This is a genomic window from Paenibacillus melissococcoides (assembly GCA_944800085.1).
Taxonomy (GTDB): domain Bacteria; phylum Bacillota; class Bacilli; order Paenibacillales; family Paenibacillaceae; genus Paenibacillus_B; species Paenibacillus_B melissococcoides.
In genome coordinates, this window is the sequence record CALYLO010000003.1 from 173,015 (window position 1) to 229,636 (window position 56,622).

Here is a 56,622-nt window from a genome sequence, read left to right on the forward strand (position 1 = left end):
GCGCTTCGGCGATGACGGCTGTCGGCTGGTGCAGATCGTCCAGCGGAGCAATGTTGATCAAATCTATGGAGAAGGCATTTTCTCCGAGGAAATCCCGGAATTCGGCATCGCTGCCGGCGCCTTTTTTGTGTCCCGGAATATGAAATTGAACCGGATTCCGGGCGGCATGCTCCTTCAAAGCGGTAAAAAGAGGCGTCCGATGGTGGTTCATCGCCGTAATCACAACCTTTCTTGCTGAAAATGCAGACATGTCTGCGCACCTTGACGCAAACAATGATAAGTTTAACAAAAACGTTTCGGAATGCAAGCAGTTTTTCGGGACCTCGCAAGAGTGTGACATTTGTCGCATTTTAGTCATTTTCGGTGATATCCAATTATGTTAGGATGAACGTATACATAGGAGGGAACTGTGTCATGAAAAAACAAATGACTGTCGTCGTGCTCATGCTGATGATGGTATTTATCGGATTCGGCATCGTCATTCCGGTTCTGCCGATGATGATTACCGATGCAGGCGCGAACGAAGTGCATCTGGGGCTGATGCTCTCGCTGTATTCGCTCGTATCCTTTATTCTGTCCCCATTCTGGGGAGCGCTATCAGAAAAAGTAGGAAGACGCCCGATCATCCTCATCGGAACGCTCGGCTTCAGCGCCAGTTACGCACTGTTCGGATTGGCCGACGGCTTGCTGTGGATGATGTATGCCTCGCGCTTGCTCGGAGGCTTGTTCTCCGGTGCGGTGACGGCCGTCATCGTCGCATACGTTGCCGACATTACGCCGCCGGAGCGGCGGACGAAGGGAATGGCGATGGTCGGCATGGCGATTGGCCTTGGCTTCACGTTCGGGCCTGCATTCGGCGGCATCATCAGCAAGCTCGGACATAACGCGCCCTTTTTTGCCGCATCGGCCTTGACGCTGCTGACCTGCTTGCTCGGCTTTGCTCTGCTGCAGGAATCGCTGCCGAAGGAGAAGCGGATGCAGCCGCGGGAGGCGGCGCCTTCCCGCTGGACGGCCTTTACCGGCATGATGAAATATTTGTATGTGCTGTCCTTCTTCGTGACCTTTACGCTTGCCGGGCTGGAGTCCACCTTGCTCTATTTCCAGGCGGTTCGCATTCCGGATATTACGGCTGTGGACATCGGCTTCATGTTCTTCTACTGCGGCCTCGCCGGCGCGCTTGTGCAGGGCGGAATCGTCAGACGTTATATTAAGAACGGAGCGGAAAAGAAGACGATCGGCGCCGGGCTGGTCATTTCCGCGCTCGGCTTTTTTCTCCTGCTGCTGTCATCGAATATGGTGAACGCGACGATATTTTTATGCGTCTTCGGAATCGGCAACGCGCTGATCCGGCCATGCGTCACATCCCTCATCACACAGAAGACGACAGTCAGCCAGGGGGTCGCTTCGGGCCTCAATTCATCGATGGACAGCTTCGGCCGCATCGCCGGTCCGCTGCTGGCCGTGGCCATCTTCAAATGGAACGCCAATCTGCCTTATATTGTTGGCGGCATTCTATGCCTGGCGGCCATCGGCCTGCTCGTTCGCTTCTCGGTGGCGGAACGGGCGAAGGCTACGGCCGGAACTTCCATTTAGTCCCTCTATCCTGGACGGCTCATAAGCTTGGACGCAAGGATAAAATAAGGGTGATTCTCCCGCAGAAGCGCGGGCGAATCACCCTTTTGTCTATCCGGTTCGCCGTGGCGCCGAGCTGGCGAAGTCGGGCTGAAGCTACGCTTCCAGGGCCAGCTTGTACAGCGGCATTAGCGCCGTCAGCGTGCGGCGGGCCAGCGCCATGAACGCTTCGCCGTCGGACAGCATCGGATCGCGGGCTGCGATGTTCCGCCCAACGAGCCATTCCGCCTGCTTGACGTCGCGGAAGCGGACAAGCATCTTCTTCAATTCCTCATCGGTGATATCGCCAAGACGGACATTATCTTTTTTCATATGATCCATCGAGATCACGAAATCGGCCGGCACAAGCGAGCGGAACCGCTTCGTATCGTTCAGCATCATGCTCGCGATATTGCGCTTGTTCGCCACTTCATAGATGAAGGCCAGCCAGATGAACACATGGTCATCGAACAATCCGACCTGGAAATGGGGCAGCGACTTGTAGCCGCACTTGTTCGGACCGATGGCAAGCCACGTGTCCTTCGGCGGATTCACAGTGCGCCGGGCATGCTTCGCAATATGTAAAAACATCTCTTGACCGCTCTGCACAGCGGCATCGCCGACAAGCTCTTCGCCTATCGCTCGGAACTTGGGCTGGATCTGTTCGCGGATTCCTTCCATGCGGGCTTCCAGTCCTTCGATAAGGAAAACCTGGAAGTCGGTTGCGTTAAATCCGGTAAATGAAATGCTCATCGTTATCGTTCCTTTCGTGCCGTTGTAAGCCGATTATACCATAATCCGCACCAACTTGAGCGGCGCGAGCAATTCGAGTCAATAACCAAGTTACCGAATCATATGATGGAGTATACGATATCGTAAGTCCAGCGGTATGATGTCAAGTCCCTGATTGATGAGAATTGGAAAATTTCCTTGGCGTGCAGCAGGATCAATCCCAAAAAAGGCATCACCAAACTAGACCCAGTCGAAAATTAAGTAAAATACCATAATTTAACTGGGAATTAGAGAAGAAAATTCTTGAGCCAAGGCATTATTGCTCTGTCGGCTTCACCTTCCTTCTGGGCGTATAGAGTTGGTCGTTGCGTAGCAGCACATCGACCAGACGCACAAGTTTTCTTGCCGTTAAGACGAGGGCACGTTTGTGTTGATGCTTAGGGACTTCATTGAATTTCTTCCGGTAGTACTCCCCGAATTCCGGGTCGCGGTTTTTTACCGAGTTGGCAGCTTCAACAAGGTAGTAGCGAAGGAATCGGTTGCCGGAACGAATGCGCTTTGTATCTTCCGCCTCGAAGGAGCCGGATTGGTGCTTGCGCCACGTCAGACCCGCATACTTGGCCAAGGCGGCTTGATCCGTGAAGCGGTCGATGTCGCCGATCTCGGCCAGGATGCCTGCGGCATAGACCCGATCAATGCCCGGAATGGAACGGAGGCACTGGCTGCTGGAAATGCCGTCTAAAATGCGCTCAATCGCCTTGTCGAGCTCTTTAAGCTGACTCTGGATGCTCCGGATCGACTGAATTGAGGTGCCCAGCACCAAATCAATGGAATCCTCGACAACCTTCGAGAGACGGTACGAGGCCCGAGCCGCCTTTTGAATACAGCGGGCGACGTGTTCGGGATCGGGGAAACGATTTCTCCCCTTGTCCTTGAGATAGTCAGCCAAACGGGCGACATCCATATTCGCCATCTCATCCAGACTATACTTTTCCGAGAGCATTTCCATGATGGCATGGCCGAACACGGAACTGTCCACCTCCGCGCGAAAAGCATTGCACTTGTAGAACAGATTTTGCAAAAAGTATTGCTTCTCGCGGGTAAGGTTGTGTACGAGATGGAATCGCATGCGAGTGAGCCGCTGCAAGGCGATGTACTGTTCCTGCATCACGATAGTCGTCGTGAGTCTGCCAAAACGCAGGCGGTCTGCAATGATCCAGGCATCGATGCGATCGGTTTTGTCCAGGTCGGCATAAGCGTCTTTGAATTTGTTAATCAGCTTCGGATTAATGGTGAACACCTTGGCATTCAATTGTTGAAGGGCCTCATCTTCATGCAAGTACATGGCTGGATGCCAGCTGTAGACGGATGTGGCTTCAAGCCCGATATGAACCTCAGAGCAGGCTGTCTTGACCGCAGCAGAAATGATGCGATCCCGCAAGTAAGAGGCGCCGTGCAGATTGTTGGTGGTCTTGAAGGTCTCCAGGGTGTCGCCATCCGATTTCATCAAACAGGCTTCCAGTTCTTCGGAACTGACGTCAATACCGACAAAAAGCTTCAAGAGAATTCCTCCTTTCTATAAGGGATTCAGGGAACGGACTCTCCGGACTGTCTCCGGCGCACTCGCCGATCAATCACCCTCGCATATGAGAACACGCTTCGGTTCATGAGCTGCCCCGACGCTGCTACAGTCGGGCATGAGTTGCCGAAGGGAACAGCCAGCGGGTAAGAAGTGCAAGCGAGTACCGGAGAAACAGACTTAAAAAGTAGATTGGACTACAGGAGGGAGACGAATTTCCCCGAATGGAACCCTAAGTTCCATTGTCCAGAGACATTCCGGAAAGTCCAGTCCCCATATTAATTTTCAATGTGCAAGCTGGAAATTTTGAAGGCATTCTATGTTCCTATAAAGGACTGGAAAAAGACTCAAAACTGCCTTCAGGAAATACTATACGAGGAGGGATTGCCGTTAACCGCAGTGATGAGGTCGAATACCGCAATCTGGAGCTGCGCTTTGACCGCCGGCAAATCCAAAACCTCATTCGGGATCTGATACAGGAGGGATATTCCTTGTATTGGAGCGAGAATGAGACATTGTTTATCGTGTCTATCCGAACGGGGCGGAAGCTGGTCAAATTGCGTTTTCAACGCTTGCAGGATCGGTTCAAGCTGGTGGGCGACTATACGATACGCGACGAGAAATTATCGGAGTTCATGGAGCGAATGATCGGGCATGTCCGCGGCCATGCGGTCGTGCGCCGGTGCAAGGACAGACAGGTGCTGGTCGAAAATATTATGTTCGGGGAACGGATTCGCCTCGTGGAAATATGCGGACCCGAGCAGCGGGTGCTGTATCAGAAGCGGCCCATTATAACAATAGAGGAGATGGCGGAGGCCTTCGCGTCCACGCAGGCGGAGGAGCGGATAGGCGAGCTTCGGCTTGAGATTGATTATGCCCTGACGGAATTGCATGAGGCGATGCGAACGAATGATGCGGAGAAGGCGGCAGAGTGCAATAATAGACTCGAGCTTCTGCGCCGGGAAATGATTCAGCTCGAATGGTAAGGATGCGCTGGAGCCTTCGGCGGCCGGAAACCCAATACCCATATACACCCTTCCTTCCGCAAGATTTATGTCGGGCGGAATGTTGCAGGGTGTATTCCTGTGCGGTACAATAGGCGTAATGTTACGCAATATCAAATTATAGATAAAGGGTGGAAGGACCATATGACGAAGAATCAAATCGGTGTCATCGGCCTTGCCGTAATGGGCAAAAACTTGGCGCTTAATATCGAAAGCCGCGGGTTCGCCGTATCTGTCTACAACCGTTCGCGCGAGAAGACGGATGCGCTTCTGCAAGAGGCGGCAGGCAAGCAGTTGACGGGTACATATACCATTGAAGAATTCGTGGACTCCCTGGCTGTGCCGCGCAAGATCCTGATTATGGTTCAAGCGGGACAAGCTACGGATGCGACGATCGAACAGCTTCTGCCTCATCTGGATCAAGGGGATATTATTATTGACGGCGGGAATGCCCACTTCCCGGACACTCAGCGCCGCAGCAAATATTTAGAAGAAAAAGGCATCCGCTTCATCGGAGCGGGCGTATCCGGCGGGGAAGAAGGCGCGCTCAAGGGGCCTGCGATTATGCCAGGCGGCCAGGAGAGTGCTTACAAGCTGGTAGAGCCGATTCTGACCTCCATCTCGGCCAAGGTGAACGGAGATCCTTGCTGCACGTATATCGGTCCGGACGGAGCGGGCCACTATGTGAAGATGGTTCACAACGGCATCGAGTACGGCGACATGCAGCTGATCTGCGAAGCTTACCATCTGTTGACGACGGTGCTTGGCGTCGATACGAAGGAGCTTCATTCGATCTTCACCGAGTGGAATAACGGGGAGCTTGACAGCTACCTGATTGAGATTACGGCCGACATCTTCTCGAAGTATGATGAAGAGACTGGCAAGCCGATGGTGGACGTCATTCTTGACTCCGCCGGGCAAAAGGGCACGGGCAAATGGACAAGCCAAAGCGCGCTCGATCTTGGCGTGCCGCTGTCGATGATTACGGAATCGGTATTTTCCCGCTTCCTGTCCGCCTTGAAGGAAGAGCGCGTCGCCGCGAGCAAGGTGCTGCAAGGTCCGGCGACCAAGCCGTTCGCGGGCGACAAGGCCGAATTTATCGAGAATGTGCGCAAGGCGCTCTATGCGAGCAAGATCGTATCGTACGCGCAGGGCTTCGCCCAAATGCGCGCCGCATCCGACGAGTTCGGCTGGAACTTGCGTTACGGCGATATCGCCATGATCTTCCGCGGCGGCTGCATCATCCGCTCCCGCTTCCTGCATAACATCAAGGAAGCGTATGACCGGGAGCCGGAGCTGAAAAATCTGCTGCTCGATCCTTATTTCAAAAATATTGTGGAAACCTATCAGGATGCTTGGCGTCAAGTGGTTGCCACGGCTGTCGCTTACGGCGTGCCGGTGCCGGGCTTCGCGAGCGCGCTCGCTTACTTCGACAGCTACCGCACAGAGCGGCTGCCTGCGAACCTGCTTCAAGCCCAGCGCGATTACTTCGGCGCCCATACGTTCAAGCGCGTCGATAAGGAAGGCACCTTCCACTATAACTGGTTGTCCGAATAAGGCATCATAACGCCGGGCCCGCGTGGGCCCGGCGTTATTTACGGATGGCCTTCCTGGTCCAGAAGCCCGTATGTGGCTTCGGCCAAATATTGGCGGATATGTTCCGATTTCTCGCTGAAGCTTGCACCGCGAATGAGAAGCAGGGAGATTTCAGCGAAATAGCGGAAATTTTGCAGAATCCGTTCCGGTCCGAGACGGGCCCAGGCTTCATCCTTCTCGGTAAGCTTGCTTTTGACGACGTTCAATACCCACACGATGTCTTCTCTGCACAGAGGATGCTGCGTGTCCATAATTCGTGCCATACGGGCGGATACGCTGCGCTGTGCGGAATGGGAATCCGGGGAGGGCAAGGTGGACATGCCGATTCACTCCTACGCGGCCTCATCGCTGCCGGCGATGCTTGTACCTTCTTATCAGGCAACAGGCATCGCACCCGCTCAAGGCGCACAACATTCTTATAATCATCATCTTTATGTCGAAGGCGGCGTTTTTATACATGGCGCCATTGTCGAACGGAAGACTCGTATGCTATCATATGGGAAGTTTACGCCAGCAGGACGGGGGATACCAGCATGAGCAACCGCTCGATTGTACTTATCGGATTTATGGGAACCGGCAAATCAACCGTCGGGGCACGGTTGGCCGAACGGTTAAAGCTTCGCTTCCGCGATCTGGACGAGGAGATTGTCTGCCAGACGGGACAGTCGATTCCCGAGATTTTCGCGGCGCGGGGGGAGGCTTATTTCCGGGAACAGGAGGGACGAATTCTCTCTCTGCTGCTGGAAGAGGAGGTTCCTCAGATTATCGCTACCGGCGGCGGGGCCGTCTTGAGGGAAGAGAACCGGAAGCTTATGAAGGAGCAGGCCACCGTGATTCATCTGACGGCAGAGGAGGCGACGATCGTGGAGCGGGTCCGCCAGGACCGCAACCGTCCGCTGCTGCAGGGCGATGTGGAGGAGCGGGTTCGGCGCTTGATGGCGGAGCGCCGCGGGCTGTACGATTTCGCTCATCTGTGCGTGCCGACGGACAGCGAGTCCGTGGAACAATTGTGCGCCCGAATCCTCGCTTATATGGAACGGAATTAGTCCTCGGATTCCAGCTCGGCCCAGGAGAGCATGCCGCCTTCCAGGTTCACGGCATTGTCCCTGCCAAGGTGCTGCACATATTCGCACACACGCTCGCTGCGGTAGCCGCTGCGGCAGATGAAGATGGTCTCTTCTGCCGGATCGATCTCTTGAAGCCGTTCCGGAATCTCGTTCATCGGAATATGCTTGGCGCCGGGAATCATGCCTAGGGCAACTTCCTCATTCTCGCGCACATCGATCATGTTTAACGCTTCGCCGCGCTGCAGCCGGATTTTCAGCTCCGCGGCATCAATCGTCTTGATGGGTGTCATTCGGGAACAAGCATCCTTTCACCATGGGATTTTTTGAGTCGTCCCGGCTCATGGAGCCAGGCGCTCAGTGAATATTATCATTATTATACGTTTAAATTTAAAGGAGTGGAAGCGCATGGACGTTATCGTAAGGCCGACATCCCGGCTGCAAGGTGAAATTCAGGCATTGTCATCCAAAAATTATACGACCCGGTATTTGCTTGCCGCCGGATTGGCGGAAGGGACGAGCACGATATATTATCCGGCCCACAGTGAAGATAGCGATGCCATGCGCCGCTGTCTGCGCGATCTTGGCGCGGTGCTGGAGGAGGACGACGAGAAGCTGGTCATTACGGGCTTCGGACGCCGTCCGCAGCTGGCGGATCCGGCACATGAACTGAATGTGGGCAATGCCGGAGCGGTGCTGCGGTTTTTGATGGCCGTCGCCGCCTTGCTGCCGGAGGTGAATTTCATCAATGCTTATCCGGACTCGCTTGGGAAGCGGCCGCATGACGATCTGATTGCGGCGCTTACGCAGATGGGCGTGGAAGTGTCGCATCGGGAGGGCAAGCTGCCGATCACCATTCGCGGAGGCGAGCCGAAGGGCGGACATATCCGCGTATCGGGAAGCGTCAGCTCGCAGTTCCTTAGCGCTCTGCTCTTCCTCACTCCGCTGCTGAGCGAGGACAGCGTCATCGAGGTCGTGGACGATCTCAAATCCAAGGTTGTCGTCGGCCAGACGCTGGAGGTGCTGGCTCAGGCGGGCATTCGCATCGACGCCCGCGAAGATTTGATGTATTTCCGGGTGCCGGGCAACCAAAGCTATGAAGCGAAGACCTATGTCGTGCAGGGGGATTATCCGGGCTCGGCCGCGGTGCTGGCGGCGGCGGCCGTCGTTCCTTCCGACATCGTCGTCAAAGGCTTGACCGAGGACAGCAAGCAGGGAGAGCGCGCGATTGTCGACGTGCTGCGCATGATGAACGTGCCGCTGGAGCATGCGGACGCGACGGTTCGCATTCAGGGCGGCGGTCCGTTGAAGGCGGTGGAGTTCGACGGAGACGCGGCGACCGATGCCGTGCTCGCGATGGTGGCGGCCGCCGTCTTCGCCGATGGAACCTCGCGCTTCTACAATGTAGAGAACTTGCGGTACAAGGAATGCGACCGCATCACCGACTATGTGGCCGAGCTGCGCAAGGCCGGCGCGGATGTGGAGGAGCGGCAGGCGGAGATTATCGTGCACGGGAAGCCGCAAGGCGTAGCCGGCGGCGTCGAGATCAACGCGCATTACGATCACCGGGTCATTATGGCGCTCACGGTGGTCGGGCTGCGTGCGCAGCAGCCGCTTCGCATTCGCGACGCCCATCATGTCGCCAAATCGTATCCTCGATATTTTGACCATTTGCGGGCATTGGGCGCGCAGGTGGAATGGGTGGAAGGATAATTGCTCCCATCCCGCTTAGGACAGTAAAAGGAGTGTATGCAAATGAGCTATGAGCACCCGCCCCAAGAAGAGATCCGCAAGCTGCTGAACGAGAGCAGCACGATAGCCGTGGTCGGTCTGTCCGATGACCCGACACGGGTATCCTATATGGTCGCCGAAGCGATGCAAAAGAAGGGCTATCGGATCATTCCGGTTAACCCGAAGGCGGACAAGATTCTTGGCGAGACTTGCAACCCCTCGCTGAAGGACGTGCCGGTTCCGATCGATATCGTGAACGTGTTCCGCCGCAGCGAATATTGCGCCGACGTTGCGCGGGAGGCGGCGGAGGTCAAGGCGAAGGCCCTATGGCTGCAGCAGGGGATCGTCAATGAAGAAGCAGCGCGTATCGCCGCGGACAACGGCATGTTCTGTGTCATGGACTTGTGCATCAAAGTGCTGGATTCGATTCTGCTCCCGCATGGGAAGACCGAATCTTAGCCCATACCGGGCAGCGGCGCCGGGGGTTCTCGTCTGATGACGAACGGGAACTCCCGGCTTCTGCCTTTTTTTTCTGTGAAAATCCAAACGCACTCATGAACGATTATCGTCTTTAAAAAGCAGCAATTTTCTGAGAAATGACCATAAGATGCCCGGTCCACCTTCTTTGAAGGGGCCTTGTTTAAAATCGCTATGTTTCGTCAATGCTGTAAGGTTAGTTGATCTGCATGAGTGGTGCTTGTGGTCCACCTTCGATGTAAATTTGTTTGTTCTTCAGCATGTGGTAAGCAATGATAAGTATCTTACGTGAAATGGCAATGCAAGCTTTTTTCTTTCCTCGTCGTGAAGCAATCTTCCAGAACTTTGTTGCCAAGACCGTGTTTCGTGAGCGAGCGATTGCCCAAGACGCTTCGCATAGTGTCACTTTTGCATGAGGATTGCCTTTTACGCTTTTTGTACTTTTTTTTTGCCTGCACTCTCGTGGCTGCCGGGTGCTACGCCAGCCCAAGAGGCAAGGTGATCTGCGGATGGAAATTGCTCCATATCGGCCCCGATTTCTGCAAGGAGTGCTGCAGCTGTTCGTTCGCTAACACCTGGAATGGTCTGAAGCAGTTCGTACTCCGTCCGATAGGGCTCCAAGTGATCGTTAATTTCGGCTTCCAACCGAGCAATGGACTTCTCTAAGTATTCGATATGCTCCCAACAATCTTTAATCAATCGAATTTGATGCGGGGTCATCGTGCCAAAAAGAGAGTCAGTAACTTCACTTTTTTTGTTCTTGATCGAACCCTTGACGCTCGCTTCAACATCTTCCGCGTCAACGTAACCTTTTTCGATTAAGCGTTGCAACAAACTGCGCCCGGATACACCGAATACGTCTGAGATGACACTGCCTAGCTTGACGTTACCTGCTTCAAGATACTTCTGGATTCGGTTTTTCTCCGCTGTTAGGGAGCCGATTCGTTTTTTTCGAAGTCGGCAGAGGTCCCGTAGCTCCCTTAAGTCCTCGGATGGCACAAAGCTGGGCTCAATTAGACCGACTCGAAGCAGCTTCGCGATCCATTCGGCATCACAAACATCCGTCTTGCGGCCAGGAACATTCTTAATGCGCTGCGCATTCGCCAGTACGACGGTGAAGTAGCCTTCAAGGATGTTGTAGACAGGTTTCCAATAGATTCCCGTGCTCTCCATTGCGATGTGTGTAACGCCTTGGGACTCCAGGTACTTAAGCAGTTCGAAAAGATGTTTGGTCATCGTTCCAAAGGTTCGGATCTCGCTGTGGGCCTCCCCCGCAGCATCTGTGGTCATCACACAAACGACGATTGTCTCTTGGTGAACGTCCATTCCAGCACAGCGTTCAAGCAATACTTCCATCTTGGCTTCCCTCCATAACTGAAATACATGACGGCGGATGAATTCGAGCTTGAGCATTTTTCTGTTCGCGGTTCTCTGATTGGGCATACAGAGCCAGCACAGGTTTGTACACAGAACTCATCCTCAACAGTTTATTTGTCGGGGTTACACCACCATTAAAAAGAACGTGTTTCGCGTCATGTAGTAGCAGTATGGGAAATAGGTCCGACCACTAAACCCTCGCTATTTTCATGCTAGGTTTGCGAACGAGAGTTCATGAATGTTTATTTTGACAAAGCTCCGCGAAGCCCTTACCATTCTTGGTAGAAGGAGAGGATGTCCTTGAATCAGTTAGGGATTCTTCAGCAGTTATCGCGGGCGCTTATGCAGCCGCTGATCGCGCTGCCTGCGGCGGCGCTGGCGCTGGCGTTCGGCCATCTTCTGACGGGCGCGGGCTTCCAGGATACGGCCGCGCTGTTCGAGCTGACCGGCCGGACGATTTTTTATGTGCTGCCCTACATTTTCGCGCTCGGGGTTGCGCTTGGCCTGGCCAATAATGCCGGAGTCGCCGCCTTGTCGGCGCTGCTCGGCATCTTTATTTTCCGCCAGCTGCTGAATCAATGGAGCGGCTCGGCCTTCGAGCCGACCGTATTGAACGGCATCATCTTCGGGATATTGGCGGGACTCGTCCATCAACGCTTCAAGGATGTGCGCTTTCCGGAATATTTGCAATTTTTCGGAGGCCAGCGATTTACGGTGCTCCTTACGACCCTGTGCTCGATCGCCCTTTCCTGGGTGATGATTATGCTGGCTCCCTTCATGCAGCAAGGCATACAGTTTTTGGGGCAGGAAATATTAGCTATGGGCGGATTCGGCGTCTTTTTGTATGGCGTTCTGCATCGGCTTCTGGTCGCATTCGGCCTTCATCACCTCCTGAATAATCTGTATTGGTTCCAGGTAGGCACATTTACCGATGCCGAAGGGATGACGTACAGCGGCGATTTGCCCCGTTTTTTTGCGGGAGATCCGGCGGCGGGCGTATATATGGCCGGTCTGTATCCGATTATGATGTTCGCGCTGCCCGCCGTGGCGCTGGCCATTGTCCATGAATCGCGGGAGGACCTGCGCCCCAAGGTGCGCAAGACGTATATGACGGCGGCCTTGGTCTCGCTGTTGACGGGAATTACCGAGCCGATTGAGTTCGCGTTCCTGTTCGCGGCGCCGTACCTGTTCATCGTCCATGCGCTGTTGAGCGGGGCCGCGATGTGGATTACGGCTGAAATTGGCGTGCGGCACGGCTTCTCGTTCTCGGCCGGAGCGATCGATTATGTCGTCAATTTTCACCAGTCGAAGGGAGCGCTGTGGATTATCCCGATCGGCATCGCGTTCGCGCTCATCTATTACGTCGTATTCCGCTTCGCCATCCAGAAGTTCCAGATTCCGACCCCAGGCCGGGTCGAAGGCTCCCTGCTTGACGATATGGCAAGCGACCTGCTGCACCGGGTGCCGCTCATCATGCAGGCGCTCGGCGGAAAGGATAATATTGCCGACATTCAGGCCTGCATTACCCGGCTCAGGCTTCGCGTCAACAATGACAAGCTGGTCGATCGCCATACGCTCCGCAAGCTTGGAGCGGCGGGCGTCATTCGTCTGGGCGGGGGGCATCTGCAGGTCGTCTTCGGCACCTATTCGGAGCTGATCAAGGATGAGATGGTCAAGCGGCTGCAGCGCAACTCGAAGCAAGTCTGGTTTGTCGCTCCGGTGCAAGGGAAGATGATCCCGATTGAAGAAGTGCCGGATCGCATTTTCGCGCAAAAGCTTGTCGGACAAGGAGTCGCCTTCTTGCCCGACAAAGGCGAGCTCGTCTCGCCCGTACATGGCCGAGTGCGCCATGTCTATCCTACTATGCACGCGCTAGGCATCGAGACGCCGGAAGGGTTGGAAGTCCTCCTTCACATCGGAATCGAGACGTCATCGTTGAATGGCGCCGGTTTTCAGGCAGTTGTACAGGAAGGTGATGAAGTGAGACCGGGACAGCTTATGATTAAATTCGACTACAACGAAGTGAAGAAGCGCTGCGCATCGGTGGCGACCCCGATGGTCATTACGAATTCGGATGCGGTCGCTTCCTGGAGCTTCGCGCCGTTCGCGGCGGTCAAAAGGGGGCAGACTTCCGTCATGTCGGTGGTCCTGAAGGAGCATGCTAACGGGGGTGGTAGACGATGACGCAGAAGGTGCAGGGAATCGGGGCTTCCAGCGGGATCGCCATCGGCAAGGCGTTCGTGCTTCCGACATGGGAATGGGACGTGCCTGAGGAAAAGATGGATCCGTCCGATCTGGCCCGCGAATTCGAGCGGCTGTATGAAGGGATCCGTTCGTCGAAGGATGAGATCGAGTTCATTAAGAGCGAGATTCGCGAGATGGTCGGAAATGAAGAGTCCTCCATATTTGACGCGCATCTGGCCATATTGGACGATCCGATTTTTATGAATGAGATTCAAGGCATCATCCAGCGGCAGTACAAGGCGGCCGAAGTGGCGGTCAAGGAGGCAATCGATCACTTCGTCACGATGTTCGACTTGCTGGACGATGAATATATGAAGGAGCGGGCGCTGGATATCAAGGATGTCGGCAACCGCCTGCTCAAGCATTTGCTGGGCGCGCCGGAGATAACGCTGCCGACCGACACGCAGCCGTATATTCTGGTCGCGAAGGAGCTGTCGCCGTCGCAGCTCGTCCATCTCAATCCGAAAAATGTGCTCGGGATCGTCATGCTGTTGGGGGGAAAGACGTCCCATTCGGCGATTATGGCCCGGGCGCTCGGCATTCCGCTCGTGCTCGGACTGGAGGGCAAAATTACAAGGCCGGTCCAGACCGGCGATCTGGTCATCGTGGACGGGGAGCATGGCATCGTCCATATCGAGCCGCCGGAGCAGGTCGTGAAGCAGTACGAGGCCCGGCATGAAGCGTATGCGCGGGAGATGGACGAGCTGAAGAAGCTGGTCAAGCTTCCTGCCGTCACTCAGGATGGCCTGACCATCAGCTTGTCGGCCAATATCAGCTCCACGCGCGAGCTGGAGATCGCCGATCAGAACGGGGCAGAGGGCGTCGGGCTGTTCCGGACGGAATTCATGTATATGGATCGTTCGTATCCGCCGTCCGAAGCCGAGCAATTGACGGTCTACCGGGATGCGGCCGAGCATTACAAAGACTCGCAGGTCATTATCCGCACGCTCGATATCGGCGGCGACAAGCCGATGGAATATTTGAATCTTCCGGAAGAGGATAATCCGTTCCTCGGCTACCGGGCGATTCGCATCTGCCTCGACCAGCAGGAGCTGTTCAAGTCTCAGCTCCGCGCCATTCTCCGGGCGAGCGCGTCAGGACCGATCGCGATTATGATCCCGATGATCTCGTCCGTGGAGGAGATTATCGCGGCCAAGGCGGTGCTGGAAGAGGCGAAGGCGGAGCTGCGGGACGAAGGGCTGCCATTTGACGAGAAGCTGCCTGTAGGCATTATGATAGAGGTTCCGGCTGCGGCCCTGATCGCCGATCGCCTGGCGGAAGAGGTGGACTTCTTCAGCATCGGCACGAACGATCTGGTGCAGTATACCCTTGCCGTCGACCGGATGAACGAACAGATTGCGCATATGTATGATCCGTTCCATCCGGCGGTGCTGCGTCTCATCCGCCATACGATCGAGGCGGCCAAGGCGCGCGGCATCGGCATCAGCGTCTGCGGCGAGATGGCGGGGGACACGCGGGCGGTGCCGCTCTGGATCGCGCTGGGCGTCACCAAGCTGAGCATGTCCTCGCGCTTCATTCCGCGGGTGAAGGCGGCGATCCACCGCGCGACCCGAACCGGGAGCGAGCAGCTGGCGGAACGCATTTTCGCGGCCCGCTCCAAGGCCGAGATCGATGAGCTGATCGAACGGCATTTTACGTCGTGACCTCAATTCGGTAAGGCCTCCCGGCCTCTTCCTATGGAGAGGATCTGTCTCCAAACCAGAACAGGCATGGTCCCCGGATAACGGGGCCATGCCTGAGATTGAAGACAAACTCCGGCGAAATACTGCAACCGAGGGCGTACCTTTCATTTTTATCCACATTTACAAATTAGGAGATGGGCGGCCGGTTTTCCATGTCCCGCAAATCATCCGGATTCGGAGAGATCCGCATGAACCCCGCCAAAATTCGGTGGTACGGTTACAACGGGAGCCGTAGCGGAGCGGCCAGTTCGGCGTGAAGCACCTTCTCGATATAGTCATGCGGATAGAAATGAAGCGGAATGAAGTCCGGCAAAGACGGTGCTGCGGAGAACCCAAATAATTCAGCATTCAACCGCAGCGAGCCAATGGCGATGATCCGCCCGGGCGCGCCGATGCGCAGACGCTCCAAGACGCCGTTCAAGGTCTGATAGGCTCGGTTCGCCAATACGTCTTTCTATATTCTTCTGTCGTTCCCGGCCAGAACGTCTGAAGCTCCGGGTCATTCACTCCGCCTAAGCTGCAGTATCACCCACCACTCTCGTTCCTTGCTCCACAAAAGCTGCAACATTTCTCGCACCACTGATTATCTTACTCTACCAATCCTGCAAGAATGCAGCAATTCTATTGACACGAGGTTGCGAAAAATAGGATTGCTGCAAAAATACAGCAATTCCTCTACGGCAAGGCGTAGAGAGCGTTTAAAGTGGCGAAATGCTGCAGTTTTCAGAGTGTTGAGAAAGTCTATGTTAATTACCCATTCACCGCGTTAATTTGGTATAATGTTCTTATCATAATCCATGGAAAGCGCGGTGTTTGTATGCTTTACACGAATGATCCCAACCCACAACTGGACTATGAACTGGTTTGTCTTGAGCATATGGTTGCCCCTGATCACTTGCTTCGTCATATCGATAAACATATTGATTTTACCTTTATTTTGGACCTTGTGCGTCCTTACTACAGCGAGTCGAACGGCCGACCATCTGTGGATCCCATTGTGTTCTTTAAAATGCTGCTGATCGGCTACTTGTATAACATTCGCTCAGAGCGAGAACTGGAGCGAGTCGTCAACGATTCCCTGGCTTTTCGGTGGTTCTTACGGCTCGGGCTTTCCGGCAAAGCGCCTGACCATTCGATCTTTAGCTGGAACCGGAAAAATCGGTTTAAGGATACTACCGTCTTCCAAGATATCTTCGATAATATCGTTCAGCAGGCGATTCAGCACAACATGGTGGGAGGGCGGCTGCTCTTTACCGACTCCACGCATATCAAGGCAAATGCCAATAACGGACGGTACGAGAAACGAGAAGTCACTTGTACGCCTTATGAATATCTCCAAGAGCTGGAGCAAGCCGTGAATGAGGATCGGGTCGCTTTTGGAAAAAAGCCACTGCCTCCCAAAGAGGAGGCCGAAACCAAGGAACAAAAAGTTAGCTTAACAGATCCGGATAGCGGAAACCTGAATCGGGATGGAAAACCGGAAGGGTTTCATTATTTAGATCACCGCACCGTAGATCATAAATACAACGTGATTACGGACTGCTACGTTACGCCTGGAAATGTGAATGATTCGGTTGTTTATGTGGATCGTCTACTACATCAAATAGAGAAGTTTGGCTGGGAAAAGTCGCTGGAGGCCGTTGCACTCGACTCTGGTTACATGACGGCCTATGTTTGTTACCGTACGAACAAATTAAACATCACGGCAGTTATTCCAGAGCGTTCGACCCGTGAACACGGTGTATTTCCCAAAGAGAAATTTCATTATGATGCAGAAAAGAATGTTTTTATCTGTCCAAACCAGCAAGAACTCACGTACCGCACCACAACACGAAAAGGATTCAGAGATTATAAATCCGATCCCAAACAATGCGCTGCCTGTCCATTATTGAGCAAGTGTAACGAGAACAAAAATAAACAACGCACCATACAACGGCATATCTGGGAAGAACACAAAGAGAAAGTAGTTCAAAACTTCCAGAGTGAGAGCGGAAAAGCCGTTTATGCCCTACGCGCCCAAACCATTGAGCGAAGTTTCGCGGATGCCAAAGTGCTCCATGGACTTCGCTATTGCCGGTTTCGGGGAAGAGACAAGGTGCAGGAGCAAGTGCTAATGACAGCCACTGCACAGAACATAAAAAAGATAGCCACACATCTCGCCAGAAGGGTGGGGTAAAGCAAAGACCCCATCCCCCCTCCATTCTCTCTCACCAAACACCACTTTTTCCCAGCAAAATGATATTACAATGATATTACTTCGTAAAAAACAGGGGTTTTCCAACAGCCTGAAAAGTACATGATGTTCATCGATTTTTGTCTTTTATCGATTGGATAGTCAGAAATTGATGCTGTTTTGCAGGATTCCCTGTAACGGAGTACACGTCATAAAGGAAAAGTGTAGTTTTGCAGTTTTTCGGCGAGTCGAGCTTTGAGAATCAAGGGGGGCTGTCTCACTGTAGTGAAATACTACTTTTGGGACACCCCTTTTTTCTTTACTGCGAATCTCGGAAAAAAACTCCGTTTCTGTCTGCATTTGTAGAAGCATGTCAGATTTTTTCTGGTATAATGTTGAAAAAGAAGTTTCTCCCTATATATTTTGTATATGGCATCATAACGGCGATAGGTGAGGAGAGATAAGATGAGACGACTGCAGGCGGGGATGTGGGGACCATTTGCGGCCAAGCGTTGGCACGAGCCGGCGCGCGGGCCGATTAACGGCATGGAGGTCTGCATGCTGCGTGATGAGCAGGAAGTGCAAGCGGTTCAGGATTTCTGCGCCCGCCATCAGCTTCACTATGGCGTGCATGGGCCCATCCTCGATTCCCTTGGCTATCCATTGCCGAAGCTGAACGCGGTCTGCCCGGAGGAGCGGGCGGAGGCGATGGCGCGGATGGAGGCGGAGGTTGAACTGGCTTCCCGATACGGCGCGGCTTGATGTATCGAAGCGGGTGTTCCCCGAAGAAGGGAACTTCCACCATCATTTGCCGGTGCTGCCTGAGCAGAATGGCGACGGCCGTTACGGTGAAGCCTTTGGGTATTTGGAAGCGCTGGCAAGCCGCAATCCTGCGTTCCATGTGACCTTCGAGCATCGGGCCGAACTGGCGAGCATGGAGGAGTTGGACGCAATCTATGAGCGGGTCGCGCTTTTGCTGTCGCGTACGACGGGGCATACTGACACCCCCTGTCGGAATATAATGCGAATATGAAGGGCCATTTGGTAGAGGGAGATGTCGAAGAAGAGATCTGCGGAAGTCTGCTGGCCGTCGTGTTGAATCTGATCGGGGAGTTGTGGATCGGCCCTTTTCGCAGGAGCGGTTATTATGGCAAACAGACAGCGCATCTGAGCAAGCCTGCCTACGTGGTGTTCTTGCTTGCCGTGGTGCTGTCGATTATTGGGGTTGCGCTGCTGTATGCGCCGTAACCTGGAATGGATACATCATTATGAATAGGGAGAAGTAGTCTATGTGGGCGACCAATGCAAGTTGGGTATGGCTAAGCTTTTATTCGGTGTTCGGGATTAGTCTGGCGGCCAGTGCCTTCAGCCTGATCATCCGCAAAAGGGTCGGGATATCGCTGGCGCATATCGTCATTTTGGTGACGGGATTTACGGTATTCTTCCTGAATGCGATGGGCCGAGGCGAAGGCATGACAGAGCTGCATTATTTCTGGAATGGTCTGAAGGAAGGCGCGTTATGGGCGATCTATGTGCTGATCAGCGCCCTTTTCTCGATCTATTGGTGGTATGGGTTTATCTCCTCCTATCGGGACAAGGGGTAGCGTCTGGGCGTGAATCGATCGCCGGCGATGCTCCCGGGAAGGTTGCTCCGGTCTGAGTAGATATACATAACGGCATCGGGATAGGCAGAAGTGTCACTCTTTCTGAACGGCAAATGGAATGCTGGCGCAGTCTTGACTCTCACACCATGTGCGGAGGAATTGGCCCGTTTGTTTCAGCTATGCGCCGGCTTTCCCGGCAGCGGGGATCCGGCATGCGCGGAGGAAGCCATCGCTTTTTATGAGCGTAAGCTTCGTATATTCGCCGTCAGAAGCAGCTTCTGGATAAGGCGGAGCGAGACATCCGCGGCATGCTTGCACATTGGGCGTCCGCCCGGACGTACGCCCCGTCGGACGGAGGGGAACAGAGCCCATGTTGAGGCTTGATCATGTGACTTTGGCTGTTCGCGATGTGGATGAGGCAGTCGAACAGATAAGCAGCACAACCGGAGCACGGTTTACCGGCAAGGTGGAGGCATTTCCCGGCGCGAAGGCGCAGGTCGCCTATTTTGGCGCCGGATTTCTTGAAGTGATCGCGGGAACGGAGCCGGACAAGCTGCGGACGACGCAGTTGGGACGCGCCTTGCGGCGTTCGCCGAGAGCCGGGAAGGCATTTTTGGCGTAGCGCTGGAGATCACCGGCGGCATGGCCGCCTTCGTTGAGGAAGCGAAAAAGCGAGGCGTCGCTTACGTGGGACCTTGGCGGCAGCAAGCTCCATTGGCGGACGGCTCGTTCATCCCATTCGGAACGGCCTTCATCCGCCAGGATATGCCGTGGCTGATTGAATATGAACGGTCCCGGACATGGGACAGCCCGCTGCGGTTATGCGGAGTGGATGTGGCCGCCGCCGATCCGCTTGCGCAGGTGAGCCAATACCGTCAGGCGTACCGGCTGCCGGAGCCTGCTTCCATCGGAGCGTCCGCCTATGAATGGGAGCTCGCCCGGGGAATGATTCGCCTGTTGCCGCAGAAGAAGGGGCCGGCCGGCTTCGCGTCGGTCATGATCGCGGATGAGGAGCGGGAATACCGGATTGGCTTTATGCCGGAATCCGGTATGGAGATTGCCGTATCCGCCTTGGGGACGAAGCGGTGATGCTTGCGGATGGGGCTCGGAGGAACCTGGCGAACCTGGCGATGGGTGTCCGGCAGACGGTACTTTACTGCATCGTCAATTTCGGGTATAATATGGAATAATTACGCTCTCATCGCAGAGCATGAACAGGAGGTGAGGCAGGAGATGAACCGCAGCGTCGCAACGATTCGCATTAGCCAATTGCCTATGGCATTATTTGGCATTACCCATGCTGCAGTGGTCAACGGGATAGGTGTGTCCATTTTTGCGAATACGAATGTGACGAATTGGCGTGAAGACTCTCCTGCCTTGACCTGAACGGGTATGATTTGACCTAAGGCTGCGGGGATGTTTCCCTGCAGTCTTTTTTTGTTCCGGTCCGGGAAGAGCGCGCGCCCGGAGGAGGACGTTGACCATGGTAATTCATTTGTGGCATGTGAAGAAATATTATGGGGCCGAGCTGGTGCTCTCTGATGTGTCGTTCGAGATTGGGGAAACGGAGAAGGTCGGCCTGATCGGACGGAACGGCACGGGCAAGACGACGGTACTGCGGCTGCTGGACAGAGCTTCGGTTCCTGACGAGGGAGAACTGTTCATCCGCAAAGGCGCGACGGTCGGCCTGCTCGCCCAGGTGCCGTCGGCCGGGGACGGAGCGACCGTCTATGATGCGCTGGCCGAAGGCTTTGAACAGGTGAGGTGCTGGGAACGCGAGATGAAGGAGCTGGAGGTGAAGATGTCCGATCCTTCCGTCTGCGCGGACGAACGGGCCATGCAGCTCCTGCTGAACCAGTACGGACAGATTATGGAGCGGTTCGAGCAAGCGGGGGGCTATGAGATGGAGGCTTCGATTCGGCGGGTGGCCGCTGGCATGGGGATTGGCGCCGGGCAGTTCGGGCGGCCGTTCGCCTCGCTCTCGGGCGGAGAGAAGACGAAGGTCGGCCTCGCGGCTCTGCTGCTGAAGCGGCCGGATATTCTGCTGCTTGACGAGCCGACGAACCATCTCGATATGGCGGCGATCGAATGGCTGGAGACGTTCCTCGGGTCTTATCCCGGCGTCGTGGTCGTCGTGTCCCATGACCGGTATTTCCTCGATCGGGTCGTCGGCAAGATTATCGAGATCGAAGACGGCGAAGCCTTCGTCTACCATACGGATTATTCCGGCTACCAGAAGGAAAAAGAGGAGCGTCTGCTCCAGCAATTTGCCGATTATCAGGAGCAGCAGAAGAAGATCAAAAAGATGCAGGAGACGATCAAGCAGCTGATCGAATGGGGCAACCGCGCCAATCCGCCGAACCCTGGCTTCCACCGCCGGGCGGCCTCGATGCAGAAAGCGCTGGACCGTATGGTCAAGATTAAGCGCCCGATTCTGGAACGGCGCGCGATGGACCTGACGCTGACGCAGGAGGACCGCTCCGGCAAGCAGGTGATCCTGCTGGATCGCGTCTCCAAATCGTTCGGCGAGCGGAAGCTGCTGCGCGCGACGAGCGCGCTGCTGCTGTACGGCGAGCGCGTCGCCTTGATGGGCGGCAACGGCGCGGGCAAAAGCACGCTGATGAAGATGATTATCGGCGGGATTCCTTACGACGAGGGCGAGATTCGGCTTGGCTCCCGCGTGGACATCGGCTATCTGGCCCAGGAGGAAGCCCCGCCGCCAGACGATTCCACTGTGCTGCGTTATTTCTGCGACGCCTTGGCGATGGAAGAAGGGGAAGCGCGGGGCGAACTGGCCCGCTTCCTGTTCTATGGCTCCGACGTGTTCAAGCGGGTGTCCCAGTTGTCCGGCGGCGAATGGAGCCGGCTGCGCCTGGCGCTGCTGATGTACCGGAAGCCGAACCTGCTGCTCCTTGACGAGCCGACCAACCATTTGGATATCGACTCGCGGGAGGCGCTGGAGGAAGCCTTGGATTCGTTCCCCGGCACGCTGCTTGTCATCTCGCATGACCGCTACTTCATGAATCGTGTCGTGCAGAAGCTGTGGCTGCTGGAGCAGGCGGAGCTGACCGTTCATCTCGGCAATTACGAGGAATGCCGGGAGAAGCTGCAGGCGCTGCTGCAGAGCTCCGCCGCGGCGGCGATCCCGGCAGAGCCGGAGCGGCCGCAGGTTGATCGGAAGCCGGCGGAACGGAAGGCAGGCTCCAAGCCTCCCAAGCCGGCAAGGCGGTGGGAGGAGGAGATTGCGGCGGCCGAGGAGCGGCTGCGCCTGCTGGAGGAGGAGATGGCCCGGCTGTCCGCAAGCCCGGCGGAGGAGGCGGAATGTCCCAAGCTGCTGAGTGAGCAGTCCCGGCTGCGGCAGAAGCTGGATGAGCTGTACCGCGAGTGGATGGAAGCGGAGGAATCGTTAGACTAAGCAAAAGGAAGGATATCGGGCAAAATGGAGAGCGGCTGGTCCCTCTTCCCCCGATCCTTCCTTTTTGTTTTTACAGGGGAAATGGCAGTTCCTTCACCCTGAGCATGCGGGCGTACACGAAGAGCTGTCCTTTGTGATGAATCTCGTGATCGATGACGAGCCGGACGAGCTTGCTGCGCGGCCCGTCCAGATTCGGGAATGGCGAATGGTAGACCGTCTCCAGATCTTCAGCGGTCAAGGTCCTGAATATCCCGGCCGTGCTCGCGGTCCACTCTTGCACGATGCGGCGCACTTCCTTCATCGATGGGCACTCGACGGTCGGCGGCATGCCGATCTGTCCCTCTCCCGTCTTGGCCAGCCTGATAAACATATCGGCGGAAGCGCCGATATGCTGAGCCAGTGCGCTTACCGTCATCGCCCCGTCCCACGGCGCGAAGTTGGCGTGTTGGTCCGGAATGGCCAGCAACAGCTTTTCCAGTATCGTCCGCTGCTTCATCCACGCCTCCAGCAATGCTTCCGTCTGCTGCATTCTCATTCACCCTCCATAATCATTTGATTTGCGACCTATTCTATCACTTGCTAACATGGGAACTATAGCAGAATATCATGAATTGGTCTTGTAAAAATGCGACAAATTCGACAAATGCGATGCGCGAATACCGAGTTTTATTTTGCAACGGGAGCGTGAACGATGGATACGAAGCCGAACCGCGAGCCGGACGTCAGAGGCATGCTGTATGCCGCAGCCGGCGAACAGAAATTCCGCATTACCCGCCATCTGCCGGCGCCTGATCTTCGTCATGCCGTCAAGCACTATTGGATGATTGCCTGGGATTTGCGAGGCCAGCCGCCCTATGTGCAGGAGGTGCTTCAGCATCCCGGGGTGAACCTGGTGTTCGAGCGGGATAACACGGCCGTGTACGGCATTGTGAGCGGAAGATCCCAGCGTGTGCTTGAAGGGCAGGGACGGGTAGCCGGGGTGCTCTTCCAGCCTGGGGGATTTTATCCCTTGTACCGCGAGCCGATGTCCCGCCTCGCCGGACGAACGCTGCCCTTCCGCGACGTGTTCGGGACGGACAGCGGCCCGATGGAGCAAGCGTTGTTCACGCTAGAGGACGGAGAGGCGATGAGCCGCATCATTGACGGGTTCCTGCGCGAACGGCTGCCGGAAGCGGATGACAACGTGAAGCTCGTCAACCGGATCATCGAGACGGTCGTGGACAGCCGGGACATTACCCGCGTCCAGGAGCTGGCGGAGCGGTTCTCGCTTCATACGCGCTCGCTGCAGCGCTTGTTCCTGCACTATGTCGGCGTATCGCCGAAATGGGTCATCCAGCGCAGCCGCATTCACGAGGCGGCAGGGATGGCGGCCGCCGGCGCCGTGCCGGATTGGGCTGCCCTGGCGGCGGATCTGGGCTATCACGATCAGGCCCATTTCATCAAGGATTTCAAGGCATTCGTCGGCGTGTCGCCGGAGGAGTACGCCAGGAAGCTCCGCCATCCGGAGCAGAGATGAGCAAGAGAGATGACATAGCTGTACGGAGGGATGGAGGAGTTGTCGAGTTCCTGGGGCAGCGATGGCGGGTCATCTATATGGGATATTGAGCAAAAGGCCCCGTGTATGCCTGACCGCATAGAATATTAAGCAAAAGGCCGAGATATGAGAGCAAGAGAGACGACATAGCTCTACGGAGCAGACACTGAGAGCAAGAGGGTGAGCTAGCTATAGCGTGAGGATGGGGGTGTCTCACAGGCACTGCAAAATGATGGAGATGACGAGGTAACAGAGAATGCGGATGCGGGAAAAACGGCGGTGCAAACTGGTGGAAGATGGATGAAGCAGTGAAATGCTGCGTGGATGCATCAATTTCTGCTCTTTAAGCCGCTACTTGATGAAATTCCTGCAAAATTACATGATGTTCATCGATTTTTGTCTTTTATCGATTGGATAGCCAGAAATTGATGCCGTTTTGCAGGATTCCCTGTAACGGAGTACACGTCATAAAGGAAAGCTGCAGTTTTGCAGTCTTCGGCGAGTCGAGCTTTGAGAATCAGGGGGGGGCTGTCTCACTGTAGTGAAATACTACTTTTGGGACACCCCCATCAGGGTACCTGACTCATCTGATCTATCAGACTCATCTGGTTCATCTGGTTCATCTGGTTTAACGGGAGTTCATCTCTTGGCATGCCCAATAATACTGTAAAACTGCAGGATTAGGATACCCGAGTCAATGCCGAAATGGGATTCCTGCAAAACTCAGGCTGTTGGAAAACCCCTGTTTTTTACGAAGTAATATCAATGTAATATCATTTCGCTGGGAAAAAGTGGTGTTTGATGAGAGAGAATGGAGGGGGGATGGGGTCTTTGCTTTACCCCGCCCTTCTGGCGAGATGTGTGGCTATCTTTTTTATGTTCTGTGCAGTGGCTGTCATTAGCACTTGCTCCTGCACCTTGTCTCTTCCCCGAAACCGGCAATAGCGAAGTCCATGGAGCACTTTGGCATCCGCGAAACTTCGCTCAATGGTTTGGGCGCGTAGGGCATAAACGGCTTTTCCGCTCTCACTCTGGAAGTTTTGAACTACTTTCTCTTTGTGTTCTTCCCAGATATGCCGTTGTATGGTGCGTTGTTTATTTTTGTTCTCGTTACACTTGCTCAATAATGGACAGGCAGCGCATTGTTTGGGATCGGATTTATAATCTCTGAATCCTTTTCGTGTTGTGGTGCGGTACGTGAGTTCTTGCTGGTTTGGACAGATAAAAACATTCTTTTCTGCATCATAATGAAATTTCTCTTTGGGAAATACACCGTGTTCACGGGTCGAACGCTCTGGAATAACTGCCGTGATGTTTAATTTGTTCGTACGGTAACAAACATAGGCCGTCATGTAACCAGAGTCGAGTGCAACGGCCTCCAGCGACTTTTCCCAGCCAAACTCCTCTATTTGATGTAGTAGACGATCCACATAAACAACCGAATCATTCACATTTCCAGGCGTAACGTAGCAGTCCGTAATCACGTTGTATTTATGATCTACGGTGCGGTGATCTAAATAATGAAACCCTTCCGGTTTTCCATCCCGATTCAGGTTTCCGCTATCCGGATCTGTTAAGCTAACTTTTTGTTCCTTGGTTTCGGCCTCCTCTTTGGGAGGCAGTGGCTTTTTTCCAAAAGCGACCCGATCCTCATTCACGGCTTGCTCCAGCTCTTGGAGATATTCATAAGGCGTACAAGTGACTTCTCGTTTCTCGTACCGTCCGTTATTGGCATTTGCCTTGATATGCGTGGAGTCGGTAAAGAGCAGCCGCCCTCCCACCATGTTGTGCTGAATCGCCTGCTGAACGATATTATCGAAGATATCTTGGAAGACGGTAGTATCCTTAAACCGATTTTTCCGGTTCCAGCTAAAGATCGAATGGTCAGGCGCTTTGCCGGAAAGCCCGAGCCGTAAGAACCACCGAAAAGCCAGGGAATCGTTGACGACTCGCTCCAGTTCTCGCTCTGAGCGAATGTTATACAAGTAGCCGATCAGCAGCATTTTAAAGAACACAATGGGATCCACAGATGGTCGGCCGTTCGACTCGCTGTAGTAAGGACGCACAAGGTCCAAAATAAAGGTAAAATCAATATGTTTATCGATATGACGAAGCAAGTGATCAGGGGCAACCATATGCTCAAGACAAACCAGTTCATAGTCCAGTTGTGGGTTGGGATCATTCGTGTAAAGCATACAAACACCGCGCTTTCCATGGATTATGATAAGAATATTATACCAAATTAACGCGGTGAATGGGTGATTAACATAGACTTTCTCAACACTCTGAAAACTGCAGGAATTTTAGTCTTATCGATTAAAAATAAGAGAAATTCAGCGAAAAAGACACTAGCGTTGCATAGAACCTGACATGAAGAAGACTTTAAACTCCAGATACGGAACTAATAATCATTATTTATATATATTTACAGTTTCTTTTTTCCTAGCAAAGCCAAAAGTCGATCTCCTACTAAACCATAGGAACATGTTACCATCAAATGTTAATATGCCATTATTACCTATTTAATCACCACTTTAACGGTCTTACATTGCTTTGGGTGTTTTCGTGGTCGACCACCCTTTCGTTTCTTCCGCCTGCCCTTCGAGTGCTTGGTTGGTTTGCGGTGCAGTGCCATCAAAAATTGATCCCACGTTTTATTCATATAGACCCGAAGCAGCTTTAGAAATGACCATAGCGTTTGAGTGGTGTCAGCCTCCTTCCGGACCAACATGACTAAACCATATGCGATGAAGGCTAAAAAAATCTGGTTCCATACTGCCTCTGGATGGAAACTGTACAAATGGACTAAGCTCATATGTTGCTTCATCCATTTAAAGAATAATTCAATCATCCAGCGGCGCCGATAAATCTCGCAGATTTGGGCTGCGGACTTATCCCAGACATTCGTAAGCACACGGTACTGGCGGTTCTTCTCATCGGTATACTCCACTAACCGGAGCTGGGCTTCTATCACATGGCCTTCTTCATCCTTGTAGCTCACGATCACGTCAGCATCACGCACCACAGGCGTCGTTTCATCGATCTCGTGCTCGCAGATGATCGCCGTCTTGTTGCTTTTCTTAATGCGTGCCACGAAGCGTAGATTATCATCCAGCCACTGCTTATAGTGACCATATGTGATGTACCCGCGATCCAAAACATGAATGGCATCTTTATCGATCACCAGATCCAAAGCCACTTCGCTGTCAGCAACGCCTCGTGTGGAACAAACAATGTTTTCGGGATAGACGGTATCCGGGTCGCAAACAGCAAGTTTGGTGTGGATCTTTACCCCGTTGCTGTGTTTGGAGCAGTAGGCCCATTTTCCAGCGACATCAGGGAGTGTAAGTACCGTTGAATCGACAATGCTCAGTTTCCCGATGCCGGGGATACCCTGCTTCGGATAAAGTTGTTGCAAACGTTGTGTCACTTGAATCCATAGCTGCTGCAACACCGGTAAAGGCAACGCTCTGAGTGTACGTACGAGTTGGGAAGCGCTAATGGATTTCAAGTGGATCGCCTGCTGCAGCTGTTCGTTCGCACGCAACGCGTTGCAGATATCTTCGAGGTCCGTGCGTTTATTCAATTGAGCATCAATGAGTAGTTTGATCGCTCTCACGAGTGTAAACTTTCGTCGATAATTGAAGATTGGGAATTCGTCGTCCGAGAGCTGAATCAAATTTAGGCATTTACAAATGACGGTCTGATCTGGTATATTACCCATGGTCTTTTCTCCTTTTGGTGAGGGAATGGGTAACATGCCTATCCTTCAACATTAGGAGATTTTTTTATGAGTTACCAGATATAATCGATCAATAAATTGAAGAAAAAGTAATTAATGAGAAATATATTTTTCATGTCAGGTTTGGTGCAAGGCTAGTGCGAAAAAGATGCATCTACACAGGAATTTCATAAAATATAAGCTCAAACGCCTGAAATTGCTGCAGCTACGCAGCATTTTTGGGAGATCCCTCATCCCGGTGGAAGCCGCGCCCCCGAAGCGGTATCGGAGCGCATCCCTCCTGCTATCTGTTCCATGGCTAGCGCGGCCCTTGCCCTCCGTGTTCCAGAAATGGCTGAATCTTCGGGAATACGTTCAGCGCCGTCCGGTAGAATACATCTTCGTGATGCTCCGCCGGGATCAGCTCCCGCACGAACCGGATGTAAGCCTCCAGGGGAGCGAGCGGCCAGTAGGTGCCGAACAGCAGCTTGTCGTAATGATCGCAATAGGTTACGGCATGCCGCAGATGAGCGAAGAACAGCGGCGAGTCCTTGAGCCGGTCGCAATTGGCGGTGTCGCCGACCATGAGGCCGGACAGATCGGCGAAGACGTTCCGGTTCTTGTAGACGACTTCCGCTCCGTCCAGCACCCAGGGATCGCCGAAGTGCGCCATCATGAAGTTGACGTTCCGGTGCGTGACGGCCACCTCGTCGATCGTCAACGGATGCGAATATTTGAGCAGCCCGCGCTCCGAGTACGTATCGCCCGTATGGAACACGACCGGGACGCGATAGGCGGCGGCCAGCTCATAGACCGGCTGATAGACGCTATCGCAGGCATAGAAGGGGTAATAACCCAGATAGATTTTGAGGCCCACGGCTTCCGGCTTCTGCAGATCGCGCTCCAGCGCTTCCAGCTCTTGCGTGCCGAGGCGATAAGGATTGATGCCCAGGCAATAGACGAGCTGGGGCGGCAGCGCCTCCACCAGGTCGAGCCCCATCGGGGTCGCGGCGTCCTCGTCCGGGAACCCTCCCGGCTTCGTCTCGGTCAGCCCCATGCCAATGCCGAGCACGACATCGTTGTCGCGGTATTCCTTCAGAATCCCGTCCAGGCTATAATCAACGAATGATTTCTCCGCGGCGGTCGATTTGAACTCCTGGATATGGGACAGATGCATATGGGCGTCAATGATCTTCATTCGCATCCCTTCCTTTCTCGTCCGGGAACCGGATCTGCTGCAGTGAAGCCAAGGCTTCGAATTCGATGCGGTCAGGGGAGAACAGCAGGAACAACGGATCCGTTCGGACGCAGACTCCGTTCGGGATCCGGCGTTCGCGATCGTACTCCACCTGACAAATCTCATTATTGGCATAGACGAGCGAGTGGCGCTCGATCCCATCCATCAAGACATGAAGCTGCTGCTCCCGGTTATCCGCTTCGAAGACGAGATGCCGCGCTTCCGGAATTTCGAGCTCCCCCTTGCCGGGCCGGAATATACGGCGGGATCCGTCCGGGTCCTTCATGGAGACCCGCAAGCCCTCCAGCGAATCGCCGGCCTGGATGAATATTGATGTGCTCCAGTCCAGATGATCGAGGCTGAGGCCCGTCTTCTGCTCGATCTCGGAGAAGGCGCACAGGACTGGCACGCGGGACAGCATCAGAAAATATTGATGCAGCTTCAAGCCTTTGTAGTTGTCATGCTGGCGGATGTCCAGCGTCAGCTTCAAGCCCTGCCATTCATTCTCGAAGCTGTCCCGTAGGGTCACGAATTCCGCCGTGCCGCGCTCCTTCAGGATCGAGAGCGGGCTCAGGCCGCCGATGTCGTACATCAGACCTCCGATATACGGATTCCACCATGATCGCGGCCCGTGCAGCGGATAGCCGCTGGACAGCCATTCCTCGCCGCCTGCTCGCATCGAGTGAAGACCGGGGTAGAAGGAAGGGGACGCCGCCACTCGCAGTACGCCATTGTCCGCGGCATAGGTCGGTCCGGCTTGTCCTTCCTGCCGCTCGCATCGGATCGGCTCGTCCGACGGCATCAGCACGACGGAGCTTCGCTTCACGTCATGCGTCGGCAGATGAACCGCCGCATCGACGACCTCGATGCGGTGCTTCGGCGCCGGAAGGGTGCAGCTTGTGATCCCGGAGTCGTCGATGTCCAACTCAAGTGCGGCCGCATGGGGCTCCCGGCGCAGTTGTACCGAGATCGTCCCCTCGCTCTGCACCAGCCGGTGATCCTGGATCGTCACGTTCAGCTTCGAGCGGAGCACCGGATTATTTCCGTTCAGGATCAGCTCGATCGGATCGGTAAGCCGGAGATCGGAACGGATGTCCGGCTCCTGCATCGCGAAGGCGCGGAAGCGGGTCCAGTCTGTGTATCCGCCCATCGTCAGATGGAGGGGGTCCGAGACCGCCTTCTCTCCCGGCCCCAGACTTCCGAGAGAAGCTTCGAGGCTGATGCACCATCCCTCGATATGCACGCGATGCGTCTTCGGCCAGCAGATGCCGAGCGGGACGCTGCTGTGCTGGATGAATATCCACGGTTCCGTCATATTGCGGCTTTCCCAGTAGCTGAATTCGCTGGCCGTGATATCGTTCAGCGCGATATATTTGCCGTTGTAAGGCAGGACGGCGCCTTGCAGTCCGAAGCGCACCAGTTGGCTCACATACAGGTCGGCGACAGGATGGGCGCCGGTATTCTCGGCTTCATGCCAATAGGCGACGGTTCCTTCCCCATACAGAAGGACGTTCACGGTCAAGAAGACCGACGGAAACGATGCCGATTGATAGCGCAGCGACAATCCGACGGCCCCTTCCTCCCGGATCGGATGTATCGATACCGGCTTCTTCTTCGAGAATTCCGTGGAGAACGGCTTGCCCAGCTTCGGGAAGCCCAATTCGGCGTAGGTTGTCATCCCGGGACAGAGAAGCGCGAAGCCGTTCCATTCCTTGTTGAACCTGATGGAGAAATGTCCGTGGAACAACTGCCAATGCTTCTCCGTCTCGCCGGCGAAGGCGGCGCCGGGACCGCTGAAGCCGGCTCTGATCGTTCTCGTGAACGGAATGGCGCTTCCGTCGGACAACCGGGACTCGGCTTCGGCCTGCTGCGAATAGAAGCCATATTGGCGCACCTGATAAGGGACGGGGATGGAAGTCCGTTCGTTCGCCTCCAGGGGGATCTCGAATTCATGTCGCCCCAAGGCCAGCACCGGGCTGTCAGGGAGCGTGAAGCGAAATACAGCCGCTTCCGCGAAGTTGTTCTCGATGTCCACATAGAAGGTGCCGCCTACAGCCGGGTAGGCGCTCTCGCTCGGCGTCTTCCACTCGAGCTGGGCAGGGAACCGGGGAATGATGCCGATCTGGAACAGGGCTTCTTTGCCGTTAATGCGCATCCGCGTCGTCACGCGGGGGCATGTCCGCCATGTGCTTTGCTCTTCTTCGACAGGACCGACGAAGAAGCTCGGACGGATCGTCGCTTCGCCTTCCACTTCGGCCCGATGCTCCCACTCAAATTGAATATTGCGATCGTTCTCTCCCCGCAGATCGAGTTGAAGCGGGCGGCCCGATTTGTTCATGACCCGGTACTCCATCGCATAAGAGCGGCCGAAGACCGGCTTCGCCTGCTCCGCTTGGGCGCTGATGAGATAATCGTCGGTCTCGATGAGCCGGATCCCTCTTCCGGTGCGTTCGAATTCGACGCGCAGCGAGGCGCCGTTCTTTTCCCATGTATACGCGAAATAATCAAAGCCGTTCTCCTTGCGGCCATCCGGCTTAATCTCGATCTCCCGGGTCGAGTCCTCGTACCAGTCGATGTCATCGAAATAGGCGGAGAGCGCTTCCGTATTCAAGACGGCCGGCATGAAGTTCATCAGGTGGGTCACATCTTCCCGATCCTCCCAGAAAAAACCGCATCGCTTATACAGCGGAACGGCCTTCGTGTTGCTTGCCCATGTATAGAGATCGAGGCGGGGCCAGCCTAGCCGCACCGTCGCATCCAGCGCTTCGCGAACAAGCATCTTGCCGATGCCGCGTCCGTGATAATCCGGCCTCACGTTCAGCAGTCCGATATAGAGCGCTCCGGTATCCTCGCGATATTCGAACAGGCTGCAGTAGCCGACCACAGCATCCTCATCGATGGCCAGATAGACTTCCAGCGCGTCCGATCCTTCTTCCTCCGTTCGCACCCGTTCCGCCGTACGTATCGTATCTCCACCGCCCCAGCCCTCCTGGCTGCGGTTCCACATTTCTGCTATACCAGCCGCATACTCCGGCCGGTAGCGGACGATCGCCATCGGATTCATTCCACGCCCTCCTTGCTCTCCTGCTAGATTGGTATAATGTGACAATGCATATATATACGGGGAATAGTAATCGAAGTTTCTTGGAAATACAAAAGAATATGAAGGAGTCGATTCTAAAGCATTGCGAGGATGTCGACAGGCGAAATGCGCATGTGACATGATATAGATCACTTACATCCATATGCAACATCGACGATAATTTTTCATGATTTTCTTGACAGCATCTAGTGGGGGGACATTGATATGACGAACATGACAAAGGTAAAGATCATCGGGGCGGCAATTCTTTTGTTCGTCATTTCCGGGGTTGGATATTTTGTGTGGTCCAGCGCTTCCGGTTCAAGCACGAAAGATTCGCTTGTGACCAAGACCTTTCTAAAATTCGATACGGTGATTCAGTTGAAGCTGTACGGTGATGAAGCGGCGGAGAAGCATCTTGGCGACATCGAAAAGCTTCTGGATCGAATCGATCAGCAAATCAATATGAGCAATCCGGAGAGTGAAATCTCCCGGGTGAATTCAGCCGCAGGAAAAGAAGCGATTAAAGTCTCGCAAGAGACCTTCGATCTGGTGAAAAAGTCCGTAGAGTACGCCCAAGCTACGGAGGGGACTTTCGATCCGAGTATCGGATCGCTGGTGAAGCTGTGGAGGATCGGAGCTGGCGGGCAGCATCCCCCTGCTGACCATCTCATTGAGCAGGCCAAGTCGCTAGTTAACTATAGGGACATTGAATTGGATGAGAAAAATAAGACGATCAAGCTGGCACAGGCAGGCATGTCTATTGATCTTGGAGCGATCGGCAAAGGGTACGCGGGAGATCTGGTGTCTGCCTACCTGCGTCAGGAGAAGGTAAGCAGCGCGATTATCGATCTGGGCGGCAGCACGATTATGGCGATTGGCAGCAAGCCTGGGGGAGATGTATGGCGCATCGGGCTCCAAGACCCGGACCGGGAGCGAGGGGAGCAAATTGCCATCGTTCAGCTTCGAGATGAGACGATCGGCACATCCGGCGTCTATGAGCGCTACTTTATAGACAACGGGATCCGATATCATCATATCCTGGATCCGAACACGGGAGCGCCGACACAGAACGGGATCAAAAGCGTGACCATTATCGGCGGGACCGCCACAGCAGGCGATGCGCTCTCTACGGCAGCGATTGTGAAAGGGTTGCAGGAGGGGCTGGCATTTTTGGAGCAGACGCCTGATGTGGAAGGCATGTTCATTATGGAGGATAACAAGGTGCACGTGACTTCGGGATTGCAGGGGAAGATTAAGCTTACGAGCCCGGAGTATACCCTTGCTGATGCGGATTGATTCCGTCTGTTGCCTGGAACCGAAGGCGCCGCAGGAGCCGGATGGAGCTTGAAGACGAGCTCGATCCGGCTCGTTGGCATGCAAAAAAACCGGTCCATTTGACCGGTTGATGCGCCCAGCGGGCCGGCTTGCCGCCATCTACAATCGATTAAGCACGAACTGCTCGATTAGGGCGGCGATTCCGGCGACGGCCAACAACAGCAGCAGAGGGAACGAAGCTGGCACGTACCAGTACAGGGCGGTCAGGAAAGCGGCGCACCATATGCCGGTGCACCAATGACAGCTCAGCAGCGTTCCCATCCAGTGGCGGAAGCCTGTGCCCCGGATATCGACTTTCCGGATGACGGTTCCATCGTCTTGGGGCACGTATGTGACGGCCATAAAGGGCGCCCGCAGCGGCCAGGTGATCTCGTCGTAGACGATGAGGTGGGTCAGGCGGAACGATGCCAGCGCCAGAATGACCAGGTGAATCCAGGTCAATTCCTCCATGCCAGGTCCTCCTTCATAAATGCGTGATACCAGCCTGTCCAATCCTTCTCTCTTCCAATTGCATATCATAGAGCGAGGTAAGAGAAATGGAGGTGACCGCTGATGTGTTTCTGCAATTCGGTGAATCGGCTCAATTCCAAGCCAGGCAGAACGATAGAGGTCGTGAATAACACGAGAGTATCGTCTCCGCCGCAGCAAATTGTCGTTACGGCGCGCAAGATCGAAGGCGTGGCGAGCCCGCAAGCTCATTGGCACAAATAAGATTCTGTCCCTATGGAGAGATGTCCGTATACCATATGCTATGTAACGGTTCCTTAATTGGTTCCCGGCGGGAGCGCAAGTGAGGCCAGAAGCGGAAGCCCAAAAAGACCAGACCTGTCCATCTGGTTTTTTTGGGCTGTCTGTCGAAGAGATGAATGCGGCATGAACATCGCGCCAAAAGAAAATTGACAAAATCGCATCCTCAGGAATGATTTCCGGTGGTTGAACATTATATAATTAAAGCGGTTAAACTATATCGTGAGACTACGGTCACTTGTAAAAAGGAGGATGTTCAATGATGACGATGACAAGCAGCGGATGCGGGCGCAAGCCGAAAAGGGGAAGAAGTGCCGGATTGGCCATCCTGCTTCTCGTGAGCGTGTTCGCCGCGATGGGTGTCGCTCACGCCGAATCGCGCAGCGTGCCGGCCGGGAAGGCCGCCGATGAGGTGATCGCCTGCGGAACCGCTTCCTGCCTGCAGAGCGCCTTGAAGAAGGTTGCTCCCGGCCAGCGGATCGTGCTGGCTCCGGGCACCTATACGGGGAGCTTCTCCTCTGATGTGAACGGGACCTCAAGCCAGCCGATCCGGATGGAGAGCGAGGATCCCGAGAACCCGGCGGTTCTGTCCGGTTATGCCGTCGGCTCCGGCTACAGTCTGCGCATTCGCGGGGATTATTGGATCATCAGCAATCTCAAATTCACCAATGCGCAGAAAGGAATCATCTTGGATCATTCGAATCATACGCTTATCACCGATGTGGAGGTTTACGACACGGGAATGGAAGCCGTTCATTTCCGTGACGGATCGTCCTACAGCACCATTCAGAACTCCCGCATTCACGACACGGGCAAGACCGGGCCCGGCTACGGCGAGGGCGTCTATGTCGGCTCGGCGGAAGGGGCCAGCTACAACCAGAACACGCATTACAATACGATCCGCAATGTCGTCTTCGGACCTAACGTCGCCGCGGAGCATATTGACATCAAGGAGAGAACGATCGGCACGGTGGTAGAGAACTGCACCTTTTACGGCCAAGGCATCAGCGGGGCGAACTATGCCGACAGCTTCATCGACGTGAAAGGCAACAACGCCGTCATCCGCAGCAATATCGGCTACCAGAACGGCAACGGCAACATCGCCGACGCTTTTCAGGTTCACCAGGTGGTATCGGGCTGGGGCCTGAACAACGAATTTGCCCATAATACGCTCTATCTGACCGATCCTTCCGTCTATGTCATCGGGGCCTACGGCAACGCGGCGGCGACCGCCATTCAGAACACAAGAACCCCTGCAGGCAATATGTACAAGGGCAACGTGACGGTTCAATAGTAGGCGGGGCAAGCAAAGCAAGGAATCGCCGGCTGGCTGGAAGTGTATATGGAACGAGGGAGAGAATGAAGGGACCTTGCGGGGAATGTCATTAAGTTTAGCTCAAAGACAAGAGCCGAAAACATAGGAATCTGAAACGGCATGGGAAAAGACCCTGTGCCGTTTCTTTTTTTGTATGCAAGCAAGGAAAAAAGTGTACAGCAAACAAAGCGGAGGGAAGATCCGCTTAAAAAAATGTTCATATGAAACGAATTATGCTACTCTATAGACGAAGCTAACCACTGATTTCCAGCGGGCTTTGCGCGTATTCTGCTGCCCTGGGCGAACGGGTCGAATCGGCAAAATGTTTTTGCGGATCAGTGCTTCAACATCGGGCGAGGGTTCATCGTCCCTTGAGCGCAGGAAGTGTCTACACACGTGAACGGCAACCGTGAAGTTGACTTGATAATGGGTGCCGTTTATCCATTTGGGAAATGACGACGTGCGAGGTCATCATTTCAGCGAAAATGTACAGGATCATTCCTGCGAAAATCTCCTGGGTGATGGACTCTCGTTTCTTTGCATGAAAATTCGTCAGACCGACGGTGTACTTTAATGCCCGGAATGAGGTTTCAATGCCCCATCGCATGTTATACATAGACATGATTTCACCCGGTGGGAAATCCGTGGCGGTAAGATTCCTAATGTCGGTCTCAAAAGCGCCACTCGGCAGGACGAAACGAACCACCCGAAAGGAAATCGGGTAAAACAAGTTCTCGTGCAAATCCAAAACATCAAAGGTTGACGTGGAAGGGACGAACTTGTACATCTCTGGGTGAGCCTTGACCGCTTTGGTTTGTTTTTTGGTGAGTGTCAGATGAACGTCCCGATCAAACTCTCCGTCAACGGGCAAATGCAATCCCGAAAGAATACCATTCGAATTCAAATCCTTTACCCGGATGACATAGCTCCACCCTTTGAATTCCAGATGCGCGAATTGTTGTAACTTTCATAACCTGGATCGGCAAGCACAATGGTTTTTCCCTTGATCGGGGAACGGTCGACCATGGTCGCCAGCGCCCTTCGGTCTTCGCCACACATATCCATCTCCCCTGTTAAGTCTTGATTTTCTTTTGAAACAAAAAAAAGAGCGGGCAATCTTTTCGATAACCTGCTCTTGTGCTTGATTATGGTTTCCGCGCCTTATCTTAATGACATTGATCATTCGGGCGGCACTTTTCCGTTCAAGCCGAGGAGAGCATTTATTCCCGGCCGTTCATCATCTGGTGATCGATGGTGTCTCGTTCCGAATACTGCTCGAGGATTTGGCCAAAGCATATGAGCAGGCTGTCCGCGGTACTGAAATAAAGCTTCCGAACAAGAGCGATTCCTATCAAGCCTGGACTAACGAGCTGCATCGATATGCCGCTTCGCCTGAACTGCTCAACGAAATTCCATTTTGGATCGAGATGGCACGCAAGGCGCGGCAAGTCCCATTGCCAAGCAAGCGGCAGGTGAAGAGGAAGTATTTCAAGGATAAGAGAGTGATTCGATTGCGTGTGGATCAGGAGCATACCCGACTGCTGCTTCAGGAGGCGCATCAGGCGTTCCACACGGAAATGAACGATATCCTCTTGGCGGCGCTCGGTCTAACCTTTCGTTCGTTGACGGGGGAAATTCAGTTTCAGGTTCATGTGGAGGCACACGGACGGGAAGACATCATCAAGGGACTGAATATATCGCGGACTATCGGATGGTTCACCTCTCAATATGTCCGGTATGAGGGGGATCCGCGGGATGCGATCGCCCGGCTGGAGCAGGCGATGCCGCTATATGATCAATTGCGGCATCCGCATCTGATTGCGCTGCGGGAGCATTTCGGGGCGGGAGACGGCTATGCGGCCGTATTCGATTGGATGGAGGGGGAGAGTCTCCATCCGCATGAATCGTTCCCGCCGCCCGCCAAATATACTCACCCGGAATCTTCTTTCTACCGGTTCCGGCAGCTCCCGATCGAGCGGAAGCTGGCAGCGATGGAGTAGATTCTGGCGTTCCATGCCCACGTAGAGGCTTGCGGGTATGTCGCCATCGATTTTTTATGACGGCAGCTTGCTCTACGATTTTCAGCGCCATGCGATGACGATCTGCGATATCGATATGTACGCTCGGAAGCCGTACACGAATACGATAGGCAGGATGTGGGGCTCCTCATTCACGATTGGACGCCAGCGTGCTGATCATGAATGGCATGAAGGGTGTGGACGAGGAATTCGCTGGCGCTCGGATGCGCCCCAATCAACAATTGGCAGTCGCCGATGCCCAGCTTGAACCGGATCATCATAGCGACGGTGGAGATGATGTCCTTGGCCTGCAGGCCGACCGCCGTTCCCCCGACGATGCGGCCCTCATCATTCCACAGCAGCTTGAGGAAGCCTTCCGTCTCTCCCTGCAGGAACGCCTTGCCGTTCCGTTCCGTATTATAGTTCACTACCCGGTTATGAATGCCAGTGGCGTCCGCATCTGTCATGCCGACCGTGGCGACTTCGGGCGCATCATTGAAGGCGAACGGAATCGTCCGGACATCGGCCGGTTCCGGCGAACGTCCGGCGGCATGAAGCGCAGCCGTTCTCGCCATGGCGATCGAATAGACGCCCGCAATCGTCCGCTGCGCATCCCCGGCAATATAGATGGACGGGATTGCGGTCAACCCGGTGGCTTCGATATTCAACTGATCCACATTCGGCTGGAATCCCAAGGTGACGAAGGCGGCTTCCGCTTCCTGCTCCTTTCCGACCTCCCGAATGGCTGTCACCTGGCCGTCCTCCTTGTGAATGGCCTTGACCCGTTCCCCAGGGCGAATGTTCACCTGCCGCCGTTGGAATATGCCAGTGAGCCAAGCGTCGATATCCGGATCGAAAAAGCAACGCGGCCCGTTGGCCTTGACCAGCCAGTCGACTTGAGCGCCGAAGCGGGAGAACAGATTGACCGCTTCATAGCCGATCGGCCCGTCACCGATGACGACGATAGATGCGGGAAGCCGCTCCATGTCCGTAAGGGTCGGATAGGAGTAGATTTGCTTCCCGTCGGGCTTCATCGCTTCGGGGAAGAACGGCTGGGCACCATTGGCGATAAAGATGAGATCGGCATGGGTGTCCACTGGCTCCCCCTGCTCCCTTGCAACCGTCAAGACTTGCGCGGACTGGAAGCGGGCTCGCCCGTATTGAACGGCCACGCCAGCCGCGCGCAGCTGCTCCGCCGCGGAAACCCTGCTCCGCCGCGGAAACCCTGCTGCGCCTTATCACGTCCTGCGCCGCTTCATTGATGCGACGGGGAGACAAGGACTCGATCCCGTCATAAGGCGACAGGCTGGCGATGGCCTGAAGCCATGTGGCGGTTCCGGTCATTTTCCAGTCTCCCGGATGACTGCCGGTAATCAGCGTCACTTCGCAGCCATACCGGGCAGTGGTTAATGCCGCTTCCATTCCCGCAGGCCCGCCGCCGATGACCGCAACCTTCTTCTTTTGCACTCCCATACATCCCCCCTCCCTCGAAAATAGAACAATTGTGAACTATTTCACACTATAGCATTGATCCATATATTACCTCTTATTCAAGTAGAAGACAATCGTTTTCGGCTTCCTTCCCAATTTGCTCCGTGTGGCGGCAATATGTCGATTATGAACGTCAAATGCGGACAGGATCACATCGGAATCCGCGTCGCATAAGGGCGGAACGGCCCGGGAGACGAAAATGGTCAAGCGCTGCGAATTTGACCAATTGAACTTTGTAAGCGTTTGTAATATATATGAGAGGCAGATAGGGCAATCCAAAAAGCAGAGATGATATGCGGGAGGTCAAGACAAATGAGTGAACAGGCTGGACAGCCGCAAGATACCTTAAGTGAAGAACACGAAGAGCAAGTCGTGCAGCAGGGCGTGCATAATTTCAGCGCGGAAGAGGAGTGGGTGAAGCCGGCCGATCCGCTGCTGCTGGAGCGTCTGGAGTGGTTCAAGGACCAGAAGCTCGGCTTCATGATGCACTGGGGGCCTTATTCCCAATTGGGGATCGTGGAATCATGGGCGCTCAGCGACGCCGATGCGGACTGGTCGCGCGACGGCATCGACTGGGATGTGGACAGCGAAGAGCTAAAGCGCCAATATTTCGATTTGAACAAAACCTTCAACCCGATTCGGTTCCAGCCTGAACTGTGGGCGGAGCTGGCTGCGGATAACGGATTCAAATATCTTCTCTTCACGACGAAGCATCATGACGGCTTCTGCATGTGGGACACCCATACGACGGACTACCGGATTACGGGACCGGACACCCCGTTCCACCGCCATCCGAAGGCGGATATTTGCAAGCATCTGTTCGAAGCGTTCCGGGAAAAGGGGATGGCCGTTGCGGCTTATTTCTCCAAGGCCGACTGGCATTCCCCGTATTATTGGGCGCCGGGAATGGAGCGCGGGACGTCGACAGCGCGGGGGCCTTCCTACGATCCGAGGGAATATCCGTGGCTGTGGGAGCAATTCGTGAAGTTCACCCACGAGCAGATCATGGAGCTGCTGACCCGCTATGGCCGCATCGATGTGCTGTGGCTGGATGCAGGCTGGGTCTACGAAGGGGCGCGAGGGCAGGATATCCGCCTCGGCGAGGTGGTCGAACGCGCCCGTCAGCACCAGCCGTGGCTGTTGTCCGCCGATCGCACGATCGGGGGGCCTTATGAAAATATTATTACGCCGGAGCAGACGATTCCGTCCGGACCGATGACGGTGCCGTGGGAGAGCTGCATTACGCTCGGCACGTCGTTCTCGTTCCGCTATGAGGACAAGTACAAGACAGGGCGGCAGCTGGTGCACATCCTGCTGGAGGTCGTGGCCAAAGGAGGCAATCTGGCGCTGAACGTCGGACCGCAGCCGGACGGCCGGCTTCCGGAGGGAGCGATCCGCTCGATGAAGGAGCTTGGCGCCTGGATGAAGGTGAACGGGGAAGCCGTATACGGCACGCGCATTTGCGCGCCGTATTTCACGGGCCGGACCGCATTCACCCGCAAAGGGGACACCGCGTACGGATTCTATTTGTACCCGCACGAGAATGCGCAGGTCGAGCCGGAAGTATTCCTGCCGTATACTGAGCCGGTCTCGGCTGTCGAATTGATCGGCACGGACGGTGCGTTGGAATTCACCCGCACGGCGGAAGGCATTGCCATCCGGCTGCCGGAAGCGGCGGCGGCTGGACCGGCGCCGATCGCGCATGCGTTCCGATTGCTTGCCTAAGACATCGTTCAACCTTATATTGCACTCGCGGAAGCCGGTCAGCCTGACCGGCTTCTTTGCCATTCGTTCGTCTCAGGCTCCCTTCTTTGCGCCTTGAACCGATCCTCCGCCCTCTACCCCGATGGGGCCGCCTTCCGTCAGGCCGAAGTTCGCGGATAGCACCTTCGGGCCATCCTATTTTGGACGGGACGTGCATAGGTTCTAGTAATGGGACAATGGCTTGCGCCCGCCCCGGCACAGCAGCTTGCGGCTCTCGCGGCTAAGGAGCGGGAGCGGCTGGCGGCAGGCGCAAGCCGGAAATGTAATGCATATAGGGAATGGGGTGAACTCGTTGGCGAATCGTTCCTCCGGGACATGGAATCGGCATACGCTGTATATTACGGGCATGAACTGCGCCGCCTGTGCGGTTCGAATCGAAAAGGCATTGCGGCGAATGGAGGGGACCGGCGGAGTGTCCGTCAATTTCGCGGTCGGACGGGCTTCGGTGGAGCTGGATCCGGCCCGGCTGGAGCTGCGGCAGATCGAGGACAAAGTCGTTCAGCTCGGATTCGGCATACGGAAGGATACGGATTCCGGCTCCTGTCTGGGGACGGACGTGAAAGGGCTGTGGATCCGCTTTATCGCTTCGGCCGTGCTCACGCTGCCCCTGCTCTGGACGATGTTCTCCCACTACCCGCTTACCTCATCGGTATGGGTTCCGGAGGTGTTCTTCCAGCCCTGGTTCCAGTTGGCCCTGGCTACGCCGGTGCAGTTCATCATCGGCATGCCGTTCTACTTCGGCGCTTTCCACGCGCTGCGGAACCGGGGAGCGAACATGGATGTGCTGGTGGCGCTCGGCACCTCGGCGTCCTATTTCTACAGCCATTACTTGGCCATGAAGGCACTCCAGTCCCCCGCTGCCGCAGGCCAGCATGTTCCGCTCTATTTCGAGACCGGCTCGATGATCATTACGGTCGTGCTGCTTGGCAAGCTGCTCGAAGGGATGGCCCGCCAACGGACGATGCACGCAATGCGCGGCCTTCAAGAGATGCAGGCGGACTATGTCCATGTCATTCGGATGCAGCGGGAGACACGGATTCCGATTGAGGAGATGCAGGTCGGCGATCAGGTCGTCATTCGCCCCGGGGAGCGGATCCCGGTGGACGGCGTCATCATGCGCGGACATTCGGCGGTCGACGAGTCGATGATCACCGGGGAGGGAATGCCGGCAGACAAGAGCGCCGGGGGCCAGGTGATGAGCGGGACGATGAACTTGAACGGGACCCTCACTGTGGAGGCGCAGCGGATCGGTTCCGATTCCACGCTGGCGCAGCTAATCCGCTTGATGGAGGACGCCCAATATTCGAAGCCGCCGATTCAGCGCCTTGCGGACACGATCGCGAGCTACTTCGTCCCGGCCGTCGTCGCCATTGCTTGCCTCACGTTCGCCGTCTGGTATGCGCTGCTCCAGCCCGGCGACTTCGGCCAAGCGCTCGGATGCGCGGTCTCGGTGCTGGTCATCGCCTGTCCGTGCGCCATCGGGCTGGCGACCCCGATCTCGATTCTGGTCGGCTCCGGGAGGGCGGCCCAGCGGGGAATTCTGTTCAAGGAGGGCCGATTCATGGAACAGCTCCATCAGACGGACGCCGTGCTGCTGGACAAGACGGGCACATTGACCGAGGGGAGGCCGGAGCTGACCGATGTCATTCCGCTGGGCGGACATTCGGCACGGAGTCTGCTCCGCTGGGCGGCCGCTGCCGAGCAGCCCTCGGAGCATCCGATATCGCGCGCGATCACGGCGGCGGCCGAACGGCAGCGGCTGATCGTCCCCGAGGCGAAGCGCTTCGCCACTATTCCCGGGTGCGGGATTCGGGCGGAGGTGGAAGGGAAGCGCCTCTTTCTCGGCGCGTACGCGAGGCTGAAGCCGCAGGGGATTCGGGCCGAGGGCGCGGATGCGGGCGTCATCGCGGAGCTGGAGCGGGAAGGGAAGACGGTCATCGGGATAGCGGTCGATAACCGGCTCGCCGGCTTGCTCGTCATCCGCGATTCGCTGCGCCCGACCTCGGCCGAGGCAGTGCGGCAGATGAAGCGGCTTGGCCTGGAGGTGATGATGGTGACCGGCGATCAGCGCATGACGGCCGAGGCGATTGCGAGAGAGGCCGGGATCGAGCATATCGCCGCCGGAGTGCTGCCGGAGGAGAAGGTCGAATCGGTGAGGCGGCTGCAGCGGGAAGGGCGGAAGGTGGCGATGGTGGGAGACGGCATCAATGACGCGCCCGCGCTGGCCGCCGCCGATATCGGCATCGCGATGGGGCAAGGGAGCGACATTGCCGGCGAAGCCGCGGACCTCCATCTGCTGCGCGGCGACCTGCGCGGCATCCCGGAGGCGATGCACATTAGCCGCCGGACGATGGCCAATATTCGCCAAAATCTGTCCTTCGCTCTCATCTACAACGTCATCGCCATTCCCTTCGCGGTCATGGGCTGGCTCGAGCCGTGGATGGCCGGAACGGCGATGGCGCTCAGCTCGGTCTCCGTCGTCGGTAACGCTCTGCGTCTGCAGCGATCGGGCCGCAGCGGGGCGGTCTCGTGAGCGGAGAGAGCCTCTGGCTGGTCGCCGTCACCGGCCTGCTGAGCGCTCCGCACTGCATCGGCATGTGCGGCGGCATCGTGACGAACTTCGCCTGGAATGCGAAGGGTTCGGCCTTGGCGGCGGTGCTGGCTTATAATGCGGGGCGGGTGTTGACCTATACGGCCATGGGAGCGGCGATGGGGGCCGCCGGCAGCTTCCTCGAATTGACGGGGAGCTGGGCGGGGCTGCAGGGGTTGGCCAGCCTGCTGGGCGGCATACTCATCCTGCTCTGGGCCTTCCGCCGCGTGGCGCTTCCCTTGGAGCGGCTAAGCCCGGCCCGGATTCCGCTCGTCCGCGGCTGGATGGAGCGGCTGCGGGGAAGCGGAGAGCTCCGGGCCGTGCTGGGGAGCGGGCTGCTGTTCGGCTTCATCCCGTGCGGCTTGACCTACGCGATGCAGATCAACGCCGCGGCGAGCGGCAGCGCCCTCGGCGGCGGAACGATTATGGCCGTCTTTGGCCTCGCGACCTTCCCGTCCCTGCTGGCGGTCGGCTTGTTCGCGGCCGCGATAAAGCGCTCCATTCGCGCCCGGCTCGTGAAGGCCGGGCAGCTCGTGGCCGCCGTTATCGGCGTGCTCTGCATTCTGCGCGGGCTGTCGGCGAACGGCTGGATTCCTTCTCTCCATCCATGGCTGTGGTAAGCGCGCAGGCTGGGCGTTCCGCAGCCGAACGGCCGATGGCCGAGCCGCCGCGGCCAGAGCGCAGCCTAGCGCACCGCCTCGAACCGGTGCACGGCCGTGAACGTTCCGCCATCCAGCTCGAATGCCGCTTCCGCCTGCCAGGTTCCCGGCATAAGCGGAACCGCTTCGCCCGTATAGATGCCCGGCTCCATCTGCTCCAGCTTCACCTGGTACGTGCCGCAGAGCATATCGGGCATGACGAGCGCCGCCTCGATGCGGGCATCGCGGACAGGAGAGCCATCCGCCGTCTGCAGCGTAATCCGCAGCTCATTGCGCTGCAGGACGGAAGCGGGATTCCCTCCCAGCTCGATCTGCGCCTGGACAGTCCCCAGCTCCGCGCGGGTGACCGGCTCGAACACGGCGGCGTTTTTCCAGGCGTAGCCGACGGCGGTCAGCAGCAGCGACGCGAGCAGCGCCGAAGCATAGAGGGCATATCTCTTCTTGACGGACATCGGTCCACCTCCTTGCTGATATGCGGCTACTTATGTGTACCCGGCAGCAGCCCCATATATGCCGATGACGCCTCCGGCGCAACACCGGGACAGCGCAAACAGGGCAGGCGCCCGAAAGCGCGCTGCCCTGTCGTTATCGCAGTCTATATATTGCAGGTAAGCATATCGCCGTCAAGCTTTATGGCTGACGACCATCTCATATTTGTTCAACGAAGCGCCCAGCATATACTCCTTGACTTCGCCGCCGCCGCGGTGGGATTCGCGGAAAGCGTCGCTGGATGTCCAGCCGCGGAACGCCTCTTCATTCTCCCATACGGTGCACACCTTCAGTTCTTCTTCGCCTTCCTTGCCTTCGCCGAGCCATACTTCCAGACGGATGAACCCGGGCATCTCCTGCACGCCCTTCGCTTCCGCGAACCGTGCGGCGACCTGCTTGCCATGACCTGCCTTAATGCGAATCGTATTGGTAACGACCAACATGCGTCTCGCCTCCTCGTGCGTGAATAGATTATTATGGATATGGAAATCGATGATCCGATCGGGAATCAGGGCTGAAGCTCGTCCAGACGGATCGGCCGGCGATGCCAGGCCGACAGATTGGCGGCTTCCATCAACCGCGTCAGCTCAAGGGCCATATGTATGTTGGCATCGGCGGTCGTCCCTTGCTGGATATGGCTTACCCATTGATGGAAGGCGCTCGGCCGGTTGGCGGGAATGTCGCGTTCCACCCAGCCGCTGCCGTCCTGTTCTTCCAAGCGGCTGCTGCGCACGAGCAGCCGGCTCTCCGGCGTGCCGTACAGCAGCGTTCCGTCGGTGCCCTGCAGCTCGATCGTGAACGGCGAGTAGCTGTTCACGAAGCCCGCTTCCACGAGCCCGAGGGCGCCGTTATCATACTGGAGGACGGCGACGGCATTATCTTCGACGTCCTTCCCGGTGACATAGCCGTAATGGGCGCTGACCCGATCCGGCTCGCCCAGGAACAGCCGCGTCAAGTACATCGGATGGCAGCCCAGATCAATCAGCGCTCCGCCCTGACATTGCTCGGCATTGAAAAAATGCTCCGGCAGCCAGCCGGCAAGCGCTCCGTTATGGGACAGGCGGACTCGAACGAGCGTCAGCTTCCCGAGCAGCCCCTCCGCCAGCACCTGTTGAATCGCTTCGGTATAGCCGTCATTCAGCCGCGGGAGCGAGACGGTCAGGACGATACCGGCCTTCTTCGCCGCGTCCACGACTTCATTCGCTTCATGGAGCGTCGCCGCCACGACCTTTTCCGTGAAAATATGCTTGCCGGCCGCAGCCGCCTTCACCATCACCTCGCGGTGCATATTGGTCGGCGCGTCCACGATCACGGCGTCGATGCCGTCCTGCTTCAGCAGTTCATCCAGCGATTCGTAGAACGGGACGCCGCGCGCCTCCGCTTCCTTCCGGCCCCGTTCGGGAATCTCGTCCCATACGGCCGCGATCTCCGTATCCGGATGCTCCTCCGCCTGATGGGCATAATCGTTGGCATGCACGTGCCAGAAGCTGACCATCGCTACTCTAATCATCGTCACCATTCCTTCCCTGTCGTAAGGATAAGAGCAATCTAGAACTACACCCTTACCTTATCAAATATTGGACAAGGCCGCCAATGCCGAATTCGATCGGCGGCAGGATAAGGCGGACCGGGATTGCCAGCTTCGGACCAGGGCTGCCCGCATAGAAAAAGCCGATGCCCGCCCGTGAAACCGGCGTGCATTGGCCTTCGTTGGTCCGTTCCTATGTTCCCGGCTTTGGCTGCGGACCTGGAGCCGGAGCCGGCTGGCGCTGGAGCCGATCCAGCGCGAGGAATTCGTATCCCTGTTGCCTGGCCGCATCGATGATCGAGCCAAGCGCCTCCGCATTGTCCTTCGAGATCGCGTGCAGCAGAATGACCGCTCCCGGGTGAAGCTGGCTCGTTACTTTGTCATAGGCGTAGCGCGCCCCCTTCTGGGCATTCACATCCCAGTCCTTGTAAGCAAGCGACCAGAAGACATTCGTGTAGCCCATGTCGCGGGTCACCTTCAGCGTCCGGTCGCTGAAAATGCCGCGCGGAGGCCGCAAGTATGCCATTTCCTTTTGGCCGGTAACACGGGTAACTTCCGATTTTACTTTATCCAGTTCCTCCTGGATTTGTTCGTTGGACACCGTCGTCATATCCGGGTGGCTCCAGGAATGGTTCCCGATGATATGCCCTTCATTGACCATGCGCTTCAGCAGCTCCGGCTGGCTCTTTACATAGTGTCCGGTTACGAAAAAAACGGCCGGCACTTTCTTTTCCTTCAGCGTATCGAGGATAAGTGGGGTATACCCGTTCTCATAGCCGTTGTCGAAGGTAAGATACAGCACTTTTTGGCTCGTATCCCCAAGGAAGATGGCGCCGTGCTTATCGACGATATCCTTGAATCCTTCCTCGTTAATGGACGGCAGTTGGCCGTTCACGCTTCTCTTGAATCCAAAATGAAAGGCAGGCCCGTCTGCGGCAGCCGGCCAGGGATGAATCTGAACCAGCAGAGCGAGGGCGAGCCCGATACGGATGAGTCGCTTCATGTTTCCTACAGCTCCTTGTCATGTCATAACCATTTCTTGATGACGGTCATATACAGAAAATTATCCCTCATTCTGCAAATATTATCCGAGTCCGGCACCCCGCGGCCTGTCTCGGCGAATGGCCGGAATACAAGCACCGGTCCGTGTTCATGCGTCAGAAGGGGAGTGCAATCAGAATGAATAGTTTTTAATGCCTATAATTGGAACTATGTAAATAATCTTAAAGTATTGATCAAATATTCCGATATAGTAAAAAAGGATTGTTGTCTCCTTATATTTGTGGGTATTTTTAACTACTTTTCGGCCGTGCTTTCCATAAAATCCTTGGCTCGGCCAGGTTGAAAACTGAAGGAGGATTTCTATATGCTGTTTAGCCGTACCGTTCGTTTGCCTTCATTTATGCTGGTAGGGGAATATTGCGAGTCGCCGGAAGAGATGCGGCGGGCATGCCGGACCTTGCCCTTTCTGCCCGGTTCCGGTCTGCTTCCGCCGGAAGCGCACAGGTACAGCATCGGCCTTGGGATGAACGGCCTCTATTTTGCAGGCCTTCCCTATGCGCAATCGTTATTTCACCCGGAACAAGCGAAGCAGCTCACATTCCATTCGTTCCAGGGAGGTATTTATCGGGTCTCTCCGTTAGAAGCGGATGCTGCGGATACGGAGGGAAAGCCGATGGAGGGGCTGGCCCTGCCGGAAGCTGTCCTCCCGAACGGCCGCCATGTCGTCTATGAGTTCCGGCGCACCGGCAATACGTATGCCGAATCGAGGCTGTACATACCGGTAGGACGCTTGTCTGCGGAAGCGGGCCCATCGATCCGCTTCAGAAGCCGATGCCTGAGCAGGCCGGCAGTGGCCTGACATGAGGCGTTCCTATCTCCGAATGGACGAATCCCCTGACGGTTCAAGCCGCCAGGGGATTTTTCATAACCTTGTTCTTTTCCTATGGATAACATATCCCCGGTCAGAGCTTGTCTGGCCGGAGACTTGTTGTCATGCCTCGAATCTACGCCTGATCCGGATCGCCCTTCGCCTTCGGCTGCTTGGAGAACACGTTGACCTCCAGCAGATCCAGCAGGAACATGAAGATCGGAATGCCGAGAATCAGCCCCCATACGCCCATGAAATGCTCGGACACGATAAGGATGGCAAAAGTATAGAATATCGGCAGATGCACCTTCGAGGACATCAGCTTCGGATTCAAAATATACGTTTCAATGGCATGGATGACAATAATCATGATGATGACCATAACCACCTTGCTCAGCCCGCCGACGCTGAAGGCGATCGCGCAGAGCGGAATCAGCGAGATAATCACGCCCATAACCGGGATCAGGCCGAGCAGGAAGATCATAATCGCCAGTCCGAACAATTGCGGGAAGCCCATCATCCAGAGGGCCAGCGTGGACAAAATGCTATTGACGATCGCGATCAGGAATTGCGCTTCAATCACTTTGCCGAAGGAGTAGAGGAACTTTCTGCCGAAGTACTCCAATTCGTTGTAGAACGGGCCGACCTTGCTTTCTCTGAATTTATTGGTGAACTCATGCACCCGCTTCTTGTCCAGATTGAAGAACAAGCTCAACACAAGCGCGATAATCAGATGGGTTCCCCATTGGCTGATGTCCGTAATCGACTTGACGAGGAAGCCGAAGCCCTGATTCAGGTAGCTGGCCAAATCAATCTTCTGCAGCGACTCCATAATGTAGTCCATGATTCCATTGTCGTAGACATCCGCTTCATTGTAGAACCGGATAATAATTTGAACCAGCTGGTTGATCTGGGTGATGACCTTGGGCAAAAAGTTATAGGTTCCCGCCCCCAAAATGGATAACAGCGCCGCATAGAGAAGAAGAACGGTGACGCGGAAATCGATGTTGACATATTTCCGGAGCCGCGAATAAAGAAAGGTATGAAGCCTGTCGATCAGGAAGGTTAAAATAAAGGTGAGCAAAATAAGATTCAGAATGCTTCTCACCGAAAATAGCAGGACGATAAGAAAGAGAAGAGTCACAATCCTTCTTACGCCCGGTCCTTTGAAAAAATCTTTCCACATCTGCATCCAATGTATGGCTCCTTTAATGTATGCTATGAAACTGTCTGCTCTACGACTATCCTATTCAAGGATATGATACCTCATACTTCAAAGCAAGCTTCTTGAGAGGAGTAGCTCCCCAGAGAGCCTGATTTCTTCGCGAGAAGACGGAAGGAAGGAATAGAACCGCTTCATTAATGGATAAGATGGGGAGAAGTGGATGTAGCGGATGATGCTCCGTTCTCTCTGGAGTAAAAAAGCAGGCCATTCTTCATCCTTCGCTTCTCGTCTGCCTTGCGCGGCGGCTGTGGAATGGCATTCAAGGATGAATTCGTTCTATAATGGAAGAAGCAATATCTGCAACGGGCTGTGCCAGCCGCAAAGGCGGCTTGGGCGCAGCGGACAGGAAGGGGCGGAAGCCATGGAAGCGAAGCGAACCGCCGCCGAAGAGGCGGTGAAGTTCATCCGGGAGGGGATGACCGTTGGACTCGGCACCGGCAGCACGGCCTATTGGGCGATTCGGGCCATCGGCGCCCGGGTGGCGGAAGGGCTGCGCATCCAAGCGGTCGCTACCTCGGAGGCGACGGAGCGGTTGGCGCGGGAATGCGGCATTCCGCTGCTGGACAAGCTGACCGAGCTTGACATAACGATTGACGGAGCGGACGAGGTCGATGGCCGGTTGAATGCGATCAAGGGAGGAGGCGGCGCGCTGCTGCGCGAGAAGCTGGTCGCGGCCGCCAGCCGCGAGCTGATTCTCATCGTGGACGACAGCAAGTGCGTCGATGGGCTCGGCGGCTTCCCGCTTCCGGTCGAGGTCGTCCCGTTCGGAGCGGAGCTGACGATGCGCCAGATCGGCCGGCTCGGCTGCCGTCCCGTTCTTCGCGAGAGGGAGGGGCGCCCGTTCGTGACGGACAACGGCAACTACATCGCGGACTGCGCATTCGGGCGCATCGAACACCCGGAGGAGCTGCAGCATCGGTTGAAGCGGATTACCGGCGTCGTGGATCACGGGCTGTTCATCGGCATGGCGGACAAGCTGATCATCGGGCACGGCAGCGGCGGAGTCAGCGTGCGGGAGCGCGAAGAAAACGATACGACAAAGGGGAGAAAGATATGAACGTAACGATTGTGCGGGCAGATATGAAGAAGGATGAGGAAGGATCCTACCTGGGGCATGTGGCGTTCCATCCGGAAGGGTTCCAATCCGCCTATGAGGTGACCTTGTTCAGCAAGAAGGGCAAGGAATGGGATTACAGTCTGAGCTTCGCCGGCGATTCCGGCAGCGAGGAAGAAATTTTGGCGTTGGACGACAGGCTCGAGGAAGATGACGACTTGTTCGAAGAGCTGCTGGAAGCCGCATGGCGGACGCTGCCGGAAGAAGCGTAGCGCCTCCGTCCCTTCGCTAAATGAGCGCAGGGTCCCTTGGCATCCGCATGCACGGAAGCCCGGGAAGGCCCTCAGTCCCGGGTACGGTACTGCTGAGGGGAGAGGCCCGTCCATTTTTTGAACAAGCGGGAAAAATAACAGGCATCCTCATACCGGAGCAAGGCGGCAATTTGTTTGACCGGGGCATCGTTCCCGCGCAGCAGCCGCTTTGCTTCTTCCATTTTCAGCCGGTGTACCCAGTCATGCAGGGTGTAGCCGGTATATTTTTTGACTTTGCGGCGAAGCGTGGGCAGGGACATCTTCGCCATGCCAGCCAGCCGTTCATCCTCAATCGGCTCGTATACCGCATCGTCGAGCAGCGCCAGCAGCTCGGCCTGCGATTGTTCCTTCCCGTGAGCCGGCCGCCGTTCCAACCGGCTTCCACGATCGAATACGAGCAATTCGAACAGCAGTCCGGCCCGATCCAGCAAATAATCCGAACCGGCCTCCAGCAGCGCGCGGAGCGGCATAACAAATCCGCGCCTCCTTGACCATATAATCCAGGAAGTTGATCATCCGTGTCATTTCACCTCGGCTCAGACCTGCCTATAATTTTTTGTATCCGCTTACAAGAGGAGGCGAACAACCTGTGATTGAACCCGGAAGGGGGTGCCTTGTACTGTCGTACGATATTGACGCAAGGGGTGATTCTCATGTCTGTGAACGCGAACTCCGCTTCCCGTCGCCAAGGTCCGGCCTCCCGAAGCAAATGGAGCCGTAGAGATACAACCGGATATTTATTTGCCGCGCCGCTGCTTATCGGCGTGCTTGCCTTCTCGTTGTCTCCGATTCTGGCTGCGCTTTATATGAGCTTCCAGCATACGAACGGAATCGAGGGCCGCTTCAATGGAGTGCACAATTACCGGATCGTACTGACCGATCCGGTGTTCTGGCAGTCGCTCTACAACACGCTGTTCATGGGAGTGCTGTCCGTCGTCCTTGGCATAGCCTCCTCCTTCGTGCTGGCCAGCTTAATCAACAGCCTGCCGTGGACGGGCGGCAAAAACTTTTTCAAAAGCGTCTTCTTCCTTCCCAATGTCGTGTCTGCGGTAGCGACGAGCATTCTGTTCTCTTTCCTCTTCTATCCGGGAGAAGAGGGGCTGCTTAATTTTGGGCTCGCCCAGTTCGGATGGGGACCGGTCGGCTGGTTCACCGACCCGACCTTTTCCCGGTTCAGCATCGTCTTGATGAGCATGTGGGGCGCTCTCGGATACAACACGATTATTTTCCTCGCCGCCTTGCAGAGCGTGCCGCGCGACTTGTACGAGGCGGCGGAAGTCGTGGAGCGAACGGCTTGCGCAAATGGCTCTATATCACGATCCCGTACCTTCGTCCCGTCTTCGTGTTCATGGTCGTGATGGGGACGATAGGCGGCATGAAGCGCTTCACCGATGTATGGCTCATCGGCGGCACGGCGGGCAACCCGGACGGCACGCTGCTGACCTCTGTTCTCTATATTTACCGCACGTCCTTCATCGGGCACCAGATGGGGCTGGCGACGGCCGCCTCGTACTTGCTGTTTCTCGTCATCCTTATTTTGACGGTGCTGATTTTCCGCACGAACCGCCGGCATGACGTCGACTACTAGAGGAAGTTCAAAACTTCCGCTATTGATCACGAAGACGAACAAGAAAGTATCTCCGCATCGAATCTTGCGTTCACCTTCGAAGAGCGCTTGCTTCCGAAGTGGGGGTGTCCCAAAAGCAGTATTTCACTACAGTGAGACAGCCCCCCTGATACTCAAAGCTCAACTCGCTGAAAACTGCAAAACGGCAGCCTTCCTTTATGACGTGTACTCCGTTACAGGGAATCCTGTAAAACGGCATCAATTTCTGACTATCCAATCGATAAAAGACAAAATCGATGAACATCATGTAATTTTGCAGGAATTTCATCAAATCGCGGCTGAAAGAGCAGAAATTGATGCATCCACGCAGCATTTCACTGCATCATCCATCTTCCACCAGTTTGCGCCGCCGTTTTTCCCGTATCCACATTCTCTGTTGACTCGTCATCTCCATCATTTTGCCATGACTATGAGACACTCCCGTTGTTTATATTACCATTTCTCCGATACGAGCTTCGCTTGGGTGAACAAGAGCAAATAATCGCGTCCGCCCGCCTTGGAGTCGGTGCCCGACATGTTGAAGCCGCCGAACGGGTGCACTCCGACGAGCGCGCCGGTGCATTTGCGGTTGAAGTACAGATTGCCGCAGTGCATATGGCGGCGGGCATACTCCAGATGCTCGCGGTTCCGGCTGAACACCGATCCGGTCAGCCCGTATTCCGTGTTGTTGAAAATATCGATCGCCTGCTTGAAATTCTCCGCCTTGCAGACGGCAAGCACCGGGCCGAATATTTCCTCGAGCATGATGCGCGCTTCCGGCATGACATCCGCGAATACGGTCGGCTGCAAGTAATAGCCGTCGCCTTCGGCGATATCTCCTCCGGCCACGAGGCGCCCTTCCGACGCGCCGATCGCCATATACTCGCGAATTTTGTTGTATGCGCTCTCATCGATTACCGGTCCGATCGGATAGTTTTCTTCCGGGAGGCCAACCGTGAGCTGCTTCGTCTTCTCGATGATATGGCCGAGCACTTCCTCATAGATGTCCTGATGAATGATGGCGCGGGAGCCGGCGGAGCATTTCTGCCCCTGGAAGCCGAAGGCGGACGCGACTATCGCCTCTGCCGCCTCGGCCGGATCGGCGCTGCTGTCCACGACGATGCCGTCCTTGCCGCCCATCTCGGCGATAAGACGCTTAATCCAGATCTGCCCCTTCGCCGGACGCGCGATCCGTTCGTTGATCCGGAGTCCGACATCGCGGGAGCCCGTGAACGACACGAAGCGGGTGCGCGGATGATCGATGAGCAGGTCGCCAATCTCGCTGCCCGAGCCGGACACGAAGTTCAGCACGCCGGCCGGCAGTCCGGCCTCATCCATCAGCTCGACGAATCGCGCGGCGATGACCGGCGAAGTCGAGGCCGGCTTGAGTACGACCGTGTTCCCGGAGACGAGGGCGGCGCAGGTCATGCCGGCCATGATGGCGAACGGGAAGTTCCACGGCGGGATGACGACGCCGACGCCGAGCGGGATATACGTCAGCCGGTTGTCTTCGCCCGGCAGCGGAGTCAGCGGCTGCGGTCCCGCGAGCCGGATCATTTCCCGGCCATAGAATTCAAGGAAGTCGATCGCCTCGGCGACATCGGCATCCGCTTCGGTCCAGTTCTTCCCGACTTCATAGACGAGCCAGGCCGAGAACTCGAACTTGCGCCGGCGGATGATGGCCGCAGCTTTGAACAGGTAGCCCGCCCGGACTTCGGGATCGACATGCTGCCAATCCCGGAATGCGGCATCCGCAGCGGCAATCGCTTCATGGGCCAAGTTGGCATCGGCCTGGGCGGCATACCCGACGACCTGCTTCACTTCCCCGGGATTAATGGAAGCGGAGCGTCTGTCGGTCATGATCTCCTGACCGTTGATCTTGAGCGGGTAGGTGCGCCCCAATTGGGCACGGACGCGCTCCAGCGCTGACAGCATCGCTTGGCGGTTATGCTCCTGCTTGAAATCGGTAAACGGCTCATTGCGGTATTCCACCATCGTCATAATAACGCCTCCTATATATAAATATGAAGTGATATAACTCCTACGACTTGAAAAGAGATTTCAGCACAAATCCGACATTTGCCGGCCGTTCCGCCAGGCGGCGCATGAAGTAGCCATACCAATCATTGCCGAACGGAACATAAATCCGCATCGTATAGCCTTCCTTGGCCAGATCGCGCTGCGCCTGGGTGCGAATGCCGTAGAGCATCTGGAATTCGAACTGGCTGCGCGGGATATTGTGCTTGATTACGAATTGCTTGACATGCTGGATGATTTTATCGTCATGGGTGGCGATGGCGGCATAGTCGCCATTTCTGAGGTGTTGTTCGATGATGCGAATGAAGTTGCGGTCAACGTCTTCCTTATTCGGATAAGCGACTTCGGGAGATTCCTTGTAGGCGCCCTTCACGAGCCGCAGATTCGGCCGGAACCGGTGCAGGTTGTCGATATCGTCGGCGCTCTTGTACAGATAAGCTTGAATGACGAGGCCGACCGTGTCGCCGTATTCCTCGCGCAGCTCGCAGAAAATATCGATGGAGGCTTCGTTATGCGCGTAATCCTCCATGTCGATGCGGACGAAATTGCCGCATGCGGCGGCGGTGTCCAGGATGGCCCGCATGTTGCGCATGCACAGCTCTCGGGACAGATCCAGTCCGAGCTGGGTCATCTTGAGCGAGAGATTCGAGCGGACGCCGCTCTTCTCTATCTCCTGCAGCGTGCGAATGCAGAATTGGGTGGATTCCAGGGCCTCTTCCTCCGTAAGAATGAATTCGCCCAGATGATCCAAGGTCGCCACGATGCCGGCTTCATTCAGTTCCCGGACCGCCGCGATGGCATCCGCAATCTGCTCGCCGGCGACGAAGCGGCGGGCGCCGAAGCGCAGGCCGTACTTCTTCGCGGTGCGGTTGGCCATGCGATTCTTCGACAGAAATAATAGACCATTTCTCAGTAAGCTTTCCATCCGCGATTCTTCCCTTCTTCTGACGAAAAAGTGTTCAAAAAATAGACACATATTCTATTTATGATTAAATATAATCACAAATTATTGGAAATGTAAACACATTCTTTTGAATCGAATGGAAATTAGGCCGAACGGAAGCTTGGGAATGAATGCTTTTTCATTGCATTCTGATTGAGGTTTTGCCATAATCTAATAAAATTGATTGCTTGGAGATGAACGATGAGTCGGTCAGAAATCATGGAAGCCGTGCTGGGCGTTCTGCTCGGCGCGATGAGCGATGCCGTTACCGTCATTGACAGCGAGGGAACGGTACTGTACTGGAATCGGGTCGCGGAAGAGACCTATGGGATCAACGGCGCCGATATAATCGGTCATAAAATAGGAGATTTTTTTCAGAGAGAATCGATTATGCTCTTTCAGGTAATGGAAAGCGGCCGCGCGGTCCATCAGGTGTATCATGAGCCGCGGCCGGGCATGCACGTCATGATTAACGCGGCCCCGATCACGGATGAGGCGGGGCAGCCGCTCGGCGCCTTGTCCATCGAACGGGATGTGTCGTCCTATGTGAAATTAAGCGCGGAGATGTATCATCATCCGGCAGGCCAGCCGCTGCTGCCTGCGGTCTTCCCCTCCGCCATGCTGCAGCGGCTCCAGACGGCATTCTCCCTCGGGCAGCCGCTGCTGCTCGCAGGCGAGGCGGGAGTCGGCCGCACATCGATGGCCGAATGGCTGCATCGGAGCGCCGGACGCTCCGGACGGTTCGTGATGGTCAGCTGCAGCACCGTTCCGGAAGGGATGCTGGAGGCCGAATTGTTCGGCTATCAGGGAGGAGAAGAGCGGCCAGGGAAGGTGGAACTGGCGGCCGACGGCACGCTCTATCTGAGAGATATCGACGCGCTTCCTCCGTCGATGCAGGAGAAGCTGGCGGCCATGCTGCGCCTGTCCCGCTTCGAGCGGCTGGGCGGCACGGCATCCGTCCCGCTGCAGTGCCGAATCTGCGGCTCCATCGGGTCCGAAGCCGCCGTGGAGGGATCGGACCGCCTGCTGCCTTCCTTGCGGTACGCCTTCCAGCTCTACACGGTTCCGCCGCTGCGCGATCGGAAGCAGGATCTGCCGGAGCTGTGCCGGGTCTTCCTGCAGCAGGCGGCCGCCAAGGCAGGCATCACCGCCCCGGAACTCGCGCCTGACGCGCTGACGGCCGTATTGGCCTGCGATTGGCCGGGCAATCTGTCGCAGCTCAGGAACGCGATGGAATACGCCGCGGCGGCCGCGGCCGGATCCGGCGCCGTGACATCCGCCCAGTTGCCGGACTATGCCCGCTTGACCACCTTGAATGAATTAACCGAGCCGGATCTTCCCCTGAGTGTCCACTCCGGGGAGTGGGAGCGGGCCCGCATCGCCGAGACGCTCGAACGAACGAACGGGAACAAGGCCAAGGCGGCCCGGATGCTGCGGATATCCCGCGGCGCGCTCTACTATAAAATGAAGCAGTACGGATTGGACTAGACAAGGCTGAACTGCTGGTCCAATTCCTATCATGAGCGAAAGGAAGGAAAGGAATGAACGCGAATCCTCGCGCCGGTTCTCCCGGCGAGCCGCCCCGCCCGCTGCAGCCGCTGGCGCCTTCGTATGAAGGGCTGTCAGGCTGGTTGATCATTGTCCAGATCGGGCTGTGGCTATCTTTAGTTATGATTCTTCACCTGCTGTTCTCGGAACTTTTTCCGATCTACCAATCGAATACTTGGAGCCTGCTTACGACGCCCGATTCGGA

General features: G+C 55.8%; 54 protein-coding genes and 2 pseudogenes (2 of these 56 only partly in view). 32 read left to right on the forward strand and 24 right to left on the reverse strand.

The window, feature by feature from the left end:
- On the reverse strand, nucleotides 1–211 hold the beginning of the coding sequence (locus OCY70_RS12440; protein WP_213431012.1) for an aminotransferase class I/II-fold pyridoxal phosphate-dependent enzyme. It extends 1,265 nt beyond the left edge of the window; the window shows 211 of its 1,476 coding nt (coding positions 1–211); its start codon is at nucleotides 209–211; its stop codon lies beyond the left edge, outside the window.
- Nucleotides 212–414: 203 nt separating this feature from the next.
- On the opposite strand from OCY70_RS12440, the gene OCY70_RS12445 reads away from it, so the two are divergent.
- Complete coding sequence (locus tag OCY70_RS12445) at nucleotides 415–1,593, forward strand: MFS transporter (protein ID WP_213431010.1); 1,179 nt, start codon at nucleotides 415–417, stop codon at nucleotides 1,591–1,593.
- A 135-nt stretch (nucleotides 1,594–1,728) separates the two neighbouring features.
- Here OCY70_RS12445 and OCY70_RS12450 read toward each other — a convergent pair whose 3' ends face one another.
- A complete protein-coding gene (locus OCY70_RS12450; RefSeq protein ID WP_213431011.1) occupies nucleotides 1,729–2,364 on the reverse strand; it encodes a YktB family protein in 636 nt (211 codons plus the stop codon).
- A 295-nt stretch (nucleotides 2,365–2,659) separates the two neighbouring features.
- Nucleotides 2,660–3,904, reverse strand: a complete 1,245-nt coding sequence (locus tag OCY70_RS12455; RefSeq protein ID WP_261944499.1) for an IS110 family transposase — start codon at nucleotides 3,902–3,904, stop codon at nucleotides 2,660–2,662.
- 389 nt (nucleotides 3,905–4,293) lie between these two features.
- On the opposite strand from OCY70_RS12455, the gene OCY70_RS12460 reads away from it, so the two are divergent.
- Nucleotides 4,294–4,908, forward strand: coding sequence for a hypothetical protein (locus tag OCY70_RS12460; protein WP_213431241.1), 615 nt, complete (start codon nucleotides 4,294–4,296; stop codon nucleotides 4,906–4,908).
- A gap of 162 nt (nucleotides 4,909–5,070) precedes the next feature.
- Nucleotides 5,071–6,483 carry an NADP-dependent phosphogluconate dehydrogenase gene (gndA, locus tag OCY70_RS12465; RefSeq protein ID WP_213431235.1) on the forward strand — a complete coding sequence of 471 codons (1,413 nt, stop codon included), beginning with the start codon at nucleotides 5,071–5,073 and terminating at the stop codon, nucleotides 6,481–6,483.
- A gap of 38 nt (nucleotides 6,484–6,521) precedes the next feature.
- Here gndA and OCY70_RS12470 read toward each other — a convergent pair whose 3' ends face one another.
- Nucleotides 6,522–6,842 (reverse strand): methyltransferase, encoded by a 321-nt coding sequence (locus OCY70_RS12470; protein ID WP_213431236.1) that lies wholly within the window; start codon nucleotides 6,840–6,842, stop codon nucleotides 6,522–6,524.
- Between the two features lie 213 nt (nucleotides 6,843–7,055).
- On the opposite strand from OCY70_RS12470, the gene OCY70_RS12475 reads away from it, so the two are divergent.
- On the forward strand, nucleotides 7,056–7,568 hold the full coding sequence (locus OCY70_RS12475) for a shikimate kinase (RefSeq protein ID WP_213431237.1): 513 nt from the start codon (nucleotides 7,056–7,058) through the stop codon (nucleotides 7,566–7,568).
- Here the strand turns inward: OCY70_RS12475 and OCY70_RS12480 are convergent.
- The gene (locus tag OCY70_RS12480; RefSeq protein ID WP_213431238.1) at nucleotides 7,565–7,879 is read right to left on the reverse strand and encodes a rhodanese-like domain-containing protein; all 315 of its coding nucleotides are present in this window, start codon (nucleotides 7,877–7,879) and stop codon (nucleotides 7,565–7,567) included. The two genes, OCY70_RS12475 and OCY70_RS12480, sit on opposite strands and share 4 nt — an antisense overlap.
- Nucleotides 7,880–7,994: 115 nt before the next feature.
- On the opposite strand from OCY70_RS12480, the gene aroA reads away from it, so the two are divergent.
- Nucleotides 7,995–9,299 (forward strand): 3-phosphoshikimate 1-carboxyvinyltransferase, encoded by a 1,305-nt coding sequence (gene aroA / locus OCY70_RS12485; protein ID WP_213431239.1) that lies wholly within the window; start codon nucleotides 7,995–7,997, stop codon nucleotides 9,297–9,299.
- 42 nt (nucleotides 9,300–9,341) lie between these two features.
- Nucleotides 9,342–9,776, forward strand: a complete 435-nt coding sequence (locus OCY70_RS12490) for a CoA-binding protein (protein ID WP_213431240.1) — start codon at nucleotides 9,342–9,344, stop codon at nucleotides 9,774–9,776.
- 214 nt (nucleotides 9,777–9,990) lie between these two features.
- Here the strand turns inward: OCY70_RS12490 and OCY70_RS12495 are convergent.
- A pseudogene (locus OCY70_RS12495) lies at nucleotides 9,991–11,150 on the reverse strand (IS110 family transposase).
- Between the two features lie 315 nt (nucleotides 11,151–11,465).
- Between OCY70_RS12495 and OCY70_RS12500 the strand changes: the two are divergent.
- Both OCY70_RS12500 and ptsP read left to right on the forward strand, forming a co-directional pair.
- Entirely contained in the window at nucleotides 11,466–13,355 is a 1,890-nt protein-coding gene (locus OCY70_RS12500) for a glucose PTS transporter subunit IIA (RefSeq protein ID WP_213431304.1), read from the forward strand.
- Entirely contained in the window at nucleotides 13,352–15,079 is a 1,728-nt protein-coding gene (gene ptsP / locus OCY70_RS12505; protein WP_213431305.1) for a phosphoenolpyruvate--protein phosphotransferase, read from the forward strand. The genes OCY70_RS12500 and ptsP overlap by 4 nt, the downstream gene beginning before the upstream one ends.
- Before the next feature lie 256 nt (nucleotides 15,080–15,335).
- Here ptsP and OCY70_RS12510 read toward each other — a convergent pair whose 3' ends face one another.
- A complete protein-coding gene (locus OCY70_RS12510) occupies nucleotides 15,336–15,563 on the reverse strand; it encodes a hypothetical protein (protein ID WP_213431306.1) in 228 nt (75 codons plus the stop codon).
- 372 nt (nucleotides 15,564–15,935) lie between these two features.
- Between OCY70_RS12510 and OCY70_RS12515 the strand changes: the two genes are divergently transcribed.
- The 9 genes from OCY70_RS12515 (at nucleotide 15,936) to abc-f (ending at nucleotide 22,310) form a co-directional block, all read left to right on the forward strand.
- Complete coding sequence (locus OCY70_RS12515) at nucleotides 15,936–17,294, forward strand: IS1182 family transposase (protein ID WP_261944512.1); 1,359 nt, start codon at nucleotides 15,936–15,938, stop codon at nucleotides 17,292–17,294.
- A gap of 462 nt (nucleotides 17,295–17,756) precedes the next feature.
- On the forward strand, nucleotides 17,757–18,053 hold the full coding sequence (locus OCY70_RS12520; RefSeq protein WP_249725639.1) for a hypothetical protein: 297 nt from the start codon (nucleotides 17,757–17,759) through the stop codon (nucleotides 18,051–18,053).
- Nucleotides 18,022–18,324 carry a hypothetical protein gene (locus tag OCY70_RS12525; protein WP_249725640.1) on the forward strand — a complete coding sequence of 101 codons (303 nt, stop codon included), beginning with the start codon at nucleotides 18,022–18,024 and terminating at the stop codon, nucleotides 18,322–18,324. The genes OCY70_RS12520 and OCY70_RS12525 overlap by 32 nt, the downstream gene beginning before the upstream one ends.
- Before the next feature lie 8 nt (nucleotides 18,325–18,332).
- Nucleotides 18,333–18,539: a hypothetical protein gene (locus tag OCY70_RS12530; protein ID WP_213431175.1), complete on the forward strand. Its 207-nt coding sequence runs from the start codon at nucleotides 18,333–18,335 to the stop codon at nucleotides 18,537–18,539.
- A gap of 41 nt (nucleotides 18,540–18,580) precedes the next feature.
- The gene (locus OCY70_RS12535; protein ID WP_213431176.1) at nucleotides 18,581–18,895 is read left to right on the forward strand and encodes a hypothetical protein; all 315 of its coding nucleotides are present in this window, start codon (nucleotides 18,581–18,583) and stop codon (nucleotides 18,893–18,895) included.
- Between the two features lie 370 nt (nucleotides 18,896–19,265).
- The gene (locus OCY70_RS12540; RefSeq protein WP_249725641.1) at nucleotides 19,266–19,517 is read left to right on the forward strand and encodes a VOC family protein; all 252 of its coding nucleotides are present in this window, start codon (nucleotides 19,266–19,268) and stop codon (nucleotides 19,515–19,517) included.
- A gap of 20 nt (nucleotides 19,518–19,537) precedes the next feature.
- On the forward strand, nucleotides 19,538–19,984 hold the full coding sequence (locus OCY70_RS12545) for a hypothetical protein (protein ID WP_249725642.1): 447 nt from the start codon (nucleotides 19,538–19,540) through the stop codon (nucleotides 19,982–19,984).
- 144 nt (nucleotides 19,985–20,128) lie between these two features.
- Nucleotides 20,129–20,281, forward strand: coding sequence for an RAxF-45 family protein (locus OCY70_RS12550; protein WP_213431177.1), 153 nt, complete (start codon nucleotides 20,129–20,131; stop codon nucleotides 20,279–20,281).
- A 97-nt stretch (nucleotides 20,282–20,378) separates the two neighbouring features.
- Entirely contained in the window at nucleotides 20,379–22,310 is a 1,932-nt protein-coding gene (gene abc-f / locus OCY70_RS12555) for a ribosomal protection-like ABC-F family protein (protein WP_261944887.1), read from the forward strand.
- Between the two features lie 70 nt (nucleotides 22,311–22,380).
- Here the strand turns inward: abc-f and OCY70_RS12560 are convergent, their stop codons facing one another.
- Nucleotides 22,381–22,839, reverse strand: a complete 459-nt coding sequence (locus OCY70_RS12560; protein ID WP_213431179.1) for a DinB family protein — start codon at nucleotides 22,837–22,839, stop codon at nucleotides 22,381–22,383.
- Nucleotides 22,840–23,001: 162 nt separating this feature from the next.
- On the opposite strand from OCY70_RS12560, the gene OCY70_RS12565 reads away from it, so the two are divergent.
- Entirely contained in the window at nucleotides 23,002–23,826 is an 825-nt protein-coding gene (locus tag OCY70_RS12565; protein ID WP_213431180.1) for an AraC family transcriptional regulator, read from the forward strand.
- 854 nt (nucleotides 23,827–24,680) lie between these two features.
- Here the strand turns inward: OCY70_RS12565 and OCY70_RS12570 are convergent.
- The 4 genes from OCY70_RS12570 to OCY70_RS12585 form a co-directional block, all read right to left on the reverse strand.
- A complete protein-coding gene (locus OCY70_RS12570) occupies nucleotides 24,681–26,039 on the reverse strand; it encodes an IS1182 family transposase (protein WP_261944888.1) in 1,359 nt (452 codons plus the stop codon).
- 323 nt (nucleotides 26,040–26,362) lie between these two features.
- Nucleotides 26,363–27,568 carry an IS4 family transposase gene (locus tag OCY70_RS12575; RefSeq protein WP_261944490.1) on the reverse strand — a complete coding sequence of 402 codons (1,206 nt, stop codon included), beginning with the start codon at nucleotides 27,566–27,568 and terminating at the stop codon, nucleotides 26,363–26,365.
- A gap of 316 nt (nucleotides 27,569–27,884) precedes the next feature.
- The gene (locus OCY70_RS12580; protein ID WP_261944889.1) at nucleotides 27,885–28,763 is read right to left on the reverse strand and encodes an amidohydrolase family protein; all 879 of its coding nucleotides are present in this window, start codon (nucleotides 28,761–28,763) and stop codon (nucleotides 27,885–27,887) included.
- A complete protein-coding gene (locus OCY70_RS12585) occupies nucleotides 28,750–31,866 on the reverse strand; it encodes a GNAT family N-acetyltransferase (RefSeq protein WP_261944890.1) in 3,117 nt (1,038 codons plus the stop codon). The genes OCY70_RS12580 and OCY70_RS12585 overlap by 14 nt, the downstream gene beginning before the upstream one ends.
- A 243-nt stretch (nucleotides 31,867–32,109) precedes the next feature.
- On the opposite strand from OCY70_RS12585, the gene OCY70_RS12590 reads away from it, so the two are divergent.
- Nucleotides 32,110–33,183, forward strand: coding sequence for an FAD:protein FMN transferase (locus OCY70_RS12590; protein ID WP_213427019.1), 1,074 nt, complete (start codon nucleotides 32,110–32,112; stop codon nucleotides 33,181–33,183).
- A gap of 138 nt (nucleotides 33,184–33,321) precedes the next feature.
- Here the strand turns inward: OCY70_RS12590 and OCY70_RS12595 are convergent, their stop codons facing one another.
- On the reverse strand, nucleotides 33,322–33,672 hold the full coding sequence (locus OCY70_RS12595) for a DUF1360 domain-containing protein (protein WP_213427018.1): 351 nt from the start codon (nucleotides 33,670–33,672) through the stop codon (nucleotides 33,322–33,324).
- Nucleotides 33,673–33,774: 102 nt separating this feature from the next.
- Here OCY70_RS12595 and OCY70_RS12600 point away from each other — a divergent pair, with 102 nt between their 5' ends.
- Together OCY70_RS12600 and OCY70_RS12605 are read left to right on the forward strand one after the other, a co-directional pair.
- The gene (locus tag OCY70_RS12600; RefSeq protein WP_213427017.1) at nucleotides 33,775–33,933 is read left to right on the forward strand and encodes a hypothetical protein; all 159 of its coding nucleotides are present in this window, start codon (nucleotides 33,775–33,777) and stop codon (nucleotides 33,931–33,933) included.
- 295 nt (nucleotides 33,934–34,228) lie between these two features.
- Nucleotides 34,229–35,263, forward strand: coding sequence for a right-handed parallel beta-helix repeat-containing protein (locus tag OCY70_RS12605; RefSeq protein WP_213427016.1), 1,035 nt, complete (start codon nucleotides 34,229–34,231; stop codon nucleotides 35,261–35,263).
- A 409-nt stretch (nucleotides 35,264–35,672) separates the two neighbouring features.
- Here OCY70_RS12605 and OCY70_RS12610 read toward each other — a convergent pair whose 3' ends face one another.
- Nucleotides 35,673–36,230, reverse strand: a complete 558-nt coding sequence (locus OCY70_RS12610) for a transposase (RefSeq protein ID WP_213427027.1) — start codon at nucleotides 36,228–36,230, stop codon at nucleotides 35,673–35,675.
- A 223-nt stretch (nucleotides 36,231–36,453) separates the two neighbouring features.
- Here OCY70_RS12610 and OCY70_RS12615 point away from each other — a divergent pair, with 223 nt between their 5' ends.
- Nucleotides 36,454–37,284, forward strand: a complete 831-nt coding sequence (locus tag OCY70_RS12615; RefSeq protein ID WP_213427015.1) for a condensation domain-containing protein — start codon at nucleotides 36,454–36,456, stop codon at nucleotides 37,282–37,284.
- Between the two features lie 170 nt (nucleotides 37,285–37,454).
- Here the strand turns inward: OCY70_RS12615 and OCY70_RS12620 are convergent, their stop codons facing one another.
- Together OCY70_RS12620 and OCY70_RS12625 are read right to left on the reverse strand one after the other, a co-directional pair.
- A complete protein-coding gene (locus OCY70_RS12620; RefSeq protein ID WP_213427014.1) occupies nucleotides 37,455–38,474 on the reverse strand; it encodes an FAD-dependent oxidoreductase in 1,020 nt (339 codons plus the stop codon).
- A gap of 154 nt (nucleotides 38,475–38,628) precedes the next feature.
- Nucleotides 38,629–38,775, reverse strand: a pseudogene (locus OCY70_RS12625) (FAD-dependent oxidoreductase); the annotation flags it as partial.
- Nucleotides 38,776–39,105: 330 nt separating this feature from the next.
- On the opposite strand from OCY70_RS12625, the gene OCY70_RS12630 reads away from it, so the two are divergent.
- The 3 genes from OCY70_RS12630 (at nucleotide 39,106) to OCY70_RS12640 (ending at nucleotide 43,767) form a co-directional block, all read left to right on the forward strand.
- Nucleotides 39,106–40,518 carry an alpha-L-fucosidase gene (locus OCY70_RS12630; protein WP_213427013.1) on the forward strand — a complete coding sequence of 471 codons (1,413 nt, stop codon included), beginning with the start codon at nucleotides 39,106–39,108 and terminating at the stop codon, nucleotides 40,516–40,518.
- Nucleotides 40,519–40,840: 322 nt separating this feature from the next.
- Complete coding sequence (locus tag OCY70_RS12635; RefSeq protein ID WP_373871427.1) at nucleotides 40,841–43,090, forward strand: heavy metal translocating P-type ATPase; 2,250 nt, start codon at nucleotides 40,841–40,843, stop codon at nucleotides 43,088–43,090.
- Nucleotides 43,087–43,767: a sulfite exporter TauE/SafE family protein gene (locus OCY70_RS12640; protein ID WP_213427011.1), complete on the forward strand. Its 681-nt coding sequence runs from the start codon at nucleotides 43,087–43,089 to the stop codon at nucleotides 43,765–43,767. Before OCY70_RS12635 ends, OCY70_RS12640 begins: the two co-directional genes overlap by 4 nt.
- 65 nt (nucleotides 43,768–43,832) lie before the next feature.
- Here OCY70_RS12640 and OCY70_RS12645 read toward each other — a convergent pair whose 3' ends face one another.
- The 4 genes from OCY70_RS12645 to pdaA all read right to left on the reverse strand — a co-directional run bounded on the left by OCY70_RS12645 (nucleotide 43,833) and on the right by pdaA (nucleotide 46,826).
- Nucleotides 43,833–44,258, reverse strand: coding sequence for a FixH family protein (locus OCY70_RS12645; protein WP_213427010.1), 426 nt, complete (start codon nucleotides 44,256–44,258; stop codon nucleotides 43,833–43,835).
- A gap of 171 nt (nucleotides 44,259–44,429) precedes the next feature.
- Nucleotides 44,430–44,738: an antibiotic biosynthesis monooxygenase gene (locus OCY70_RS12650; RefSeq protein ID WP_213427009.1), complete on the reverse strand. Its 309-nt coding sequence runs from the start codon at nucleotides 44,736–44,738 to the stop codon at nucleotides 44,430–44,432.
- A 65-nt stretch (nucleotides 44,739–44,803) separates the two neighbouring features.
- Nucleotides 44,804–45,805: a Gfo/Idh/MocA family protein gene (locus tag OCY70_RS12655; RefSeq protein ID WP_213427008.1), complete on the reverse strand. Its 1,002-nt coding sequence runs from the start codon at nucleotides 45,803–45,805 to the stop codon at nucleotides 44,804–44,806.
- A 211-nt stretch (nucleotides 45,806–46,016) separates the two neighbouring features.
- Nucleotides 46,017–46,826, reverse strand: coding sequence for a delta-lactam-biosynthetic de-N-acetylase (gene pdaA, locus OCY70_RS12660; RefSeq protein WP_213427007.1), 810 nt, complete (start codon nucleotides 46,824–46,826; stop codon nucleotides 46,017–46,019).
- Nucleotides 46,827–47,189: 363 nt separating this feature from the next.
- Here pdaA and OCY70_RS12665 point away from each other — a divergent pair, with 363 nt between their 5' ends.
- Nucleotides 47,190–47,684 (forward strand): hypothetical protein, encoded by a 495-nt coding sequence (locus tag OCY70_RS12665; RefSeq protein ID WP_213427006.1) that lies wholly within the window; start codon nucleotides 47,190–47,192, stop codon nucleotides 47,682–47,684.
- A 145-nt stretch (nucleotides 47,685–47,829) separates the two neighbouring features.
- On the opposite strand, the gene OCY70_RS12670 is transcribed toward OCY70_RS12665, so the two are convergent.
- Nucleotides 47,830–48,885: an AI-2E family transporter gene (locus OCY70_RS12670; protein ID WP_213427005.1), complete on the reverse strand. Its 1,056-nt coding sequence runs from the start codon at nucleotides 48,883–48,885 to the stop codon at nucleotides 47,830–47,832.
- A gap of 394 nt (nucleotides 48,886–49,279) precedes the next feature.
- Here OCY70_RS12670 and rpiA point away from each other — a divergent pair, with 394 nt between their 5' ends.
- Together rpiA and OCY70_RS12680 are read left to right on the forward strand one after the other, a co-directional pair.
- The gene (rpiA, locus tag OCY70_RS12675) at nucleotides 49,280–49,975 is read left to right on the forward strand and encodes a ribose-5-phosphate isomerase RpiA (RefSeq protein ID WP_213427026.1); all 696 of its coding nucleotides are present in this window, start codon (nucleotides 49,280–49,282) and stop codon (nucleotides 49,973–49,975) included.
- Complete coding sequence (locus OCY70_RS12680) at nucleotides 49,972–50,244, forward strand: hypothetical protein (protein WP_213427004.1); 273 nt, start codon at nucleotides 49,972–49,974, stop codon at nucleotides 50,242–50,244. The genes rpiA and OCY70_RS12680 overlap by 4 nt, the downstream gene beginning before the upstream one ends.
- A 71-nt stretch (nucleotides 50,245–50,315) precedes the next feature.
- Here OCY70_RS12680 and OCY70_RS12685 read toward each other — a convergent pair whose 3' ends face one another.
- Complete coding sequence (locus tag OCY70_RS12685) at nucleotides 50,316–50,753, reverse strand: helix-turn-helix transcriptional regulator (protein WP_213427003.1); 438 nt, start codon at nucleotides 50,751–50,753, stop codon at nucleotides 50,316–50,318.
- Nucleotides 50,754–50,936: 183 nt separating this feature from the next.
- Between OCY70_RS12685 and OCY70_RS12690 the strand changes: the two genes are divergently transcribed.
- Both OCY70_RS12690 and OCY70_RS12695 read left to right on the forward strand, forming a co-directional pair.
- A complete protein-coding gene (locus tag OCY70_RS12690; protein WP_249724675.1) occupies nucleotides 50,937–51,641 on the forward strand; it encodes a carbohydrate ABC transporter permease in 705 nt (234 codons plus the stop codon).
- The gene (locus tag OCY70_RS12695; RefSeq protein ID WP_249724673.1) at nucleotides 51,578–51,871 is read left to right on the forward strand and encodes a carbohydrate ABC transporter permease; all 294 of its coding nucleotides are present in this window, start codon (nucleotides 51,578–51,580) and stop codon (nucleotides 51,869–51,871) included. Before OCY70_RS12690 ends, OCY70_RS12695 begins: the two co-directional genes overlap by 64 nt.
- Nucleotides 51,872–52,342: 471 nt before the next feature.
- Here the strand turns inward: OCY70_RS12695 and pruA are convergent, their stop codons facing one another.
- Both pruA and OCY70_RS12705 read right to left on the reverse strand, forming a co-directional pair.
- Entirely contained in the window at nucleotides 52,343–53,890 is a 1,548-nt protein-coding gene (gene pruA / locus OCY70_RS12700) for an L-glutamate gamma-semialdehyde dehydrogenase (protein WP_213427002.1), read from the reverse strand.
- A gap of 40 nt (nucleotides 53,891–53,930) precedes the next feature.
- Entirely contained in the window at nucleotides 53,931–54,851 is a 921-nt protein-coding gene (locus OCY70_RS12705) for a proline dehydrogenase family protein (RefSeq protein WP_213427001.1), read from the reverse strand.
- A 219-nt stretch (nucleotides 54,852–55,070) separates the two neighbouring features.
- On the opposite strand from OCY70_RS12705, the gene OCY70_RS12710 reads away from it, so the two are divergent.
- Together OCY70_RS12710 and OCY70_RS12715 are read left to right on the forward strand one after the other, a co-directional pair.
- Nucleotides 55,071–56,357 (forward strand): sigma 54-interacting transcriptional regulator, encoded by a 1,287-nt coding sequence (locus tag OCY70_RS12710; protein WP_249724670.1) that lies wholly within the window; start codon nucleotides 55,071–55,073, stop codon nucleotides 56,355–56,357.
- A 53-nt stretch (nucleotides 56,358–56,410) separates the two neighbouring features.
- Nucleotides 56,411–56,622 carry the 5' portion of a DUF2569 domain-containing protein gene (locus OCY70_RS12715; protein WP_213427000.1) on the forward strand. It continues 316 nt past the right edge of the window, so the window shows 212 of its 528 coding nt (coding positions 1–212); the start codon lies at nucleotides 56,411–56,413; the stop codon falls past the right edge of the window.

Excerpts from the sequence above, each read along its gene's own strand:
- OCY70_RS12650 (WP_213427009.1), bottom strand. The coding sequence starts at position 44,738 with ATGTTGGTCGTTACCAATACGATTCGCATTAAGGCAGGTCATGGCAAG.
- OCY70_RS12710 (WP_249724670.1), top strand. The coding sequence starts at position 55,071 with ATGAGTCGGTCAGAAATCATGGAAGCCGTGCTGGGCGTTCTGCTCGGC.
- OCY70_RS12545 (WP_249725642.1), top strand. The coding sequence starts at position 19,538 with ATGGCCGCCTTCGTTGAGGAAGCGAAAAAGCGAGGCGTCGCTTACGTG.
- OCY70_RS12705 (WP_213427001.1), bottom strand. The coding sequence starts at position 54,851 with ATGGAAAGCTTACTGAGAAATGGTCTATTATTTCTGTCGAAGAATCGC.
- OCY70_RS12450 (WP_213431011.1), bottom strand. The coding sequence starts at position 2,364 with ATGAGCATTTCATTTACCGGATTTAACGCAACCGACTTCCAGGTTTTC.
- OCY70_RS12535 (WP_213431176.1), top strand. The coding sequence starts at position 18,581 with ATGTGGGCGACCAATGCAAGTTGGGTATGGCTAAGCTTTTATTCGGTG.
- OCY70_RS12630 (WP_213427013.1), top strand. The coding sequence starts at position 39,106 with ATGAGTGAACAGGCTGGACAGCCGCAAGATACCTTAAGTGAAGAACAC.
- OCY70_RS12585 (WP_261944890.1), bottom strand. The coding sequence starts at position 31,866 with ATGAATCCGATGGCGATCGTCCGCTACCGGCCGGAGTATGCGGCTGGT.
- OCY70_RS12520 (WP_249725639.1), top strand. The coding sequence starts at position 17,757 with ATGAGACGACTGCAGGCGGGGATGTGGGGACCATTTGCGGCCAAGCGT.
- OCY70_RS12615 (WP_213427015.1), top strand. The coding sequence starts at position 36,454 with ATGACATTGATCATTCGGGCGGCACTTTTCCGTTCAAGCCGAGGAGAG.
- OCY70_RS12550 (WP_213431177.1), top strand. The coding sequence starts at position 20,129 with ATGAACCGCAGCGTCGCAACGATTCGCATTAGCCAATTGCCTATGGCA.
- OCY70_RS12655 (WP_213427008.1), bottom strand. The coding sequence starts at position 45,805 with ATGATTAGAGTAGCGATGGTCAGCTTCTGGCACGTGCATGCCAACGAT.
- gndA (WP_213431235.1), top strand. The coding sequence starts at position 5,071 with ATGACGAAGAATCAAATCGGTGTCATCGGCCTTGCCGTAATGGGCAAA.
- OCY70_RS12470 (WP_213431236.1), bottom strand. The coding sequence starts at position 6,842 with ATGTCCACCTTGCCCTCCCCGGATTCCCATTCCGCACAGCGCAGCGTA.
- OCY70_RS12445 (WP_213431010.1), top strand. The coding sequence starts at position 415 with ATGAAAAAACAAATGACTGTCGTCGTGCTCATGCTGATGATGGTATTT.
- OCY70_RS12665 (WP_213427006.1), top strand. The coding sequence starts at position 47,190 with ATGCTGTTTAGCCGTACCGTTCGTTTGCCTTCATTTATGCTGGTAGGG.
- pruA (WP_213427002.1), bottom strand. The coding sequence starts at position 53,890 with ATGACGATGGTGGAATACCGCAATGAGCCGTTTACCGATTTCAAGCAG.
- OCY70_RS12515 (WP_261944512.1), top strand. The coding sequence starts at position 15,936 with ATGCTTTACACGAATGATCCCAACCCACAACTGGACTATGAACTGGTT.
- pdaA (WP_213427007.1), bottom strand. The coding sequence starts at position 46,826 with ATGAAGCGACTCATCCGTATCGGGCTCGCCCTCGCTCTGCTGGTTCAG.
- OCY70_RS12580 (WP_261944889.1), bottom strand. The coding sequence starts at position 28,763 with ATGAAGATCATTGACGCCCATATGCATCTGTCCCATATCCAGGAGTTC.
- OCY70_RS12670 (WP_213427005.1), bottom strand. The coding sequence starts at position 48,885 with ATGCAGATGTGGAAAGATTTTTTCAAAGGACCGGGCGTAAGAAGGATT.
- OCY70_RS12680 (WP_213427004.1), top strand. The coding sequence starts at position 49,972 with ATGAACGTAACGATTGTGCGGGCAGATATGAAGAAGGATGAGGAAGGA.
- OCY70_RS12590 (WP_213427019.1), top strand. The coding sequence starts at position 32,110 with ATGACGAACATGACAAAGGTAAAGATCATCGGGGCGGCAATTCTTTTG.
- OCY70_RS12475 (WP_213431237.1), top strand. The coding sequence starts at position 7,056 with ATGAGCAACCGCTCGATTGTACTTATCGGATTTATGGGAACCGGCAAA.
- OCY70_RS12685 (WP_213427003.1), bottom strand. The coding sequence starts at position 50,753 with ATGCCGCTCCGCGCGCTGCTGGAGGCCGGTTCGGATTATTTGCTGGAT.
- OCY70_RS12500 (WP_213431304.1), top strand. The coding sequence starts at position 11,466 with ATGTCCTTGAATCAGTTAGGGATTCTTCAGCAGTTATCGCGGGCGCTT.
- OCY70_RS12575 (WP_261944490.1), bottom strand. The coding sequence starts at position 27,568 with ATGGGTAATATACCAGATCAGACCGTCATTTGTAAATGCCTAAATTTG.
- ptsP (WP_213431305.1), top strand. The coding sequence starts at position 13,352 with ATGACGCAGAAGGTGCAGGGAATCGGGGCTTCCAGCGGGATCGCCATC.
- OCY70_RS12480 (WP_213431238.1), bottom strand. The coding sequence starts at position 7,879 with ATGACACCCATCAAGACGATTGATGCCGCGGAGCTGAAAATCCGGCTG.
- OCY70_RS12565 (WP_213431180.1), top strand. The coding sequence starts at position 23,002 with ATGGATACGAAGCCGAACCGCGAGCCGGACGTCAGAGGCATGCTGTAT.
- rpiA (WP_213427026.1), top strand. The coding sequence starts at position 49,280 with ATGGAAGCGAAGCGAACCGCCGCCGAAGAGGCGGTGAAGTTCATCCGG.
- OCY70_RS12490 (WP_213431240.1), top strand. The coding sequence starts at position 9,342 with ATGAGCTATGAGCACCCGCCCCAAGAAGAGATCCGCAAGCTGCTGAAC.
- abc-f (WP_261944887.1), top strand. The coding sequence starts at position 20,379 with ATGGTAATTCATTTGTGGCATGTGAAGAAATATTATGGGGCCGAGCTG.
- OCY70_RS12600 (WP_213427017.1), top strand. The coding sequence starts at position 33,775 with ATGTGTTTCTGCAATTCGGTGAATCGGCTCAATTCCAAGCCAGGCAGA.
- OCY70_RS12645 (WP_213427010.1), bottom strand. The coding sequence starts at position 44,258 with ATGTCCGTCAAGAAGAGATATGCCCTCTATGCTTCGGCGCTGCTCGCG.
- aroA (WP_213431239.1), top strand. The coding sequence starts at position 7,995 with ATGGACGTTATCGTAAGGCCGACATCCCGGCTGCAAGGTGAAATTCAG.
- OCY70_RS12690 (WP_249724675.1), top strand. The coding sequence starts at position 50,937 with ATGTCTGTGAACGCGAACTCCGCTTCCCGTCGCCAAGGTCCGGCCTCC.
- OCY70_RS12540 (WP_249725641.1), top strand. The coding sequence starts at position 19,266 with ATGTTGAGGCTTGATCATGTGACTTTGGCTGTTCGCGATGTGGATGAG.
- OCY70_RS12570 (WP_261944888.1), bottom strand. The coding sequence starts at position 26,039 with ATGCTTTACACGAATGATCCCAACCCACAACTGGACTATGAACTGGTT.
- OCY70_RS12560 (WP_213431179.1), bottom strand. The coding sequence starts at position 22,839 with ATGCAGCAGACGGAAGCATTGCTGGAGGCGTGGATGAAGCAGCGGACG.
- OCY70_RS12595 (WP_213427018.1), bottom strand. The coding sequence starts at position 33,672 with ATGGAGGAATTGACCTGGATTCACCTGGTCATTCTGGCGCTGGCATCG.
- OCY70_RS12605 (WP_213427016.1), top strand. The coding sequence starts at position 34,229 with ATGATGACGATGACAAGCAGCGGATGCGGGCGCAAGCCGAAAAGGGGA.